General features: G+C 71.8%; 49 protein-coding genes and 2 tRNA genes (1 of these 51 running past the window's edge). 18 read left to right on the top strand and 33 right to left on the bottom strand.

Translation table 11 applies throughout. The features are described 5' to 3' along the window. Nucleotides 1–662 carry the 5' portion of a phosphoribosylaminoimidazolesuccinocarboxamide synthase gene (locus tag ACLJOK_RS30430; RefSeq protein ID WP_410821947.1) on the bottom strand. The gene continues 172 nt to the left of window position 1, outside the view, so the window shows 662 of its 834 coding nt (coding positions 1–662); the start codon lies at nt 660–662; the stop codon falls past the left edge of the window. Nucleotides 663–800: 138 nt separating this feature from the next. On the opposite strand from ACLJOK_RS30430, the gene ACLJOK_RS30425 reads away from it, so the two are divergent. After that, entirely contained in the window at nt 801–2,120 is a 1,320-nt protein-coding gene (locus tag ACLJOK_RS30425) for an ABC transporter substrate-binding protein (protein ID WP_410821946.1), read from the top strand. Between the two features lie 56 nt (nt 2,121–2,176). On the opposite strand, the gene ACLJOK_RS30420 is transcribed toward ACLJOK_RS30425, so the two are convergent. Next, nucleotides 2,177–2,425, bottom strand: a complete 249-nt coding sequence (locus ACLJOK_RS30420) for a hypothetical protein (protein WP_410821945.1) — start codon at nt 2,423–2,425, stop codon at nt 2,177–2,179. Nucleotides 2,426–2,589: 164 nt separating this feature from the next. Here ACLJOK_RS30420 and ACLJOK_RS30415 point away from each other — a divergent pair, with 164 nt between their 5' ends. Further along, nucleotides 2,590–6,369 (top strand): S8 family serine peptidase, encoded by a 3,780-nt coding sequence (locus ACLJOK_RS30415; protein WP_410821944.1) that lies wholly within the window; start codon nt 2,590–2,592, stop codon nt 6,367–6,369. Nucleotides 6,370–6,487: 118 nt separating this feature from the next. On the opposite strand, the gene ACLJOK_RS30410 is transcribed toward ACLJOK_RS30415, so the two are convergent. The 6 genes from ACLJOK_RS30410 to ACLJOK_RS30385 all read right to left on the bottom strand — a co-directional run bounded on the left by ACLJOK_RS30410 (nt 6,488) and on the right by ACLJOK_RS30385 (nt 12,557). Continuing rightward, nucleotides 6,488–6,564, bottom strand: a tRNA-Met gene (locus tag ACLJOK_RS30410). Nucleotides 6,565–6,689: 125 nt separating this feature from the next. After that, a tRNA-Met gene (locus ACLJOK_RS30405) sits at nt 6,690–6,763 on the bottom strand. An 84-nt stretch (nt 6,764–6,847) separates the two neighbouring features. Beyond that, a complete protein-coding gene (locus ACLJOK_RS30400) occupies nt 6,848–7,777 on the bottom strand; it encodes a hypothetical protein (RefSeq protein WP_410821943.1) in 930 nt (309 codons plus the stop codon). Then, a complete protein-coding gene (locus tag ACLJOK_RS30395; protein ID WP_112668863.1) occupies nt 7,767–8,276 on the bottom strand; it encodes a SigE family RNA polymerase sigma factor in 510 nt (169 codons plus the stop codon). Before ACLJOK_RS30395 ends, ACLJOK_RS30400 begins: the two co-directional genes overlap by 11 nt. Nucleotides 8,277–8,462: 186 nt before the next feature. Then, nucleotides 8,463–11,447, bottom strand: a complete 2,985-nt coding sequence (locus ACLJOK_RS30390) for a UPF0182 family protein (RefSeq protein WP_410821942.1) — start codon at nt 11,445–11,447, stop codon at nt 8,463–8,465. 96 nt (nt 11,448–11,543) lie between these two features. After that, complete coding sequence (locus ACLJOK_RS30385) at nt 11,544–12,557, bottom strand: PDZ domain-containing protein (protein WP_410821941.1); 1,014 nt, start codon at nt 12,555–12,557, stop codon at nt 11,544–11,546. Between the two features lie 115 nt (nt 12,558–12,672). Here ACLJOK_RS30385 and ACLJOK_RS30380 point away from each other — a divergent pair, with 115 nt between their 5' ends. After that, the gene (locus ACLJOK_RS30380; protein ID WP_410821940.1) at nt 12,673–14,007 is read left to right on the top strand and encodes a zinc-dependent metalloprotease; all 1,335 of its coding nucleotides are present in this window, start codon (nt 12,673–12,675) and stop codon (nt 14,005–14,007) included. A gap of 82 nt (nt 14,008–14,089) precedes the next feature. Here ACLJOK_RS30380 and ACLJOK_RS30375 read toward each other — a convergent pair whose 3' ends face one another. Both ACLJOK_RS30375 and ACLJOK_RS30370 read right to left on the bottom strand, forming a co-directional pair. After that, a complete protein-coding gene (locus ACLJOK_RS30375; protein ID WP_410821939.1) occupies nt 14,090–14,698 on the bottom strand; it encodes a hypothetical protein in 609 nt (202 codons plus the stop codon). Nucleotides 14,699–14,861: 163 nt separating this feature from the next. Further along, entirely contained in the window at nt 14,862–15,395 is a 534-nt protein-coding gene (locus tag ACLJOK_RS30370; RefSeq protein WP_410821938.1) for a M48 family metallopeptidase, read from the bottom strand. Between the two features lie 512 nt (nt 15,396–15,907). Between ACLJOK_RS30370 and ACLJOK_RS30365 the strand changes: the two genes are divergently transcribed. The 3 genes from ACLJOK_RS30365 (at nt 15,908) to ACLJOK_RS30355 (ending at nt 18,783) form a co-directional block, all read left to right on the top strand. Next, the gene (locus ACLJOK_RS30365) at nt 15,908–16,078 is read left to right on the top strand and encodes a DUF5679 domain-containing protein (RefSeq protein WP_167457767.1); all 171 of its coding nucleotides are present in this window, start codon (nt 15,908–15,910) and stop codon (nt 16,076–16,078) included. Nucleotides 16,079–16,327: 249 nt separating this feature from the next. Continuing rightward, nucleotides 16,328–17,440, top strand: coding sequence for a TOMM precursor leader peptide-binding protein (locus ACLJOK_RS30360; protein WP_410821937.1), 1,113 nt, complete (start codon nt 16,328–16,330; stop codon nt 17,438–17,440). Then, nucleotides 17,437–18,783 carry an ABC1 kinase family protein gene (locus ACLJOK_RS30355; protein WP_410821936.1) on the top strand — a complete coding sequence of 449 codons (1,347 nt, stop codon included), beginning with the start codon at nt 17,437–17,439 and terminating at the stop codon, nt 18,781–18,783. The genes ACLJOK_RS30360 and ACLJOK_RS30355 overlap by 4 nt, the downstream gene beginning before the upstream one ends. A 317-nt stretch (nt 18,784–19,100) precedes the next feature. Here ACLJOK_RS30355 and ACLJOK_RS30350 read toward each other — a convergent pair whose 3' ends face one another. From ACLJOK_RS30350 to ACLJOK_RS30340, 3 genes are all read right to left on the bottom strand, one after another. Continuing rightward, entirely contained in the window at nt 19,101–19,466 is a 366-nt protein-coding gene (locus ACLJOK_RS30350) for a WhiB family transcriptional regulator (RefSeq protein ID WP_410821935.1), read from the bottom strand. Nucleotides 19,467–19,596: 130 nt separating this feature from the next. Next, nucleotides 19,597–19,845: a hypothetical protein gene (locus ACLJOK_RS30345; RefSeq protein WP_410821934.1), complete on the bottom strand. Its 249-nt coding sequence runs from the start codon at nt 19,843–19,845 to the stop codon at nt 19,597–19,599. Between the two features lie 121 nt (nt 19,846–19,966). Then, nucleotides 19,967–22,132, bottom strand: a complete 2,166-nt coding sequence (locus ACLJOK_RS30340; protein ID WP_410821933.1) for an ATP-dependent DNA helicase UvrD2 — start codon at nt 22,130–22,132, stop codon at nt 19,967–19,969. Nucleotides 22,133–22,224: 92 nt separating this feature from the next. Between ACLJOK_RS30340 and ACLJOK_RS30335 the strand changes: the two genes are divergently transcribed. After that, the gene (locus ACLJOK_RS30335) at nt 22,225–22,467 is read left to right on the top strand and encodes a mycoredoxin (protein WP_112681335.1); all 243 of its coding nucleotides are present in this window, start codon (nt 22,225–22,227) and stop codon (nt 22,465–22,467) included. Nucleotides 22,468–22,476: 9 nt separating this feature from the next. Here the strand turns inward: ACLJOK_RS30335 and ACLJOK_RS30330 are convergent, their stop codons facing one another. Further along, a complete protein-coding gene (locus ACLJOK_RS30330) occupies nt 22,477–23,829 on the bottom strand; it encodes an MFS transporter (protein ID WP_410821932.1) in 1,353 nt (450 codons plus the stop codon). A 215-nt stretch (nt 23,830–24,044) separates the two neighbouring features. Here ACLJOK_RS30330 and ACLJOK_RS30325 point away from each other — a divergent pair, with 215 nt between their 5' ends. From ACLJOK_RS30325 to ACLJOK_RS30315, 3 genes are all read left to right on the top strand, one after another. Then, entirely contained in the window at nt 24,045–25,025 is a 981-nt protein-coding gene (locus ACLJOK_RS30325) for a helix-turn-helix domain-containing protein (protein WP_410821931.1), read from the top strand. 73 nt (nt 25,026–25,098) lie between these two features. After that, a complete protein-coding gene (locus ACLJOK_RS30320; RefSeq protein WP_410821930.1) occupies nt 25,099–25,338 on the top strand; it encodes a DUF397 domain-containing protein in 240 nt (79 codons plus the stop codon). Nucleotides 25,339–25,583: 245 nt separating this feature from the next. Continuing rightward, a complete protein-coding gene (locus tag ACLJOK_RS30315; RefSeq protein ID WP_091406149.1) occupies nt 25,584–25,859 on the top strand; it encodes a hypothetical protein in 276 nt (91 codons plus the stop codon). Between the two features lie 127 nt (nt 25,860–25,986). Here the strand turns inward: ACLJOK_RS30315 and nudC are convergent, their stop codons facing one another. The 4 genes from nudC to ACLJOK_RS30295 are packed head-to-tail and all read right to left on the bottom strand — an operon-like array spanning nt 25,987 to nt 30,819. Further along, nucleotides 25,987–26,946: an NAD(+) diphosphatase gene (nudC, locus tag ACLJOK_RS30310; protein ID WP_410821929.1), complete on the bottom strand. Its 960-nt coding sequence runs from the start codon at nt 26,944–26,946 to the stop codon at nt 25,987–25,989. Between the two features lie 37 nt (nt 26,947–26,983). Further along, on the bottom strand, nt 26,984–28,327 hold the full coding sequence (locus ACLJOK_RS30305) for a M16 family metallopeptidase (RefSeq protein WP_410821928.1): 1,344 nt from the start codon (nt 28,325–28,327) through the stop codon (nt 26,984–26,986). A gap of 55 nt (nt 28,328–28,382) precedes the next feature. Continuing rightward, on the bottom strand, nt 28,383–29,693 hold the full coding sequence (locus ACLJOK_RS30300; protein ID WP_410821927.1) for a M16 family metallopeptidase: 1,311 nt from the start codon (nt 29,691–29,693) through the stop codon (nt 28,383–28,385). Nucleotides 29,694–29,703: 10 nt separating this feature from the next. Continuing rightward, nucleotides 29,704–30,819 (bottom strand): LLM class flavin-dependent oxidoreductase, encoded by a 1,116-nt coding sequence (locus ACLJOK_RS30295; protein WP_410821926.1) that lies wholly within the window; start codon nt 30,817–30,819, stop codon nt 29,704–29,706. A gap of 173 nt (nt 30,820–30,992) precedes the next feature. Here ACLJOK_RS30295 and ACLJOK_RS30290 point away from each other — a divergent pair, with 173 nt between their 5' ends. Genes ACLJOK_RS30290 through ACLJOK_RS30275 form a run of 4 tightly spaced genes read left to right on the top strand, consistent with a single transcriptional unit; the run spans nt 30,993 to nt 34,146 of the window. Continuing rightward, complete coding sequence (locus tag ACLJOK_RS30290; RefSeq protein ID WP_410821925.1) at nt 30,993–32,057, top strand: ABC transporter substrate-binding protein; 1,065 nt, start codon at nt 30,993–30,995, stop codon at nt 32,055–32,057. Further along, nucleotides 32,054–32,833, top strand: coding sequence for an ABC transporter ATP-binding protein (locus ACLJOK_RS30285; protein WP_354943077.1), 780 nt, complete (start codon nt 32,054–32,056; stop codon nt 32,831–32,833). Before ACLJOK_RS30290 ends, ACLJOK_RS30285 begins: the two co-directional genes overlap by 4 nt. Then, entirely contained in the window at nt 32,823–33,707 is an 885-nt protein-coding gene (locus ACLJOK_RS30280; RefSeq protein WP_410821924.1) for an ABC transporter permease, read from the top strand. Before ACLJOK_RS30285 ends, ACLJOK_RS30280 begins: the two co-directional genes overlap by 11 nt. A 1-nt stretch (nt 33,708) precedes the next feature. Then, entirely contained in the window at nt 33,709–34,146 is a 438-nt protein-coding gene (locus tag ACLJOK_RS30275; protein ID WP_410821923.1) for an RrF2 family transcriptional regulator, read from the top strand. Nucleotides 34,147–34,357: 211 nt separating this feature from the next. Here the strand turns inward: ACLJOK_RS30275 and ACLJOK_RS30270 are convergent, their stop codons facing one another. The 7 genes from ACLJOK_RS30270 to ACLJOK_RS30240 all read right to left on the bottom strand — a co-directional run bounded on the left by ACLJOK_RS30270 (nt 34,358) and on the right by ACLJOK_RS30240 (nt 45,468). Further along, entirely contained in the window at nt 34,358–34,558 is a 201-nt protein-coding gene (locus tag ACLJOK_RS30270) for a hypothetical protein (protein WP_091406170.1), read from the bottom strand. 244 nt (nt 34,559–34,802) lie between these two features. Next, nucleotides 34,803–36,116, bottom strand: coding sequence for a DEAD/DEAH box helicase (locus tag ACLJOK_RS30265; RefSeq protein ID WP_410821922.1), 1,314 nt, complete (start codon nt 36,114–36,116; stop codon nt 34,803–34,805). A 227-nt stretch (nt 36,117–36,343) separates the two neighbouring features. Then, nucleotides 36,344–36,547 (bottom strand): cold-shock protein, encoded by a 204-nt coding sequence (locus tag ACLJOK_RS30260; protein WP_007464836.1) that lies wholly within the window; start codon nt 36,545–36,547, stop codon nt 36,344–36,346. A gap of 226 nt (nt 36,548–36,773) precedes the next feature. Next, complete coding sequence (locus tag ACLJOK_RS30255) at nt 36,774–40,244, bottom strand: ATP-dependent helicase (RefSeq protein WP_410821921.1); 3,471 nt, start codon at nt 40,242–40,244, stop codon at nt 36,774–36,776. Between the two features lie 79 nt (nt 40,245–40,323). After that, the gene (locus ACLJOK_RS30250) at nt 40,324–43,887 is read right to left on the bottom strand and encodes an ATP-dependent helicase (RefSeq protein WP_410821920.1); all 3,564 of its coding nucleotides are present in this window, start codon (nt 43,885–43,887) and stop codon (nt 40,324–40,326) included. A 169-nt stretch (nt 43,888–44,056) separates the two neighbouring features. Continuing rightward, a complete protein-coding gene (locus tag ACLJOK_RS30245) occupies nt 44,057–44,602 on the bottom strand; it encodes a TIGR00730 family Rossman fold protein (RefSeq protein ID WP_410821919.1) in 546 nt (181 codons plus the stop codon). Beyond that, entirely contained in the window at nt 44,602–45,468 is an 867-nt protein-coding gene (locus ACLJOK_RS30240; protein ID WP_410821918.1) for a TIGR00730 family Rossman fold protein, read from the bottom strand. Before ACLJOK_RS30240 ends, ACLJOK_RS30245 begins: the two co-directional genes overlap by 1 nt. A 154-nt stretch (nt 45,469–45,622) precedes the next feature. Between ACLJOK_RS30240 and ACLJOK_RS30235 the strand changes: the two genes are divergently transcribed. Beyond that, nucleotides 45,623–45,790, top strand: coding sequence for a hypothetical protein (locus tag ACLJOK_RS30235; protein WP_238677800.1), 168 nt, complete (start codon nt 45,623–45,625; stop codon nt 45,788–45,790). A 50-nt stretch (nt 45,791–45,840) separates the two neighbouring features. Here the strand turns inward: ACLJOK_RS30235 and dapE are convergent, their stop codons facing one another. Further along, nucleotides 45,841–46,914, bottom strand: coding sequence for a succinyl-diaminopimelate desuccinylase (dapE, locus tag ACLJOK_RS30230; RefSeq protein ID WP_410821917.1), 1,074 nt, complete (start codon nt 46,912–46,914; stop codon nt 45,841–45,843). A 78-nt stretch (nt 46,915–46,992) separates the two neighbouring features. Between dapE and dapD the strand changes: the two genes are divergently transcribed. After that, nucleotides 46,993–47,952 carry a 2,3,4,5-tetrahydropyridine-2,6-dicarboxylate N-succinyltransferase gene (dapD, locus tag ACLJOK_RS30225; RefSeq protein ID WP_410821916.1) on the top strand — a complete coding sequence of 320 codons (960 nt, stop codon included), beginning with the start codon at nt 46,993–46,995 and terminating at the stop codon, nt 47,950–47,952. A gap of 52 nt (nt 47,953–48,004) precedes the next feature. Here the strand turns inward: dapD and ACLJOK_RS30220 are convergent, their stop codons facing one another. Next, nucleotides 48,005–51,424, bottom strand: coding sequence for a S8 family serine peptidase (locus tag ACLJOK_RS30220; RefSeq protein WP_410821915.1), 3,420 nt, complete (start codon nt 51,422–51,424; stop codon nt 48,005–48,007). A 76-nt stretch (nt 51,425–51,500) separates the two neighbouring features. On the opposite strand from ACLJOK_RS30220, the gene ACLJOK_RS30215 reads away from it, so the two are divergent. Further along, nucleotides 51,501–52,058, top strand: coding sequence for a sugar O-acetyltransferase (locus tag ACLJOK_RS30215; protein WP_354943066.1), 558 nt, complete (start codon nt 51,501–51,503; stop codon nt 52,056–52,058). Here ACLJOK_RS30215 and ACLJOK_RS30210 read toward each other — a convergent pair. From ACLJOK_RS30210 to fdxA, 5 genes are read right to left on the bottom strand one after another with little or no spacing between them, the layout of a single operon-like run. After that, nucleotides 52,055–52,702, bottom strand: coding sequence for a nucleoside/nucleotide kinase family protein (locus tag ACLJOK_RS30210; RefSeq protein WP_410821914.1), 648 nt, complete (start codon nt 52,700–52,702; stop codon nt 52,055–52,057). The genes ACLJOK_RS30215 and ACLJOK_RS30210 overlap by 4 nt on opposite strands. Then, nucleotides 52,702–53,349, bottom strand: coding sequence for an SIMPL domain-containing protein (locus tag ACLJOK_RS30205; RefSeq protein WP_410822220.1), 648 nt, complete (start codon nt 53,347–53,349; stop codon nt 52,702–52,704). Before ACLJOK_RS30205 ends, ACLJOK_RS30210 begins: the two co-directional genes overlap by 1 nt. A gap of 13 nt (nt 53,350–53,362) precedes the next feature. Beyond that, the gene (locus tag ACLJOK_RS30200; protein ID WP_410821913.1) at nt 53,363–54,382 is read right to left on the bottom strand and encodes a prephenate dehydrogenase; all 1,020 of its coding nucleotides are present in this window, start codon (nt 54,380–54,382) and stop codon (nt 53,363–53,365) included. 22 nt (nt 54,383–54,404) lie between these two features. Continuing rightward, nucleotides 54,405–55,508, bottom strand: coding sequence for a succinyldiaminopimelate transaminase (gene dapC / locus ACLJOK_RS30195; RefSeq protein ID WP_410822219.1), 1,104 nt, complete (start codon nt 55,506–55,508; stop codon nt 54,405–54,407). Continuing rightward, nucleotides 55,505–55,831, bottom strand: coding sequence for a ferredoxin (fdxA, locus tag ACLJOK_RS30190; protein ID WP_354943063.1), 327 nt, complete (start codon nt 55,829–55,831; stop codon nt 55,505–55,507). Before fdxA ends, dapC begins: the two co-directional genes overlap by 4 nt. Before the next feature lie 79 nt (nt 55,832–55,910). Between fdxA and ACLJOK_RS30185 the strand changes: the two genes are divergently transcribed. Further along, the gene (locus tag ACLJOK_RS30185) at nt 55,911–56,882 is read left to right on the top strand and encodes a GNAT family N-acetyltransferase (protein ID WP_410821912.1); all 972 of its coding nucleotides are present in this window, start codon (nt 55,911–55,913) and stop codon (nt 56,880–56,882) included. Between the two features lie 131 nt (nt 56,883–57,013). On the opposite strand, the gene ACLJOK_RS30180 is transcribed toward ACLJOK_RS30185, so the two are convergent. Next, entirely contained in the window at nt 57,014–57,478 is a 465-nt protein-coding gene (locus ACLJOK_RS30180; RefSeq protein WP_410821911.1) for a hypothetical protein, read from the bottom strand. Between the last annotated feature and the right edge of the window lie 34 nt (nt 57,479–57,512).

The following is a 57,512-nucleotide window of genomic DNA, read 5'->3' as shown; positions in this document are numbered from 1 at the left end:
TGGTACGACTCGGCCGGCCAGAACCGCGACGAGTCGGAGGTGAGCAACTCGTCGGCGAGGACCAGGGTGCCGTCCGGTGCCCAACCCAGCTCGATCTTGGTGTCGGCGACCAGGATGCCCCGGTCGGCGGCCAGCTCGGCGCCGCGCCGGTAGATGTCGATGGTGATCTGCCGGAGCCGCTCGGCGGTGGCATGACCCACCTTGTCCACCACGTCGTCGTACGTGATGGGCTCGTCGTGCTCGCCCATCGGGGCCTTGCTCGACGGCGTGAAGATCGGCTCGGGCAGGATCGACGCCTCGCCGAGCCCTCGCGGCAGTGGCACGCCGGAGACCGCGCCGGTCTGCTCGTACTCCCGCAGGCCGCCACCGGTCAGGTAACCGCGAGCGACACACTCGACCGGGACCATGTCCAGCCGCTGGCAGCGGATGGCCCGCCCGGCGAACTCGGCGGGCACGTCGGTGGCCGAGATGACGTGGTTCGGCACCAGGTCGGCGAGCTGCTCGAACCACCAGAGCGAGAGCGCGGTGAGCAGGCGACCCTTGTCCGGGATCGGTGTCGGCAGCGCCACGTCGTAGATCGAGATGCGATCCGAGGCCACCAGGATCAGGTCGTCGCCGTCGGCGTAGACGTCCCGGACCTTGCCCGAGTGCAGAAGTTCCACGCGCCCTAGTACACCACGCGACATTGGGCTGGCCTGATTCGACCACCCGACCGAGGGTGACCGGACGGACGTTGACACCTTCGTGCGCTGCCTGCGTGAATGGTCCGACCGCCACCCCCGTAGGTCCAGGAGAGCCCCGTGCCCGTTGTTCGACCCCAGCTCGTCCGCCTCGGCGCCGACCCGGGCCGGCGCCGACTGCTCGGCGCGCTGCTCGGCGCACCTCTGCTCGCGTCCGGTGGGCTGGCGGGGTGCAGCGACGGTGCCGCCACCTCGACCCAGGACGGGCCCGTCGAGCTGTCGGTCTTCTGGTGGGGTGGCACCAGGAGGGCCGAGCTCACCGAGAAGGCGCTGCGGCTCTACTCGGATCGCAACCCCCGGGTCACCTTCCGGGTCACCTGGCAGGGCGCCGACGGCTACTACGACCGGCTGGCCACCCAGGCGGGCGGCGGCAACGTACCGGACCTGATCCAGATCGACGACGCCATGCTGACCGAGTACACCCAACGTCAGGTCATCCTCGACCTCACCGACCACCACCTGGATCTTCGGGGCCTGCCGGAGGGTCTGATCCGCTACGGCACGGTGGAGGGGCGGACGATGGCGGTGGCCGCCGGGCAGACCCACGCCGTCGTGGTGTTCAACCGGGACCTGCTGCGGGAGCTGGAGATGCCGGAGCCGCGCGCCGGGATGACCTGGGCCGATTACATCTCCTGGGCCACGCAGGTCACCGAGGCCAGCAACCGTCGGGTGGCCGGCACGATGGACGGGTCGGGCGACTACCGGGCGCTCTGGCTCTGGCTGCGGTCGCAGGGCGGCGAGTTCTACCGGGGCAACCAGCTCGGCTTCGGCGCGGACGAGCTGATCGCGTGGTTCGAGTTGTGGCAGCGGGCCCGCCGGGACCGAGCCACGCCGAGCGCGGCCCTGGTCGAGCAGGCCGACAGCGGCGAGCCGGCCCGGCAACTGGTGGTGAGCGGGGTGACGGCGGCGTCCTTCGCCTGGTCGCACCAGCTACCGGAGCTGCAACGACTCACCGAGTCCGAGTTGGGGATCGTCGGCGTTCCCGGCCCGCCGGGCGCGCAGTGGGCACGGGCGTCGATGTACTGGGCGGCGTTCCGGGGCACCCGCCACCCGGACACGGTCGCCGACGTGATCAACTTTCTGACCACCAATGGTGAGGTCGGCGCCGTCCTCGGCCACGAGCGTGGGCTGAACGCCAGTGCCGCGGTCCGCCGCTACGCCGAGGGCAGCATCACCGACCCGGCCCAGCGACGTGCCGCCGAGTTCGGCGCCAGCATCGCCGACCTGCTCGGGCCGGCGCCGGCGCCGCCGCCCAAGGGGCACGCCAAGGTGCGCACCCTGCTGGTCACCGCCGCCGAGCGCATCCGCGTCAAGCGCGACGGCACCCGCGAGGCCACCGCGCGCTTCCTGTCCCAGGCCATCGCGGCCCTGGCGGTGTGAACACCGGCGGCCGGCCTGAAGCCGGCCGCTGGTGACCTGTCGAGCCTCGGGCCCGCTCAGCGCGGCGGGCCACCCCGGCGGTTGCGCATCAGACGCAGCACCAGGAACACGACGATCGCGACCACCACCAGGCAGCAGAGCAGCGGGAGCACCCCGAAGCCACTGCGGTTCCGCCGCCGGGCGGCCTCCACAACGAGTTCGCCGGTGCCCGTTGACGCCCAGGCCGCGACCGGCACGAAGACCGCGAGTACTACCGCACCGAAGACCGCGCTCAGGCGGCCCCACCACTTACCGAATGAAGACATGTGCCCATCCTCGCCGAAGGGCGCAACCTCGGCACGTCGGTCCACGCCGAATCACGGGACCGGTTGGTCCAGCAACTCTCCGGGCAGGCGCGCAACGCGCGCGCAACGTCCCGGCAAAGATGATGATCTTTACATGAATCTCTCGAGGTGATCGGATTCGCCTCATGCTCAACTCTGTAGACAGTGCGCGGATCTCTCGCACCCGAAGATCTGCGGCGGCAGCGGTCGGCATCACAGTCGTCGCCGCACTCCTCAGCCCCACCGCGGCGCACGGCGCCCCACCGCCCGCACCGCCGCCGACGAGACCCGCTCCGAGCGGCAACGCGGACCGCACACCGGTCACGGTCACGCTCATCACCGGCGACCGGGTGACGGTGACCCCGGGCGTGCAGGGCGCAACCCCCTCGGTGGATGTCAAGCGCGCCCCGGGCGCCACCGGCTCCGTACGCATCTCCACCGAGGGCCGGGACACCTACGTCTACCCGGACGAGGCGTTGCCGTACCTCGCCACCGGTCGACTCGACAAGCAGCTGTTCGACGTCACGCAGCTCATCTCCGAGGGCTACGACGACGCGCGGACCGCCGAACTCCCCCTGATAGTCACCCGCACGACGGGTTCGGCGAAGCTCAGGACCGGCGCCACGCTGCCGGGCGCGCGGACCACGCTGGAGCTTCCCTCCGTCCGTGGCGAGGCGATCCGCACCCGCCGATCGCAGGCCGCGGACTTCTGGTCGGCGCTCACAGCTGGACAGTCGCCGACCGGCCGCAGCGCTGCCACCCCGGCACCCTCCTTCGCGGCCGGTGTCGACAAGGTGTGGCTCGACGGAAAGGCGAAGGCCACCCTGGCCGACACCACCGCCCAGATCGGAGCGCCCGCGGCGTGGGCCGCGGGTGGCAGCGGCAGCGGTGTCCGGGTCGCCGTGCTGGACAGTGGAGTGGACACCACCCACCCGGATCTCGCCGACCAGGTGGTGGCCTCCCGGAGCTTCATCCCCGGCCAGGACGTGATCGACCGCAACGGGCACGGCACCCACACCGCCTCCACCGTCGCCGGGACGGGCGCTGCCTCCGGCGGCAAGGAACGGGGCGTGGCCCCCGACGCCGACCTGGTGATCGGCAAGGTCCTCGACGAGTACGGCAGCGGATCCATCTCGGGGATCATCGCGGGCATGGAGTGGGCGGCGCGGGCCGAGCACGCCAAAGTGATCAACATGAGCCTCGGCGTGAGCGCGTGGCACACCCAGGACGACCCGCTGAGCCAGGCCGTCAACCAGCTGACCGCCGAGACGGGTGCGCTCTTCGTGGTGGCCGCCGGCAACAGCGGACCAGATCCGTACACCCTCGGCGCGCCGGGCACCGCGGACGCCGCGCTGACCATCGGCGCGGTGGACACCTCCGACCACCTGGCGGGCTTCTCCAGCGTCGGGCCCCGGATGAACGACGAGGCCCTCAAGCCGGACATGACCGCTCCCGGGGTGGACGTGCTGGCGGCACGCTCGCAGCACATCTCCTGGGGTGAGGGCTACTACTACGTCGACAGTGGCACCTCGATGGCAGCGCCGCACGTCGCCGGGGCGGCCGCCCTGCTGGTGCAGAAGCACCCGACGTGGAGCGCGCGGCAACTCAAGGACGCGCTGATGAGCACCAGCGTCCGCACGCCTGACTACGACGCCTACCAGGCCGGCAGCGGTCGGTTGAACGTCGCCGCCGCCTACCACCAGGACCAGGTCGTCGCGTCCGGGTCGGTGGACGCCGGCCTCGTCACGTGGTCGCCGGGCAGCACACCACAGCCGATCAAGCGGACGATCACCTACACCAACACCACGGACAGCCCGATCGCGTTGGAGCTCTCCGTCGACCACGGCAGCTCCCCCGCGCAGACGTTCACGGCAACCGCCGACCGCGTCACGGTGCCCGCCCGGGCCAGCGCGACTGTCGACGTCGTGGTGGCCCCGGCCGGCCTTCCCGCCGGCAGGTACTCCGCCCAGGTCACGGCCCGCTTCGCCGGCGGCGAGGTGCACACGGCCGTCGGGGTCGCCGTCGAGTCCAAGAAGTACGACCTCACCATCAACCTGAAGGACCGCGCCGGCCGGCCCATGAGCGGCGAGGTCGAGGTCGTCAACGCCGAGACCGGGTCCGCCTTCATGTGGGTGCCGGACGGAAAGCTCACCGCCCGCCTGGCGCCCGGCTCCTACACCGTCGTCACGGCGGCGGACGTGGAGGGCCTGCACGGGCCCCGCTCCCTCGGGCTCGCGATGCTGACCGCTCCCGAGGTCGACCTGACGACCAACCGGGTCGTGGAACTCGACGCCTCGCGGGCCCGCCAGGTGAAGGTGGCGACACCCCAGCCGACCGCCGTCGTCAACAGCAGAATCGACGTCTACCGCTCCTTCACCTCGAGCGAGCCGACACCCACCGACTGGAGCGCCCTCCGCGAGACGTTCTGGCCGGGCGCCGCCTACGACAGCCTGTGGGCCCTGCCGACCAGGGACAAGGTGCGCAACGGCAGCTTCGTCTTCACCACCCGGATCCGCGCCGAGCAGACGCCGCTGGCGATCAGCCACCAGGGTCGGCACCTCAGCGACCCGCTCACGCAGCCCGGTTCCCCACCGCTGCCCGACGGCACCTCGCGCCTGGACGCCGTCTTCGCGGGCGTCGGCGGCACCGCCGACGACGCCGGCGTCTCCGCCCGCGGCAAGGCCGTGGTCGTCCGCGGCGACGACTCGGTGACCCCCACGGACCAGGCAGCGGCGGCGCACACCGCCGGTGCGGCGATGCTCGTCGTGGTCAACGACCGGGCGGGCCGCAAGAGCGACTGGTACGGCAACCCCGACGGCGTGACGACCGGACCGATCCCGGTGGCCTCGGTGACCATGGACGAGGGCGAGGCGTTGATCCAGAAGATCACCGCAGCGGGCCGCAACCCGGTACGACTGGTCGTGGTCGCCCATCCCACTGCGAAGTACCTGTACGACCTGGTGGACTACCACAGTGGCGGGGTGCCGAAGGACCCGTCCGCCAAGACCGACCCGCGCCACCTTGCCCGGATCGATCTCACCTTCTCGCCGCCCCCGGGGAAGCAGTCCAGCGAGACCCGGATGGACTTCCCCCCGTACGAGTACGCGGCGGCACGGCCGTTCCCGTTCGAGCCGGTCGCGCCGGGCCCGCGCACCGACTGGGTCTCCGCAGGCGGCGGCATCAAGTGGATGCAGTACGCCGACGTCGCCGACTGGGCGCGGTCCAACACGGAGGCCATCGCGTACCGGCCGGGCAGCGTCCAGAGGGACCGCTGGTTCGGGCCCATCACCCGGCCGCGGCTGCTCAGCACGGAGATCCCGTTCCGTGGTGAGACCGCCATGAGCGCCTACATCCAGGGGTTCGGCGACGCGGGCGCCGCCCACAGCGGCGGAGCCAGCATGTCGCAGATCGCCACGTTCTATCAGGGCGACAAGCAGCTGACCCAGTTCGACGGCTGGCCGGAGGTCGGCGCGGGTGACCTGTCGCCGGAGAAGCTGCCGTACCGACTGGTCGTCGAGACCACTGGCAAGCCCGAGTTCAGCCCGTACTCGACCGCCACGCACACCGAGTGGAGCTTCGTCTCCGGCGGCAGCACTGAGGTGCAGGCCATCCCGCTGGTCCAACTGGACTACGGAACGGATGTGGACTTCGCAGGTCGGACGAAGCGTCGAACCGACTTCGCGATCACGCCAGTGGTGGTGGGCAGCACCGCTGCCCGCGACGCCGTGTCGTCACTCCAGCTGGAGATCTCCTACGACGACGGGGCGACCTGGCAGCGGCAGGACCTGCGGGAGAAGAAGGGCACCTGGCAGGCGTCGTTGAACGCACCGCACCGGGCCGACTTCGTGTCGATCCGGGTCACCGCGAAGCAGCGCAACGGTGGCGGCGTCACCCAGACCGTCACCCGGGCCTTCGGCCTGCGGTAGAACCCGCCCGGGGGTCGGCGCCGACGAGGTGCCGGCCCCTGCGGGGCCCCTCATTGCACAGCGGCACCAAACAAGTCCGGCCCCCACACTGTGGGGGCCGGACTCATATCACTTTCAGTGGTAGCGGGGACAGGATTTGAACCTGCGACCTCTGGGTTATGAGCCCAGCGAGCTACCGAGCTGCTCCACCCCGCGTCGACTGGTTAAGACTAACCCACCCGTTCCGGCGATGATCAGCGGGGGTCACCAATCGCTGCGGCTCGCCACGCCAGAAAGTCGAAAGCCCGCCTCCGGTGACCCGGAGACGGGCTTCGAACTTGTAGCGGGGACAGGATTTGAACCTGCGACCTCTGGGTTATGAGCCCAGCGAGCTACCGAGCTGCTCCACCCCGCGTCGGCTCGCTAACCGTAGCGCACCACCCCCGGGCCCCGCAAAACGACATCGGAATCCACCGGATCGCGGTCCGGCACGTCCCGGTCAGCCAAGCCAGACCTTGATGGCGGCGGCGGCGCGGCGACTGTCCGTGTCGACCTGCGCCCGCTGGCTGGAGGTGCCCTCCCAGCCCTGCTCCCAGAGGATGGTCACCACGTCGCCGATCCGGATCGCCCGGATCAGGCGAACCTCGTCCGTACCTGTCGGGTCGCCGTTGACGTCCTGACCCGCGCGGCGCATCTCGAACAGCACCGACTCGTCGCCGAACCCGCTGTCGGGAAGCAGCCGCTGCCTGCTCTCCCCCGGCGTGTCGTCGCCCGGCAGTTTCTGCGCGGGGCAGTCCCGCACCGCCTGCCGCAACTCCTTCAGCACGTCGTCGGCGCGCCCGGCCCGATGGATCGTGATGGAGTGTGCGTAGCTGCCGTCCGGGACGTACCCCTTGGGGGTCTGGGGCAGCTTGTAGATCAGGACTTGAGTTCGGCGGTCCACGACCGCCTCGCTCGGGATGCGTGCGCCGCACAGGCCCGGCAGCGCGGCCACGTCCCGGAACACCGGCGCGATGCCCTTGTCGTTGCTCGGCGCGAGCCTGAAGAACGCCCGATCCGGGATGCGCGTCGGCGTCCTGGGCTGCTGCGTGCCGGTGGCACCCGGAGACGTAGCCGTCGCACTCGGAGTGCGGCCGGGCGTCGTCGGCGGGACGGACGGCGATGGCGAACCGCCAGTCGCGCTCGGAGACGGCGACGCCGACGGCGTCGGCGTGCCGGCCGGCGCGGGTACGGACGCCGACGGCGGGGCGACCACCTGGGCCCCGATCACCAAGCCCACCACCGCCAGCCCCACGGCGAGGGTGCCCCCGGCCGCACGGAGCCGGGCCCGACGGTCCGCCTGGTGCCGGAGGACGTCAGGAAGGCCCAGATCGCGAGCGTCAGCGTCGGCGGCGAGGGACATGTACAGCTCGGACAGTTCACGCGACATCGGTGGCCTCCAATTCCACGACAGCGAGATCGGGCAGCAACGCGGCGAGTCGGGCCCGGCCGCGGGAGAGCCAGGACTTCACAGTGCCAACGGGTACGCCGATCTCATCGGCGATCTCCTCGACCGGCATGTCGAACAGGTAGTGCAGCGCCAACGCTCGCCGGTGGGTTGCCGGCACCTGACGCAGAGCCTGGACCAGCAGCACGCTGTCCTCGTTGGGCGGAGACACCGACGGCGGAGGCCCCGCCAACCGCAACGCGCCCCGCAGACCGCGCAGCCGCCGCCAGCGGTCGGTCGCCAACCGGGACACCACCAACCGCAGCCACGCCTCTGGCGCCGGATGCGCCGACAACCTGCCCCACTGCCGCCAGGCCCGGGCGTACGCCTCCTGCACCAGGTCCTGCGCCTCGTTGTAGTCGCCGACGACCGCATAGCCGTACCGCATCATCCGCCGCGTCGTACTGCGGTAGAAGTCATCGAAGCTTTGCCCGTCCCTCACAACTGCTCCCCCTCATCCACCCCGTTGCAATTGAGGACGGTGGACCGGTGCCGCAGGTTGCGGCCCAGCCGTGCCCTGTCGGCGAGGTGACAGGAGCCCAGTTCCGGACGCGGCGGAGCCCCCGCCGTTCGGACCGGTGCGGTCCGACGACGGGGGCTCCGAGACGTGCTCCCGGCGGTGGCGGGGTCAGCCGCCGGCGCTCGGGCTGGCACCCGGCGCACCAGCGGCCTGCTGCGCCTGCTGGAACGCGGTGAGCGCCTCGTCGAGGGCCTTCAGCGCACGCCCGTACCGCTCGAAGTCGCCCGACGTCTGCGCGGCCCGGACCTCGGTGATCGCGGTCTGCACCCGGTCCGCGGCGGCAGCCAGGTCACCGGTCGGCGCTGGGGTGCCGGCGCTCGGGGTCGGCGTTGGCGCCGCCGTCCCCGAAGGCGTCGGCGTCGGCGTGGGCGTCGTCGGGTTGCCCCCGGTCGTCGGCGGCGGCGACGTGCCCTGCCCGGCCTTCTTACCCTGCTCGACCAACTGCTTGATGCCGTCGTTGATGTTGTCGGCGAGCGCCACGAAGGAGCCACCGTCACCGTACGAGAGCAGCACCTTCTGCAACAGCGGGTACGCGTCCTGCTGGTTGCTCTTCACGTAGACCGGCTCGACGTAGAGCATCCCGTCGGCGAACGGCAACGAGAGCAGGTTGCCGTACTGCACCTGCGCCTGATTGCTGGAGAGCAGGTTGAGCTGCTGACGGATGTTCGCGTTGTTGGTCATCTGCTGGTGCACCTGCACCGGGCCGGAGACCCGGGTCTGGTCCGGCAACTCCAGCACCTCCAGCCGGGGCTGCCCGTCGACATACGACCCGGAGATCAGCGCGGCGAGATTCTGCCGGCCGTTCGGGGTGACCGCCGAGGTGAGCTGGAACCGGGGGCTCTCCTGCCCCGGAAACTGGGTGAACAGGTAGTACGGAGGCTGCTTCTGACCGCTGTCCGGAGCGTCCGGCACGTTGGGCACCTGCCAGAAGTCCTGGGCCGAGTAGAAGTCACCCGGGTTCGTCACGTGGAACTTGGTGAGCAGGTTGCGCTGCACCTTGAACATGTCCGCCGGGTAGCGCAGGTGCTCGCTCAGCTCGACCGGGATCTCCGCCTTCGGCAGCACCAGGTCACCACCGAACGCCTTGTTCCACGCCTTGAGCACCGGATCGGTGTCGTCGTACTCGTAGAGCTTGACAGTGCCGTCGTACGCGTCGACGGTGGCCTTCACCGAGTTCCGCATGTAGTTGACGTCCTCCCGGGCCAGTTGGAAGGTGCCCCGGTTGGTCAACTCGTCGGTGGTCTCGGTCTGCAGGTTGACCTTCTCCGCGTACGGGTAGGAGGCCGCAGTGGTGTAGCCGTCCACGATCCACTGCACCCGACCGTCGACCACCGCCGGGTACGGGTCGCCGTCCAGGGTGAGGAACGGCGCGACCTTCTCCACCCGGTCGCGCGGGTTGCGCACGTAGAGCAGCTTGGAGTCCTCGTTGACCGCCTCGGAGAGCAGGAAGTTCGACTCCTGCTCCTTGATGGCGTACAGCAGTCGCCGGGTGAAGGAGCCGATCTCCACGCCGCCCTCACCGGTGTAGGTGTAGGACTCGCCGCCGCCCTCACCGACCGGCCTGTCGAACTCGGCCTTCTTGTTCGGGTCGGCCTGCCCGACGATGGCGTAGTCGTCGTCGGCCATCCGCTCGCCGTAGTAGATGCGCGGCTGCTTGGCCGGGATCTGCTCGGTCTGCGAGGAGCACGCCTCCTGGGTCTTCTCGCCGAGGAAGCCGGAGACGAAGAACGGCTGCCCGCCACAGACCACCTGGTTGCCCGGGGCGGCCACCAACCCGTACCCGTGGGTGTAGACGGTGTGTCGGTTGATCCAGGTGTTCTGTTGGTCGGTCAGCTCGCCGTAGTTGATCTCCCGGACGCCGACCACGTAGTCGGTCACCTTCCCGTTCACCCCGTACCGGTCGATGTCCAGCTTCGGGCCGAAGTCGTAGAAGCCACGCACCTGCTGGAGCTGGGTGTACGTCTCGCTGACCAGCTGCGGGTCGAGCAGCCGCACGTTCGACACCACCGATGTGTCGGTGGCCAGGTTCCCCGGTGGGGTGAGGTTGTTCGCCGCGTACGGGGTCGTCTCGGTGGCCCCCAACCCGAACGCCGCCCGCGTCGCGTCGATGCTGCGCTGGATGTACGGCGCTTCCTTGTCCTTGGCGCTCGGCTTGACCTCGAAGGTCTGCACCGCCCAGGGGTAGATGCCGCCGATGGCCACCGCGGACACGCCGAGCAGCGCCAGCGAGATCCCCGGCCAGACCAGGTTCCGCATCCAGGCGTTGGAGAACACCAGGATCGCGATGGCGACCACGATCGAGATGTAGGCGAGGATCTCCTTCGCCGGCAGCAACGCGTTGACATCGGCGTAGCCGGCGCCGTACAACTTGGCGCCCTCGTTGTACTCCAGCAGCATGGCCCGCCGGTCCAACACGTACGCGATCGCCTTCAACAGCACGAAGACCGCGACCAGGGTGCTCAGGTGCGCGCGGGCCGCGTTGCTCATCCGGTCGCCGACGCCCTGCAGGCGGACCCCGCCGAAGAGGTAGTGCACCGCCAGCGCGCCGATCACCGCCAGCACCACAGCGGTGAAGGCGACCCCGAGCAGGTACCGCCAGAACGGCAGTTGGAAGACGTAGAAGCCGATGTCGACCCCGAACTCCGGGTCCTTGATGCCGAAGTCACCGCCGTTACGGAAGAGCAGCCACTGGTTCCACCGGTTCTGCGCGGAGAGACCGGCGAAGAGCCCGACCACCGCGGCGGTCAGCGAGATCCAGGTGCCGAGACGCGGGCTGAGCACCATCCGGTAGCGCTCCAGGGTCGCCTGCTCCACCGAGTGCGGACGCAGTCGCGGGCGCAACCGGTAGGCCAGCCACAGGTTGCCGCCGACGATCAGCGCCATGCCGAGGCCGATGGCGAGGAAGAGCACCAACCGGGTGAGCAGGACACCGGTGAAGACCTCGGTGTAGCGGACCTCGTCGAACCAGAGCCAGTCGGTCCACGCCTGGACACCCCAGCCGAGCAGGGTGAAGAGCACGAAAACCCCGACCAGGACCGCGATGGTGACGCGCCCGCGCCGGCTCATCCTCGGGAGGGGGCTGCTGCTACGCATGACCACTGTTGGCTCCGCACGCTCGATATGATCGGCTCCGACCAGGCACCCAGAGTACGGGTTGTTCCTGAGCGTGTCGGGGCACGGTCACACCGGTCAGCAACGCGTCGGCTGACCACCCGCGCGCAACGTCTCCAGAGCGGTCATCGCCTCGTCCAACGAGCCCACCCGCAACAGCGGCAGATCGGGCTGCGGATTGCGGACCGCCTCGGCGCAGTTGTCCGCCGGCACCAGGAAGACCTTCGCCCCGGCGCGCTTGGCGCCGACCAGCTTCTGGGCGATCCCGCCGATCGGGCCGACGGCGCCCTCGTCGTCGATGGTGCCGGTGCCGGCGATGATCTGGCCGCCGGTGAGGTCGGCCGGGGTCAACTTGTCCACGATCCCCAGGGCGAACATCAGACCGGCGCTCGGCCCACCGATGTCCCCCAGGTCGATCCCGAGCGTGAACGGGTGCGGCTGCTGCTGATCGATCTCGACACCGATCCGCGGTCGGCCGTCCTGCTCCTGACTGGTCACCGTCGCGGTGGCCGACACGCCGTCACGGGTGTAGCCGATGGTCAACGCCGTGCCCACCGGCTTGGCCCGGACCAGCTCGGTGACCTTCGCGGCCACCGGCACCGGCTGACCGTCGACCGAGGTGATCAGATCGCCGGCCTTCAGCGCCCCGGCCGCCGGGCCATCCCCGGCCACCGTCTTGATCACCACCTGCACCGGAAAGCCCAGCTCCCGCAGCGCGGCGGTCTCAGCGCTGGTCTGCGACGCCTTGAAGTCCTCGGCGTTGCGCTGCTCGACCTGCTCCGTCGACTCCCCCGGCGGGTAGACCAGCTCACGCGGCACCACCGCCTCGTCGTCGGAGAACCAGCCCGCGATCGCCCCCCGCAACCGCACAGTTGGCTGCACCCCCACCGTGGTCAACCGCAACTGACCGGCCGAGGTCGAGGTCTCCCGACCGGAGACCTGGATGACCTCCTTGCCGTCGGTAGTACCGAGGGTGTTGACCGTCGGCCCCGGGCCCAGCACCACGTACGGAATCGGCACCCGGAGCACCCCGATGCTCAGCAGGGCGGTGAACAGGGCACCGAGCAGGACCGTCAGGCCACGACGTCTCATGCCGCAGAGCGTACCGACCGGTCCCGGGTCACCCGCCGGATGCGCCGCGCGACTTCGCCCTCAGCGCAACGCCAGCAGCGGCGACCTGGGGCGCGGTCCGCGTACCGTAGATGTCGTGCCTGATATTCCGTTCGGTTTCGCGCTTCCGGGTGGGCAACCACCAGACCCCAACGATCCCGCGCAGATGCAGCAGTTCATGTCGCAGTTGCAGCACCTGCTCTCCGCGCCGGGCAGCGGGCCGGTCAACTGGGACCTGGCCCGGCAGGTAGCAGCCAGCCAGCTCGCGGCCGCCGGTGACCCGGCGGTGTCGATGTACGAGCGCAACGCGGTCGAGGAGGCGTTGCGCCTTGCCGACCTGTGGTTGGAGCCCGCCTCGGCGTGGCCCTCCGGCATCCAGAACCCCGTTGCGTGGAACCGCAACGAGTGGATCTTCAAGACGCTGGACGTGTGGCGCAAGCTGTGCGACCCGGTCGCCAGCCGGATGGTCGGCGCGATGGGCGACCTGGTGCCACCGGAGGCCCGCGCCCAGCTCGGCCCGATGCAGTCGATGGTGGCCTCCCTCGGTGGCGCGCTCTTCGGCGGCCAGCTGGGCCAGGCCCTCGGTTCGCTCGCCGCGGAGGTGCTCTCCGCCGGCGACATCGGGCTGCCGCTCGGCCCGGCCGGCACGGCCGCGCTGATCCCGGCCAACATCCGGGCGTACGGCGAGGGCCTGGAGCTGCCCGAGGACGAGGTCCGCCTCTACGTGGCGCTGCGCGAGGCCGCCCACCAGCGGCTGTTCCAGCACGTCCCGTGGCTGCGTGGGCATGTGCTCAGCGCTGTCGAGATGTACGCCTCGGGCATCCGGGTCAACCGGGAGGCGATCGAGGAGGCGATGGGCCGGGTCGACCCGACCGACCCCGAGTCGATGCAGGCGATCGCTCTGGAGGGCATCTTCACGCCGGAGGACACCCCGGCGCAGAAGGCCTCACTGGCCCGCCTGGAGACCGCACTCGCACTGGTCGAGGGCTGGGTGTGCCACGTCGTGGACAGCGCCGCCAGCGACCGGCTGCCCAACGTCGTCCGGCTGGGCGAGGCGTTCCGCCGTCGCCGGGCCGCCGGCGGTCCCGCCGAGCAGACCTTCGCCGCGCTGGTCGGTCTGGAACTGCGCCCCCGCCGACTGCGCGAGGCCGCGGCGCTCTGGGCCGCGCTCACCCAGCACCGGGGCATCGAGGGCCGCGACGCCGTCTGGGGCCACCCGGACCTGCTCCCGTCGGACGACGACTTTGCCGATCCGGTCGCCTTCGCGATGAACGACATGGACCTCAGCGAGCTGGACAGCTTCGACTTCACCGCCCCCGGCGGCGTGGAGGAGAAGGCCCCCGGCCAGCCGGATGAGCCGGGTCGGTCCGGTCCGTCGGGTCAGTCCGGTCCGTCCGACGAGACCGACGGCGAGGGCGACGCCAAGGCCTGACGCCCGCGCATCGACGGCCTGCGCCGCGGGTGCCCGCAGATCGACAGCGGGCACCCGCGGCGCGTTCGTCGGTGCCGCCGGTTCAGGTGGTTCGGCCCGACCCGGAGAGCAGGGCGCGGGTCGCTTCCCAACCCTCGAAGGCCGGGTCCAGCGTGGCCAGGTCGGCAGGGCCGCGCAGTCGTCGCCAACCGGTGGTGACCGCCACGTCACCCGGGCGCGGGGCGTTGGCGCGCGCCTCAGCCGGCGTCGCAGTGTCCAGTGCCAGCGTCGGCAGCCAGTCCGGCGCGGGCAGTCGTACCGCGACCCCGAGCAGACCCGGGCCGCCGCCCTCGACCGGGGCCACCGCGACCGGCCGGCTGGTGAGTGGGCGGAGCAGCTTGCCGACGGTCAGTGCGGGCAGGTCAGGCACGTCACTGACCAGCACGGCCGCTTGGTCGTACCCCTCCAGCGCGGCGAAGACGGCGTTCGGTGTCGGCTCGGCCACCTCGTACACCGCCGTGCCGGGCCACACCAGGGCATCGGCCAGAGCCCGGTCGGCCGGGGTCACGGCGACCGCGACCTCCACCTCGTTGAGCGTGGCGAACAGGTCGATCACGTCTTCCGCGAGAGCCGCTCGCCACTGCACCAGGTCGACGCCGGGCGGCGACCAGTGCACCGGCCCGAGCAACGCCACCACCACCCGTCGCGCCATCCCCCGACCCTAGCGCCCCACCCGACACTGCCACCCGACCCGCCTGGCTGGGCGAGGCTGGCGACATGATCGACTCGGTTTCATTGAAGTCGCGGTGTCCCGGAGCCTCCAACAGCGCGGCATTCAGGAACGCGGCGCCCCGGCTCGGCGCGGGGATGTGGGATCAGGTGGGCAGCGGTGCGCAGGAGGAAGCGGCGGCGACCCCTTCGAGGTAGCCGCGGGCGCGTTCCGACTTGGGGTAGCGACCGACCAACGCCCAGAACCGGGCGTTGTGGCTGGGCACGATGAGGTGCGCCAACTCGTGCAGCAACACGTAGTCGATCACCCATTCGGGCATCTCCTGGACGCGGTGCGAGATTCGGATGCTGCGGTCTGCCGGCGTGCAGGAGCCCCACCTGCCGTTCTGGTTGGTGACCCACCGGACACTGGCCGGCACCGCTTTCGTGGCGTACCCGGCGAGGTAGAGGTCGATGAGCCGGTTGGCGCGGGCCAGCAGTTCGCCGTCGGAGCGGGCGAGGCGCCCCTCCCGGGCGGCGAGCCGGGCGAGCATCCGGTCGACCCACTCGCTCTCCTCGGCACGGGAGAACTGGTCGGGGATGAGGACGACCACTCGCTCACCGTCACGGTACGCGGACACCGTGCGTCGCCGACGCTGGCTGCGCCGCACCTCGACGACCGGCTTGCGCGTCCCCGCCATCACTGGCCCGCGCAGCCTCGACTACGTGTCACGAAGGAAAGCTAATGCCCACTGACCAGGGGTCCGCAAGAGTCAACCGCACGACACGCGCCCAGAAAATGATGATTGGTCGCTAGGCGTCCCGAAAATTTCTTGACCGCAGCGCCATCGCGCCATCTCGTCACCCTTGGTGAACGGCGATGGCGCCTGTGCGCGGCACGTCCCCACCGTAGGTGATCACCGTCCCGGATGCGCTGCGGGGGCACTCGCACGGGTGGCTGTGGGGGTTTGGTCGGCGTGTCCCCGCCAAACTGACTTATCCGACCTATTTCGCCATGCACACTCTCGACGTCGACTTGCTCACAGTGTCGATGCACAGCTGACATGGAACTGCCCAGACCTGGGTAGGGTCCGCGGACCAGCGGTCACGAAGGTGGCCGCGGAGTGAGACCCAGCGCCGGCGCCCCGTGTGGCCCGCCGCAGGGCACCCCGCCGGAACGGCATTGACCGGCGGACGAGACGAGGAGGGCACCGTGGCCGACCAGGCCCAGACGACCTACAACGGTTACTGCGTGAAGTGCAAGGAGAAGCGGGACTTCGAGGGGCACGTCGAGGTCTCGAAGACCGGAATGAACATGGCCAAGGGCAAGTGTCCGGTATGCGGTACAACAGTGAACCGCATCCTGGGCAAGGCCAAGGTCTGACCCGAACGGGTGAACGGGGGTGGGGTGGCCGGTGGCCATCCCACCCCCGTTGCCGATCGGGAGTTCGGTGCCACCGGCGGCGGTAGCCCTGTCGGATGCACCGACAACAGAAGCCCTGTCGGGTGGCCGACAACAGGCGCGAGGGGCTGTGGAAAACCCGTCAAATCCTGTGGATAGCGCTGGACAGCGGCCTGGCCGCCTGTGGACAACGATCGACCGAACGCGAAGATGCGGTCACGATTCGTGACCATGAGCCGTACCGCACTGCCCCGCCCCACCCTGCTGCCCGGCCTCAGCCGGCTCTGGCGGGACCGGCACACCCTCCAGCTCGGCGTCGGCCCTGGGCCGGCCGTCCTCCTGGAGTTGGCGAACCCCCGCGCCGCCCACCTGCTCGACCTGCTCGACGGCACCCGCAGCGAGCGCACCGTGCTGGCCCAGGCGGCGGCCGCCCAGGTCAGCGCCGACGACGCGCGTACCCTGCTCGACACCCTGCGGGCCGCCGGCCTGTTGGTGCCCGCGCACAGCCTGCTCCCCCGTGACCTGACCGGCCCGGTCCGTGCCCGGCTCGCGGCGGAGGCCGGCGCGCTGGCCCTGGCCACCGCCCGACTGCCCGGCAGCCCCGCGCAGGTCCTGCGTCGGCGGCGGGCGGCCCGCGTCCTGCTCAACGGCGCCGGCGCGCTCGGCGGGCCGCTGACGGTGGCGTTGGCCCAGTCCGGCGTGGGGCAGGTGGTTCCCCAGCTCACCGGCCCGGTACGCCCCGTCGACCTGATTGGCACCGGCATCCCCGCCAGCGAACTCGGTCACCCGCTGGCACCGGCGGTGCGAGCTGCGGTCAACCGCGTCGCACCGGGCACCGGCACCCACCCCAGCCGCGCCGGGCGGATCGACCTGGTGATCCAGCTCGGCACGGATCGGCCTCCCGCGCTGCTCGCCGCCGGCCTCGCCCAGCGCCGGCAGCCGCACCTGCTGGTCACGCTGCGAGAGGGCGTACCGGTGATCGGGCCGTTGGTCCGCCCACCCGTCGGACCCTGCCTGCACTGCGTCGAGCTGCACCGGGCCGACCGCGACCCGGACTGGCCCCGGCTCGCCGCGCAACTTGCCGCCGCCGACCCGGTGGCCGCCGGAACGACCGGCACGCTGCTCGCCGCGTGCGGGTACGCGCTGGCCGAGGCGCTGACGCAGCTGGACGGCGGCCAGCCGGAGACGCTGGGTAGCGCCATGGAGATCACCGGTGCCGGCCGTTTCCGTCGTCGGGGTTGGCCGCCACACCCAGCTTGTGGGTGCTCGCGGAGCCGTGTGTCCGCACCAGCCCAGCCGCAGAGCAGCAGCGGGGCCCTCCGGTCGGTAACAATGACCGAGTGACCGACATCCCGCGCCGCGCCGTGTCCCGCACCGCCAAGCTCGCCGCCCTGCCGCTCGGCTTCGCCGGCCGGACCGTTCTCGGGATGGGGAAGCGCGTCACCGGGCTGGCCTCCGACGTGATCTCCGCGGAGATTCAGCAGCGCACCGCCGAGCAGCTGTTCAGCGTGCTGGGCCAGCTCAAGGGCGGGGCGATGAAGTTCGGCCAGGCGCTGTCGGTCTTCGAGGCCGCATTGCCGGAGGAGATCGCCGCGCCCTACCGGCAGGCACTGACGAAGTTGCAGGAGGCGGCCCCGCCGCTGCCGGTCGCCAGCGTGCACAAGGTGCTGACCGAGCAGCTCGGCCCCGACTGGCGGGACCTGTTCGTCGAGTTCAACGACGTCCCGGCCGCCGCCGCCAGCATCGGCCAGGTGCACCGGGCGCGGTGGCGCGAGCCGGGCTTCGACGAGTCGGGCGAACCGAACAGCCGCGACGTGGCGGTCAAGATCCAGTATCCGGGGGCCGGCGACGCCCTGCTCGCCGACCTCAAGCAGCTCTCCCGACTGGGCGGAATGTTCCGGGCCATTCAGCCTGGCCTGGACGTCAAGCCGCTCCTGGCCGAGCTGCGCGAACGGATCACCGAGGAGTTGGACTACGAGTTGGAGGCCGAGTCGCAGCGCACCTTCGCCGCCGCGTACGCCGACGACCCGGAGATCTACATCCCGGAGGTGATCAACGCCTCGCCCCGGGTGCTGGTCACCGAATGGGTGACGGGCACCCCGCTGGCCGACATCATCCGCGAGGGCACCGAGGAGGACCGGGACGAGGCGGGCCGGTTGATGGCCACCCTGCACCTGTCCGCGCCGCAGCGGGCCGGGTTGCTGCACGCCGACCCGCACCCGGGAAACTTCCGGCTGCTGCCCGACGGCCGACTCGGGGTGATCGACTTCGGTGCTGTGGCCCGGATGCCGGAGGGCACCCCGGAGCCGATCGGTCGTATCGCCGCGATGGCCCTACGCGGCGATGCCGACGAGGTTGTGGCGGGGCTGCGGTCGGAGGGGTTCATCGGCTCGGCCGAGGAGATCGACGCCGAGGGGGTGCTCGACTTCATCCGCCCCATGCTGGAGCCCATCGCGGCGGACGGCTTCCGGTTCACCCGGGCCTGGCTACGGGCCGAGGCGGGGCGACTGGCCAGCCCCCGCTCCCCCACGTACCAGCTGAGCAGGCAGCTCAACCTGCCACCGTCGTACCTGCTGATCCACCGGGTGACGCTCGGGTCGATCGGGGTGCTCTGCCAGTTGGAGGCGAAGGCCCCCTACCGGAGCATCCTGGAGCGCTGGCTGCCCGGCTTCGCCCCGGTCGCCTGACCACGACGAGGCCAGGTCGCCTGACGACATGGGGAAGGGCGGGTGCCGGTCGGCACCCGCCCTTCTGCGTGGAGTGGTACTAGAGAACGCCCAGGTCGCGAGCCGCCTGGTTGCGGCCGGTCATGGCGACGGTACGGGCGGATCGGGTTGCCTCAGTGCTCGTGGTGGTACGACCGGCCTGAGGCCGGCGCATTCGAGCCCGGGTCAACGCTTCGTGGAGTAGTTGCATCTCGAAGGCTCCACTCGGAACGTTCAACATCGTTTTCTCACTCACTGCCGGTGTGCCACCGGCGTAGTTGGAACGGGTCGGGAACATGTCAGGCTGCCAGCCGGACCGCGCCACGCACCTCGGACAGCCCAATGGCCGCCAAGCGCGCCTCGGCCTCGACCCGAAGCTCGGCGTCACGGGCGACGTCCTCCTTACGCGGACGGCCACGGGGCCGCTTACGCGGGACAACCGCGCCACGCTCGAAGATCTCGCCGCCCCAGACGCCCCAGGGCTCCGCTCGCTCAACGGCTCCGGCCAGGCACTCGACACGCAGCGGGCAGTCCCCGCAGAGTGACTTGGCCAGCTCGAGCTCGGTGGGCGAGTCGGAGAACCACAGGTCGGGGTCGAACTTCCGGCAGGGCAGGTTCGCCTCCATCTCGACGCTCATGTCGAGGGGGGCCAACGCCAGACTCATCTCCCGGTCACCTCTCTCTCACTTCGATCTCGTGGATCGCATTCCGACGTACTTACGGCGGGCAAAAAACTGAGGCCGCGGATCCCGGTAAGCGGGTTCCGCGGCCTCGAGGTGAGCCGGAGTCTGATGGTCAGACCGGTTTACCTCGAGGTGGAACGCCGCGGACATCCATGCGCTTCTTGGCGACCCGGATGCCATTGCCCGTGAAGCCACTGGTCCCCTCGACTCCAGCGGGCGCGACGGTCAGGATCAGCTCGGCCTGAACCTGGTGCACCTGCGGAACCGACGGTTGTGCAGCCGCGAGGGCCACCCGGACAGCCGACAGCGGAGCGCAGACAGACGGCATCGCCGTCAGACGCTCATAGGTGAAGATCTTCACGGGACCCACCTCCCTCACGTTCCTCGAATCGACTGGACCGACCCCGTGAGCAGCCGGAATGGCGCCGCTCGCGTGGTGTGTTCTGAGGCTATTCCTCGCGCCGGGGCGAGGGCAAACGAATTTACGACGAGATTTCGAAAGTTTTCTCCGGGCAGACATCGTCCACCCCGGCACCGGCCACGAGTGCCAGCACCGACTCGCCGTAGAGGCCCAGCTTGCGCGGGCCGATACCGGCGATGGCGATCAACTCTTCCGACCGGCCCGGTCGCCGCTCGGCCAACGCGACAAGCGTCGCGTCGGTGAAGACCACGTACGCCGGGACCTTCTGTGCACCGGCCACCCGCTGCCGCCACTCGCGCAGCCGTTCGTGCAGCTCATCGTCTATGTCGGACGGGCAGGTGGGGCAGCGGCCGAGCTTGCGGTCCGGGCCGGCGAGCAGGGTGGCGCCGCAGATCCGGCACGAGACGATCTGGGTTCGCCGCCGCTCGGGACGACCGGCCGGACCGGCGCCCCCGGTCGCCCGTTCGGTGCCGCCGGAGCGGTCCAGCTGGGGCAGGAACCGCGACGGCCGCCGGGCCCGTCCGCCCGGCGAGCGCGCGGCGGCGTACGACAGCCACAGCCACTCCCGGGCGCGGGTGATCCCGACGTAGAGCAGCCGGCGCTCCTCCTCGACCTGTTCGACGGTCTTGGCGTACGTGGTGGGCAGGGTGCCCTCGGCGAGGCCGACCAGGAAGACGGCGTCCCACTCCAACCCCTTCGCCGAGTGCAGGGACGCCAGCGTCACGCCGTCCACCGTCGGCACGTGCTGCTGGGTGGCCCGGCGCGCCAACTCCTCGGTGAAGTCGGTGAGGGTGACCTGGCGCTCCACCGAGGCGGCCTCGCCGATCGGCACGACCTCGGGGGTGACCGCGTACTCCTCGGCGAGCTGGACCAGCGCGGACAGCGCCTCCCACCGCTCGCGGGCAGCGCCGCCGGCCGGGGGCGCGTCCGGGGCCCAGCCGACGGCGGTGAGCGCCTCGACGACGGCGGCCGGCAGCGGTGTCTCCCCCGGGATCGAGCGGGTGGCGGCACGCAGCGCGACCATCGCCTGGCGCACCTCGGTCCGTTCGAAGAACCGCTCCGCGCCCTGCACGACGTACGGCACCGCGGCCTCGGTGAGCGCCTTCTCGTACGCCTCGGACTGCGCGTTGACCCGGAACAGCACGGCGATCTCCTTCGCCGGCGTGCCCGCGTCGATCAGCGCGCGGCAGCGCGCGGCCACCGCGTTCGCCTCGGCCGGCTCGTCGGTGAAGATCCGCAGGTCGGGCTCGGGGCCGGGTGGGCGCTGCCCGCTCAGCTCCAGCCGCAACCGCGCCTCGGTGCCTCGGGCCTGGGAGATCACCGCGTTGGCCAGCCCGACCACCTGCGGGGTGGAGCGGTAGTCACGGACCAGCCGCACCACTGTGGCGTTGCGGTGTCGGCGGGGAAAGTCGACCAGATACGCCGAGGTCGCCCCGGTGAACGAGTAGATCGTCTGGCTGGCGTCGCCGACCACTGTCAGGTCGTTGCGGCCGGCCAGCCAGGCCTCCAGCAACCGCTGCTGGAGTGGGTTGACGTCCTGGTACTCGTCGACCACGAAGTGCCGGTACTGGGTGCGGATCTGCTCGCCGACGTCCGAGTGCTCCTCGATGCCCCACACCGCGGCCCGCAGCATGTCCTCGAAGTCGATCACACCGTTCGACCGTTTGAGCTGCTCGTACGCGGTAAACACGTCGGCGACCTTGGTCGGCTCGTGGGGTGTGTCGCGCAGTGCCCGGGCCGCGGCCACCACGTAGTCCGTCGGCTCGACCAGCGACGACTTCGCCCACTCGATCTCGCCGGCCAGGTCACGGGCGGCGGCCCGGTCGGTACGCAGGCCGACCCGGGCGGCGGCGAGGGTGACCAGTCGTACCTTGCTGTCCAGCAGTTCGGGCATGGCGCGGCCGGCCAGCAGCCGGGGCGCGAAGTATCGCACCTGGCGCAGCGCGGCCGCGTGAAATGTTCGCGCCTGGACACCTTGCGCCCCGAGCAGAGTGAGACGGTGTCGCATCTCGGCGGCGGCGCGGGCGGTGAAGGTGACAGCGAGCACGTGCCGGGGAGAGATCTCCCCGGAGAGCGCCCGGTGGGCGATTCGGGAGGTGATCGCCCGGGTCTTGCCGGTGCCGGCGCCGGCCAGGATGCAGACCGGGCCGGCGGGTGCGGTCACGGCGGAGCGTTGCTCAGGGTCCAACCCGGCGAGCACCTGTTCCGACGCTGAGTGAACCACCACAACCAGGAATCATCTCAGCTCCTCCCAGCGTTGCAGCGAACAGGCTCGGCTTGATCCGCAAGCCGCGGCCGGAGGAGTTGGAGGATCCGAGGATGCTGACGATGTATTCCACCCCCTGGTGCGGCTACTGCCACCGGCTGAAGTCGCAGCTCGACCGGGAGGGCATCGGGTACGAGGTGGTCGACATCGAGCAGGACCCGAAGGCCGCGGATTTCGTGATGAGCGTCAACGGCGGCAACCAGACGGTGCCGACGCTGCGCTTCGCCGACGGCAGTGCCCTGACGAATCCCTCGATCACCCAGGTGAAGCAGCACCTGGAGACGCTCAACGCCTGATCTGCCGGTTCATTTTCGACGAGCGGTCGCCTCATTCGGGGCGGCCGCTCGTCGTGTTCCGGAGGGGTCACGGCGGCGGCGGTCGGCGGGTGCCGGAAGCTCGGGTCGGTCGGCGTCCTCGACCGGTCGGCGGGGCGCCGGGAGCGTCGGGCGGGTGGGCGGCGTCGGCGGGCGAGCCCCGGCCGGCGCACTCAGGTGCCGGCCCCGCCACAGGTAGCTGCCGGCGGCCAGTGTGGCGACCCCGACCAGCGCGAACAGCAGCCGGTAGTCCAGGAACCCGACCAGCAGCGCGCCCGCCCCGATGGAGAACGCCTGCGGCCCGCTGACCACCGCCTGGGTGGCCGCGGCGACCCGGCCGACCAGCGACGGCGGGGTGCGGCGCTGGATCAGCGTGTGCAGCCCCACCATCGTCAGCGGGAGCGAGACCCCGGCCAGCAGCACCGCCGCGAACCCGAGCCGCAGATCGGGGAACGCGAGCGCGAGCGCGGCCGGAGAGAAGAAGGCGACCCCCGCGGCCAGCGTGCCGACCTCTCCGAGCCGGCGGACCAGCGTCGGTGAGCAGAGTCCGCCGAGCAGACCACCGACGCCCTGCACGGTGACCAGCACGCCCACGAACGCGGCATCCCGGTTCAGCCCCTGGTCGACGTAGGCGAAGATGAGCGACTCGCTGAAGCCCATCACCAGCGACCCGAGCCCGTAGCCGAGCAGGGCACGCCGCAGGGCCGGCTCGCCGGCCAGGTGCCGCAGGCCGGCACCCAGTTCGGCCGGCCACCGCAGCCGTACTGCCGGTGGCAGCTGTTGCGGGGTGGGCAGCGCGGTGACGACCGCCGCCGCGGTCAGAAATCCGACCATGCCGATTCCGGCCAGCACCCACCCGCCGAGCGCCGCGTAGAGCGCCGCGCCCACCAGCGGGCCGACCAGTCGAATCCCCTGGCGCACTGTCTGGAGCACGCCGTTCGCGTCGGCCAGCAGCTCGACCGGCACCATCTCGCGGATGAGCCCACTGAGCGCCGCGCCGAGCGTGATGGACGAGAGTCCGTACAGGGCGGCCACCAGGTAGACGACCCAGACGTCGCCCGCGTCGTGGACGGTGAACAACGGGGCGAGCAGGGCCGCGGTCAGCACGTTCGCGGCCACGAAGAACGGGCGGCGCGGGTAGCGGTCGACAACCCAGCCGACCAGGGGCGCCAGCGTCATCGGCGCGATGACCGCGAAGATCGTGGCGCCGGCCAACCCGTTCGAGCCAGTCAGATCCTTGACCCAGATGGCGAGTGCGAGCAGCAGGATCGACTCGGCGGTCATGCTGGCCAGCAGGCCGCCGAAGAGCAGGCGGAAGTCGGGTCGGCGCAGGATCGTGCGCATGGGGTCCCTCCGGCGGGATGGCGTGCCCAGATGGGCGAGGTCGACGGGCCGCGACCGCGGGTCCGTCGTCATCCGGCATTCCCGTGGTGCGATTTTCGCAAGACACGCCCTCGCCGGAACCTCCGACACCGGTCGCGCCGTCCATACTGACCGTGGGGGGCGAATTTCATACAGTTACCGTCGCGTCTGCGGCGGTCGACGGGAAAGAGGACACTGTGCCTCCTGCCGCACCCAGCCCGATCCTGCGTCGTCGCCGGTTGGGCATCGAGCTGCGCCGCCTACGTGAGGCCGCGGGCCTCACCGGCGATCAGGTCATCGAGCGTATCGGTTGGGCCTCCGCGTCCAAACTGTCCCGCTTGGAGAACGGCCGCAGCCGACCGGACCCGCAGGACGTCGGCGACCTGCTCGACCTCTACGGCGCCGACCAGGCGCTGCACGACGAGCTGCTGGGCATCACCAACGAGGCCGGCGACATGCGCGGCTGGTTGAAGAACTTCCCGGTGATGACGCAGCAACAGCGCAGTTGGGCCGAGTTGGAGGCGGGCTGCGCGGAGATCTCCGAGTACAACCCGGTGCTGGTGCCGGGCCTGTTGCAGACCCCCGGGTACGCCCAGCTCCGGATCGTGTCGGCCCGGCAGGTGAACGCGGGCGCGGGCGAGCCGGAGCCCGGCGACGAGCCGGAGACCGAGGTGCAGGCCCGGCTGGCCCGCCAGTCGCTGCTGACCCGCGAACCGCACGCTCCCCGCTACACAGCTGTGTTGGAGGAGGCAGCTCTCGGCCGCCGGGCCGGGCCGCCGGAGGTGCTGCACGAGCAGCTGCTCCAACTCTGCGAGTTGGCGTTGCTGCCCAACGTGGCCCTGCACGTGCTGCCCCGGGAAACCCAGATCGGAAATTGGTACCTTCCGCCGACCGCCTTCTCGGTCTATCGGTTCGCCGATCCCCTCGATCCGGAGACATTGGCCATCGAAGGTGGCTTCACCGACGTCATGTCGACCGAGTCAATCACGCTAAATCGCTATAAAGTGGTGTTCGAGTGGCTATGCACGGCGGCACTTAACGCTTCGGACACCCTCTCCTGGCTGATCGAGGCGACGGGACGGCTGACCGAGGCGACGCCCCCATCCACAGTGGCGTTCGGGCCGGCAACGGCGCCGACCCAACGCCGCCGGGAATCGGGGCGACTGACGGACCGGTGATCCACGGGGGACCCTCCGTCGGGACGTGCGCACCACTCGACCCATCGGATCGCTGCACGTCAGGAGCAGAACCATGAAAGACATCCGCAACACGCCGTCCGTCTCCGCCCACTCGTTGGCGGACGCCCCGTGGCGTACCAGCACACGTAGCCAGACCTCCAACTGCGTGGAGGTTGCCCCGCTCGCCACCGGCCCGTCGGCGGTCGCCCTGCGCGACAGCAAGGACCGAGGCGGCCCGGTGCTGCTGTTCAACCGCACGGGATGGCTCGGTTTCATCACCGGGGCGAAGAAGGGCCAGTTCGATCTGAACTGATTCAGTGACTGGTACGGGGCCGTCGGCGCACTGCCGGCGGCCCCGTCGCGTCACAGGCGCCGATCTCGTCGGCTCCGTCGCTTTGCGACCCGGCGACCCTGCTGAGCAGCCATCGGCTAATCGGACGAGGCTCGAAACCGATAGGCGCGTTTCAGTTGCTGGGACGAACACGGGGCGTAACATGACCCTCGAGTACGTGGAACTTCCACACTGGCTCATCCGTCGCGGTTCATCCGGAGACCCTCATGCGGTTCCTGATCGTTCGCACCGACATCCGCGCCGTCGCTGACGGGGACATCGCCGCCGCCTGGGCGGACGGCCACCGACTTCGCGACGAGACGACCACGCCCGAGCCACGCCGGCAGATCGTGCACGCCGAGGACCGGGACGCCGCGCTGCTGCTGGCCCGCGCCCTGGCCACCGTCGGCGCGGTCCGCGCCGGCAAGCAACGGGTAAAGGTCCTCCCGCTGATCGAGTCGCGGCCCGCCTTCCGACACAGACCGGGCCGCACCGGCACCTGATTTCACAGGTCGTCCGTCGTGGTCGGACCGGCTCCCCCGCCGCGTTACTCGCACCCGCCGACCGCGACGGCCCGTGTTCCCGGCCCGTGACCGCCGCGGCAACGGCGGCTACGGGCCGGGACCGTGCTCAGCGGTCGGCGTCCACCCAGCCGTCGAGCCAGCGGTGAATGAGGAACAGCGCGATCGACGACGGAGGCGGCAGGATCAGCCGGGCCCCGTCGCCCACGTCCACCGTCTGCCCGGCCAACGCCGCCCCGATCTCCCGACGGGAGAACCACCGGGCGTACGCGATCTCGGACGGGTCGACCCGCACCGGCTCGGTCGGGTTCGCGGTCGCCAGGAAGCCCAGCATCAGCGAGCCGGGGAACGGCCAGGCCTGGCTGCCCACGTACCCGATGCGTTCGACCCCGATGCCCACCTCCTCGCGGACCTCGCGCAGCACGGCCGCCTCCGCCGACTCGCCCGGCTCCACGTAGCCGGCCAGGCAGGAGTAACGGCGACCACCCGGGGTGCCCTGCCAGCCGGCGTTGTTGCCGAGCAGGCAGCGACCGTCCGGGCCGTCCACGCCGTCGTGGACGAGCACGATCATCGCCGGGTCGGTACGCGGCCAGATCCGCCCACCGTTGCGGTCCACCCGCGACCAACCGGCCTCGTCCATAGCGGTCGGCGCGCCGGTGCTCGTCGAGTAACCGTGTCGGGTGTGCCAGTTGACCAGCGCCAACGCGGTGGTGAAGATGCCGGCCTCCCGGTCGGCGAGCAGGTGACCCACCTCCCGGAGGTGGACCGCCCGGGTCCCCGGGATCGCCGGCAGCGGCGCGTCGACAGCGAAGACCGGGACCCCGTCCGGCTCGACACCCAGGAACATCGCCATCGACTCGGACCCGGCGGGCACGTCACCCGCCCCGAGCAGCACCAACGTCGGCGGCGACGTCTCGGTGCGGGCCAGCGTCCGACCCTCGTCGGTCGAATCGAGCAGCAGCACCCGGGCTCGCAACCACGCCTCGGTCAACCACTGCGAGTCACCCCGCCGGTGCGCAGCCCGATCCAGCGTGGACCGCGCCAACGGCGGCGCCGCCTCCCCGCTCACGCCGACGCTCCGCTGCTGAGCCCCATGGTTCGCTCGCTCACGCCTTCTGCTCGGTGTGAACCGTGGTCAGCGCGGCCAGCCCCGGGGTGATCCGCTCCGCGTCGCCGAGCACCACGATCGCCGCTCGGGCCGGGGCCAGGTAGCGGGCCGCCGCCTGCGCGACGTCGTCGATGCTCGCCTTCGCCAACCTCGCCGCGTACTCGGCGAGGAAGTCCAGGCGCAGACCGTTGCCGGCGTACGCGCTGGTCAACGCCGCCAACCCGGCCTGGGTGGACATGCCGAGCTGAAGGGTGCCCAGGGCGTACTGCCGGGCCTGCTCCAACTCCTCGGGCTTGGGCGGCAGCGACGCCAACCGACCCAGCTCGTACGTCGTCTCCAGCAGAGCCGGGCCGGTGACCTCGGTGGCAACGTCGGCGGCGGCGACCAGCACCGACCCGGCGACGGAGTGCTCGATCACCGAGTGCGGGCCGTACGTGTAGCCCTTGTCCTCGCGGATGTTCTCCACCCACCGGGAGGAGAAGTAGCCGCCGAAGATCAGGTTGGCCAGTTGCAGCGGGGCGTGGTCACTGTCGGTGCGCGACACCGCCGGCAGCGCGATCCGCAGCGAGGACTGCACCGAGCCCGGCCGGTCGACCAGCAGCAGCGGCCCCGGCTCCAGCGGCGGGGTCGCCGGCAGCTCGGCCACCCGCCCGGCACCCGACCAGCCGCCGAGCGCCCGCTCGGCCGCGTCCAGTGCCTTCTCCGGCTGCACGTCACCGACCAGCACCAACTGCGCGCCGGTCGGATGGACCCGCTCCGAGTGCAGGGTGCGCAGCGCCGCCGGTCGGACCGCTTGGATCTGGCCGGGCCCCGGCGTCTGCGTCGCGTACGGGTGCCGGCCGTAGACCCGCTTGAGCAGCGCCTCCCGGGCCAGGTGCGCCGGTTGGCTCTGCGCCACCTGGATCCGGTCGACCAGCCGGTCCCGTTCGGTGGCCACCTCGTCGCTGGGGTAGCTGGCACCGGTCAGCACCTCGGCCAGCAGCTCCAGCATCCGGTCCAGACCGGTGACCAGGCCGGCGCCGGAGAGCATCAGCCGGTCCGGGTCGACGCCCGCGGAGAGCCCGCCGCCCACCTTCTGCAACTCGGCGGCGATCTGCACGCTGGTCATCGACTCGGTGCCGGAGAGCATGGTCTGCGAGAGCATCGCGCCGCGGGCCAGGTGGACCCGACCGAACGGCACCCAGAGCCGCAGTTCGACAAGGGGTACGGCGGGCCGGCGTACGGCGATCACGGTGAGACCGTTGCGCAGCGTGCGCTCGGCCTGCTTGGGCACCTTGAGCTTCCGGGTAGGCCCGAGCGGCGGCAGCGTACGCGGCCCGACCGGAGCAGTAGCGATACTCACTGTGTCACCTTCGTTCGCGACTGCGGGGCTCGCAAAACCGGCTCACTCCTCGCGCTCACCGAACACCTCCGGCAATGACCTCGATGGCGGCCCGGCGCTCCGGGCGCAGGGTGGCCGCGGCGGCCCGTACCTGATCCTCGGTGACCTCGCCGACCAGCCGGGGCAGTTCGTTGAGCAGGCCCGGCTCGCCGCGTTGCTGCTCCAGCACGGCCATCCGCAGCGCCCGGCCGAGCACCGCGTCGGTGTCCCGCAGCAGGTGGGTCGCCATCCGGGCCTGGGTGCGGGCCAGCTCACCGTCGGTCAGACCATCGGTGGCCAGCCGGTCCAGTTCCTCGTCGATGGTGCGCAGCACCTTGTCCACATCGCCACCGGGCGGCAGGTGCGCCTGCAACAGCAGCGCCGTGGGGTCGCGGACGTCGAACGGGTCGCCCATGAAACCGAGGTATCCACCGAGGCTCGTCACCGTGCGGTCCCGCTGCACCAGTCGCTCGACCAGCCGCGACGCGTCGCCGTCGGTGAGCACCTCGGCCAGCACCACGTACGGGAGGTAGCCGGTGAAGTCGCTGACCGGGTCGGGCACGCGCCAGGCGCCGGCCACCGCCGGCAGCGGCGCCAGGGCATCGGTGTACGAGGTGCGCCGCTCGGCGCTCAGGTCGGGCTCGGTGAAGTCGGGCCGTTGCGGTGCCGGTCGGGCCGGCACGTCGCCGAAGTGCCGGGTGACCAGTTCGGTCGCCTCGGCCACGTCGATGTCGCCGCTGACGGCCAGCACGGCGTTGCCGCTGGCGTAGTAGCGGCGGAAGAAGTCCGCGGCGTCGGCGACGGTCGCCGACTCCAGGTCGTCGAAGGAGCCGTAGCCGTCATGGGCGTTCGGGAAGGTGTCGAACATGACCGGCGGCAGAGTGAGCCAGGGGAAGCCGCCGTACGGCCGGTTGAGGACGTTGACCCGGATCTCCTCCTTGACCACGTCGACCTGGTTGCGCAGGTTCTCCTCGGTCAGCCGGGGGCCACGCATCCGGTCCGCCTCGAGGAACAGCGCACGTTCCAGCGCGTTGCTCGGCAGCGTCTCGAAGTAGTCGGTGTAGTCCAGGTGGGTGGAGCCGTTGAAGGTGCCACCCGCGCCCTGCACGTGCCGGAAGTGGGCCAGCTTCTCCAGGTTCTCCGAGCCCTGGAACATCAGGTGCTCGAAGAGGTGGGCGAAGCCGGTACGCCCCTCCGGCTCCGAACGGATGCCGACGTCGTAGACCACCGCCACCCCGATCACCGGGGCACTGCGATCGGGGGTGAGCACCACCCGCAGGCCGTTGTCGAGGGTGAACCGCTCGACCGGATACTTCGTCGCTGGAATTCTGGATCTCCGCGCCGCCACGGAGTCGACCCTAGCGCGTCGACACCTCCGCCACCCGCGACCTTCCCGGAGCCGCCGCGACCGGGGCCGTCACCAGGGGCAGCACCTCGGCGCCGACCCGCTCGGCCTCCTCACGGTGCGGCCAGCCGGACAGGATGAACTCGTCGACGCCGAGCGCGGCGTACTCGTCGATTCGGGCCGCGACCTCGGCGTAGCTGCCGACCAGCGCGGTGCCGGCGCCCTCGCGGACCAGGCCGACGCCGGCCCAGAGGTTCGGTGCGACGATGAGCCCGTCGGTGCGGCCGGCGTTCAGCGTGGCCATCCGGGCCTGGCCCACCGAGTCCATCCGGCGGAACCGGGCCTGGGCGGCGGCGATCCGCTCCGGGCTCATCCCGGCCAGCAGCCGGTCCGCCTCGGCCCACGCCTCGGCGCTGGTCGGCCGGGCGATGACGTGCAGACGGAGGCCCGTGCGCAGGGTGCGGCCCTGCTCGGCGGCGAGCGCCCGGACCCGGGTGACCCGGGCCGCGATCGACGTCGGTGGTTCGCCCCACATCAGGTACACGTCAGCCTGTCGGGCGGCCACCGTCTCGGCGGCCGGAGACGCGCCGCCGAAGTAGACCGGCGGAGGCGTGGCAAGTGGGGTGGCCAGGCCGCCGCCGTCGACCCGGTAGTGCTTTCCGGCGTAGTCGAACGGCCCACCGGCCCAGGCGCGGCGAAGCACCTCGACGAATTCACCGGTACGCGCGTAGCGGTCGTCGTGCCCGAGGAAGTCGCCGTACGCCCGCTGCTCGGCCGGGTCGCCCCCGGTCACGATGTTGAGCGACAGCCGGCCGCCCGAGACGGCCTGGAACGCCTCGGCCTGCTGGGCGATCAGAGTGGGCAGCGCGAAACCGGCCCGGACCGCGACCAACATGCCGAGCCGCTCGGTGTGCTGGGCGACCGCGGCGCAGACGATCCACGGGTCGGGGCAGCCGGCGCCCACCGGAGTGAGGACGGCGGTGAACCCGTTCGTCTCGGCCGCCCGGCCAACCTCGGCCAGGTAGGCCACCGTCGCGGCCCGGTCGTGCCTCGCGGCACCGGCGGTGACGGTGGCGGCACCGACCTGGTCGCCGTCGCCGGAGGTGGGGAGGAACCAGTGGAAGGTCATCGCGAAGTCGCCTCTCTGCCGGTGACCGAATGCCGATTACCCTAGCAAGCTGGTAGGAAATACCGACATAACTGAGACGCGCCATCCCGCCATGTGGATGGGCCTTGACGCTGACCGCAGCCTGGCCCACTCTTCCTACCAACTAAGTAGGAATACTGCGGATTGGATGGACGATGAGACGGCTCCCCCTGCGCCGGTTGGTCACCCTGGCCACCCTCGCCGTGGTCGGCGCGGCGACCCTGGGCAGCACCGCCGCGTGCGGCGACGACAGCGAGGGTACGGGCGGCAGCTCCGGCCCGGTGACGCTGCGCCTCGGCTACTTCCCCAACATCACCCACGCGCCGGCGGTCGTCGGTGTGGAGAAGGGCATCTTCGCGGAGAAGCTCGGCACCAACGTCAAGCTGGACCCGAAGACCTTCAACGCCGGCCCGGCCGCCATCGAGGCGGTCTTCTCCGGCGCGCTGGACGCCACCTACATCGGCCCGAACCCGACCGTCAACGCCTTCTCCAAGTCCAAGGGTGAGGCCGTCCGGGTCGTCTCCGGCGCGGCCTCCGGCGGCGTGGCGCTGGTGGTCAAGCCCGGCATCACCGGCGCGCAGGACCTGAAGGGCAAGAAGATCGCCACCCCGCAGCTGGGCAACACCCAGGACGTGGCGATCAGGTACTGGCTCAAGCAGCAGGGCCTCACCACCACCAAGGAGGGTGGTGGTGACGTCAAGATCGTGCCGCAGGAGAACGCCCAGACCATCGAGACGTTCAACAGCGGCGGGATCGACGGCGCCTGGGTGCCCGAGCCGTTCGTCTCCCGCCTGGTCAACGCCGGCGGCAAGGTTCTGGTCGACGAGCGCGACCTGTGGCCGGACAAGAAGTTCGTCATCACCAACCTGCTGGTGAGCACGAAGTTCCTCAAGGCGCACCCGGACGTGGTGCAGAAGCTGGTCGACGGCCAGGTGGCCGCCAACGAGTTCGTCAACACCAAGCCGGAGGAGGCGCAGCAGGCCATTTCCGACGCGATTGGCAAGATCACCGGCAAGCCGTTGGACCTGAAGCTCATCAAGCAGGCGTGGCCGACGTTGGAGTTCACAAACGACCCGATCTCGTCCTCGCTCAAGGCCGGGCTCGACCACGCCGTCGACGTGGACCTGACCGAGCCGGTGGACCTCAAGGGCCTGTACGACCTGAAGTACCTCAACAACGCGCTCAAGGCGCAGGGCAAGCCCGAGGTCGTCCAGCCATGACGTCGACAACGACGACGCCGGGGAGCGCGACCACAGCGGTCGCGCTCTCCGGCGTGACCAAGGTGTACGGGCGCGGGACGAACGCCGTCCTGGCCCTGGATGGCGTGTCGCTGGACGTCGCGCCCGGCGAGTTCGTCTGCCTGGTCGGCGCGTCCGGCTGCGGCAAGAGCACCCTGCTCAACCTGGTGGCCGGGCTGGACCGGGTCAGCGGTGGGCAGATCACCCTGGCCGGCGACGCCAACCCGGGCCTGATGTTCCAGGAGCCGGCGCTCTTCCCGTGGCTGACCGTCGACGCCAATGTGGAGGTGCCCCTCAAGCTGCGCCGACTGCCCCGGGCCCAGCGTCGCGAGCGGGTCGCCGAACTGCTGCGCACTGTGCATCTGTCCGACTTCGGCCGCAAGCGCCCGCACGAGCTCTCCGGCGGAATGCGGCAGCGGGTCGCGCTGGCCCGCACCCTGGCCCTGGACACCCCGGTGCTGCTGATGGACGAGCCGTTCGGCGCGCTGGACGCGATGACCCGCGACATCCTGCACGACGAGCTGGAACGGATCTGGTCCGAGCGCAAACTCTCGGTGCTCTTCGTGACGCACAACGTCCGCGAGGCGGCCCGGCTGGCCGACCGGATCATCCTGCTCTCCAGCCGACCCGGCCGGATCATCTACTCCACCGAGGTGAACATCCCGCGCCCCCGCCGGATCGACTCCCCTGAGGTCGCCGCCATCGCCGCCGAGGTCACCGAGCGGCTCCGTACGGAGGTGGGCCGCCATGGCCAATGACACCCTCACCAGTTCGGCGCGTACCGACGCGGAGATCTCCGGCCTCGACGCGCTGGAGATCGCCGGCCGGGACAAGGAGGTCTCCCGGGGCGCCCGTATCTGGGCGGGCACCTGGCCCAAGCTGGCCGCGCTGGCCATCGCCATCGCCGCCTGGCAGATCGTGGTCTGGACGGGCTGGAAGCCGCCGTACTCACTGCCGCCGCCGTTGGAGGTCGGCCGCGAGCTGGTGGCCCAGGCCCAGGGCCCGCAGCTCTGGGACGGCCTGCTCACCACGCTGCAACGGGCCGCCCTCGGGTACGTCTTCTCGGTCGCCGTCGGCCTGCTGCTGGGCCTCGCGGTGGCCCGGTCCACGGTGCTGCGCGCCGCCATCGGCTCGATGATCACCGCGTTGCAGACAATGCCGTCGATCGCCTGGTTCCCGCTGGCCATCCTGCTCTTCGAGCTGAGCGAGAAGGCGATCTTCTTCGTGGTGGTGCTCGGCGCGGCGCCGTCCATCGCCAACGGGGTGATCTCCGGCGTGGACTACGTGCCGCCGCTGCTGGTACGCGCCGGCCGCAACCTGGGCGCCCGGGGGCTCAACCTCTACCGGTACGTCATCGCGCCGGCCGCCCTGCCGGCGATCGTCGCCGGCCTCAAGCAGGGCTGGGCCTTCTCCTGGCGCAGCCTGATGGCCGGTGAGCTGCTCGTGAGCGGTATCTCGCAAACCTCGCTCGGCGCCCAGCTCACCTACTCCCGTGAGTTGTCCGACGCACCCTGGCTGCTCTCCACGATGATCGTCATCCTGGTCGTCGGCTTGGTCGTGGACGCCGCGTTCGGGGCGGCGGACAAGGCGATCCGGCGCCGCTGGGGCGTGCTGGACCAGGCTGGTCAGTGACGTGTTCGTCTCCGCGCGCAGCGACTACGCGCTCCGGGCGATGCTCGCCGTCGCCGCCACCGGTGGTGGCGGCGGCGGCGACAGGGTCGGTGAGTTGGTGAAGGCGGCCAGCCTGGCCGAGGTGCAGGACATCCCGCTCAGCTTCCTCCAGGGCATTTTGCTCGACCTGCGCCGGGCCGGTCTGCTGCACAGCCATCGAGGCGCCGACGGCGGGTACGCGCTGACCCGCCCAGCCGACGAGATCACCGTCGGAGACGTGCTGCGTGCGGTCGGCGGCTCGCTCACCACGGTGCGCGGTCTGCCGGCCGAGCGGGCCGGCTATCACGGAGTAGCCGCAGGGCTCACCGACGTCTGGCTGGCGGTGCACGGTGCGATCGCCACTGTGGTCGACAGCACCACCCTGGCCGACCTGCTCACCCACGCCCCCACCACAAGGTGAGTCACACCCCCCGGCTCCGCGATCTTGCACTCACTGTCCCCGCATAAGAGACATTCTGATCATATTTACCGCCGAAAGTGCAAGATCGGCGCCGGTGGGGGTGGGGCGGGGAGGCGATGTGGTCGGGTCGGCGCCCCGCCGACCCGACCACACCTCGTACCGATCCTGACCGGGCCTGCCCCTCCGCCGGCACCGGTAGGCCGGTCGCTGCTCAGCCCACGTGTGCGGTCGCCGGGCCGAGGCCCGGGTCGCCAGGACTGTGCAGCTCCACCAGACCGGCGGGAGCGTTACCCGCCGGGGTGGCATGCCAGGGCGCGAAGGCCGCAACCATGGCGAGCAACAACCCGGCGAGCGCGACCGCGACCACCAGGATCAGTTCACGCAGTGCGCCCGAGCCGGCTTCGCCCGCCATGGTCACCCCTCCCGAGCCGGGCCCCCCGCCCGACTTCCCCCGTCGGTCAGCCTCGACCACGACCGGCCGGGGCGCAGTCGGCCAGCCGACCCAGGGGAGGCTGATTACCGACTCAGCGGAGCGGCCACACGGCGCGGCCGGCTGACCGGTCGGGTCGCACGGACAGCCGACCGGCCCGGAGCACCGTGCAGACAAAACCGACCCGCCCCGCAAAAGCGGGACGGGTCGGTCGACGCGCAGAAGATCAGACGGTACGGGGGCGACGCGGGCGACGGGACCGGCCCGACGCGCGGTGCGCCGGCCGGGCGCCACCGTCGGCGGCCGAGCCGCCGGAGGTACGGGCCCGAGAGACGGGCGCCGGCGGAGCGACGATGGTCACCGGTACACCGGACGGCTCGCGGGCACCGGTGACCCGGGCCAGCGCCCCGTCACCCAGGCGCACCTGGACCGACTCGGGCCGGATGCCGGCGGTGGCCATCAGCCGGGACACGTCCCGGCGCTGCTCCGGCAGGACCAGGGTGACCACGGAACCGGACTCGCCGGCCCGGGCGGTACGGCCACCGCGGTGCAGGTAGTCCTTCGCCTCGGTGGGCGGGTCCACGTTGACCACCATGTCCAGGCCGTCCACGTGGATGCCACGGGCCGCCACGTCGGTGGCGACCAGGGCGGTCACCTGACCGTTGCGGAACTGCTCCAGGATCCGGGTGCGCTGCGGCTGGGACTTGCCACCGTGCAGCGCGGCCGCGCGTACGCCCTTGGAGAGCAGCTGGCGGGCCAGCCGGTCGGCGCGGTGCTTGGTGCCCATGAACAGGATGGTGCGGCCCTCACGGGCGGCGATCCGGGTCAGCGCGTCGGGCTTGTCCAGCGCGTCGACGTGCAGCACGTGGTGGGTCATCGCGGTGACGGTGGCCGTGCCCGGGTCCACCGAGTGGGTCACCGGGTTGCTCAGGAAGCGGCGGACCAGCCGGTCCACACCGCCGTCCAGGGTGGCGGAGAACAGCATCCGCTGCCCCTGCGGCGCGACCTGCTCCAGCAGCTTGGTGACCTGCGGCAGGAAGCCCATGTCGGCCATCTGGTCGGCCTCGTCCAGCACCGTGATTTCGACCTGGTCGAGTCGGGCGTCGCCACGGTTGATCAGGTCGTGCAGCCGGCCGGGGGTCGCGACGACCACCTCGGCGCCGGCGCGCAGAGCGTCCGCCTGCCGCTGCAACGACAGGCCGCCGACGACTGTGGTGCAGCGCAGCCCGACAGCGCGGGCGTACGGGGCCAGCGCGGTGGTGACCTGCTGGGCCAGCTCACGGGTCGGCACGAGCACCAGGGCCAGCGGGCGACCCGGCCGGGCCTTACGGCCGGCGGTGCGGGACAGCAGCGGAAGCCCGAAGGCGAGGGTCTTGCCGGAGCCGGTACGACCCCGGCCCAGCACGTCCCGGCCGGCGAGCGAGTCGGGCAGCGTCGCCGTCTGGATCGGGAACGGCTCGGTGATGCCCTGCGCGGTCAGCGCGGTGAGCAGCGCCGGCGCCAGACCGGTATGAGCGAACGAAGGAATAACTGTGGTCATGCGGAAACGAGCCTTCCTCGACGCGGAACGTGTCGAGGGAGGGCGCCGAAGTCGGCGCTGTCAACCGGCGGCGCAAGGCAGCCAGGACTCACAAGCACGAACCGATTGGAGTACGGGCCGGCCCGCCGCCGGGCCGCCGCCTGCGTGCGCAGGCGGCGGCGAGGCGGGCCGGTCCCGTCACCGTCACACCCGGAGGGCGCGACAGGTAATGCTGACCGATCCGAAGATCAGAGCGGGCGGATGTTCTCCGCCTGCGGGCCCTTCTGGCCCTGGGTCACCTCGAACTCGACCCGCTGGTTCTCGTCCAGGCTCCGGTAGCCGGAGGACTGGATCGCCGAGAAGTGGGCGAAGACGTCAGCGCCGCCGCCGTCGGGGGTGATGAAGCCGAAGCCCTTGTCAGCGTTGAACCACTTCACGGTGCCAATAGCCATGTGTTTCGTCTCCTTGACGGAACGTCGGACACGCACGTGTTGCGTGCCCGAAGAGGAGCGCTCCGCGCGGGGATGCGCGAATCGCCTGTCGCTTCTGGTCGCCCCGCCCGGAGAACTCCGGACACAACAAAGAGCGCCTGGGGCCACAATCCCGCCAGGCGCACACAGAGTCTCTGGTAACCAAAACTGCAACCCGGTCAACCTACCACGGTTTTCCCCGCAGTGGTCAATGTTGGGCAGAATCCTCGGGCAACTGGGCGATCATGGCCGTGAGGCCCGTCACATCCAGCAGGTCGGCGGGCCGAACTGTCACCCCGTGCCGGACGTAATGGAACGCCGCGCCCACCCGGTCGACCGGCACGCCCGCCAACTCCGCCCAGGCCAGCCGGTACACCGCCAGCTGCACGGCCGCCACGTCGGCCGCCGGCCCGGTGGGCTGCGCGCCGGTTTTCCAGTCGACCACGTCGAACCGACCACCCGGCCGGGCGAAGACCGCGTCCATCCGGCCCCGCACCACCACTCCGGCGATCACCGAGGCGAACGGCACCTCCACCTCCACCGGTGACCTGTCGGCCCACTCGCTGGCCAGGAACCGCTCCTGAAGCTCGACCAGCGCCTCGTCGGGTGCGGCATCGGCGTCGGCCGCGCCGGGCAGCTCGTCCAGGTCCAACAGGCGGTCGGCGCCGAAGCGCTGCTCCAACCAGGCGTGGAAGGCGGTGCCTCGACGGGCGTACGGGTTGGGTTCGGCCGGCACCGGGCGACGCAGCGTACGGGCCAGCGCCGCCGGATCGCGCCGCAGCGCAACCAACTGGGTGACGCTCAGCGCCCCGGGCAGCGCCACCTCGACCGCACCGGAGAGCCGGGTCAGCTCGGCGCGCTCCGCCAACAGCAGGTCCGCCTCACTCTGCCAGCGAGCCACCTCCGGATCCACCTCCACCTCCGGATCCACCTCCGGCTCGACCGGCTCGACCGGCTCGACCGGCTCGCCTGGCGCGGCCGTCGACCCGGTCGGCGAGACCGGCCCGGCGAGCACCGGCCCGACCGGTCCGGGGAGCGCCGCCGCCGGACCGTCGGCCATCAGGCGACGCACCAGCCCGGCCGCCTCGGCCAACGCCGGCCGTCGACCGCCCAGCGGGTCGGCCGGCCACTCGGCGCGGAGCACCACCTCGGCCGTGGGGTTCGTCGCGTCGGGGGTCGGCTCCGGCGCCCACGCGTCGATCAGGTGCCCCGGGCCGCCGTCGAGGCAGGCGTCGTACACCTCACGCAGGAAGACCGACGGACCTCGCGGTCGCTTCGTGCCCTCCCCCCACCAGTAACCGGAGCAGAGCAACAGCCGGCGCGGCCGGGTCACCGCCACGTACGTCAGCCGGCGTTCCTCCCGCTCGTCGTGGGCCCGCCACGCGTCGGTGAAGTCGGTCACCGCACGCGCCACGGCCCGCTGGTCCCCCGCCTCGTCGAGCGCCAACTCGGGCAGCCCGTCGGCGTCGCCGCGCAGCGGGAACGGCAGCACGCCCAGCCCACCCAGCCAGTGGTCGGAGTTGCGGACCGGCCCCGGCCACAGCCCACGACTGAGCCCGGCCACCGCCACCACGTCCCACTCCAGGCCCTTGGCGGCGTGCGCGGTGACCACCTGCACCGCGCCCTCCACCACCTCGACCTCGCCCGGCGCCAGACCACGCTCCTCGTCCTCGGCGGCGGCCAGGTAGGACAGGAACCCGGAAAGGGTCGCTCCGGGCGTCTCCCCGCTGAAGCGGGCCGCCACGTCGCCGAGCGCGTCCAGATGCCCCCGGGCCAGGCCCGCGTCGCCTGCGCCGTCCCGGCCGGCCCGCACCGCGACCTCCACGTCCAGGCCGATGGTCCGCTCGATGTCCGCGATCAGGTCCGGCAGCGCCTGGTCCAGTCGGTAGCGCAGCAGCGCCAACTCCCGGCCGTACGCGCGCAACCGCGCGAACCCCTCCGCCGAGTACGCCTGCGCCGGCCCGAGATCGGCCAACGCCTCCACCAGAGTCGCCTCGTCCAACAGGTCGGGGCTGATCTCCGAGGCCTCGTCGGCGGCCACCTGCCGCCGGGCGTTCGCGATGGCCCGTGCCCGCCGGTGCAACGCCACCAGGTCACGCGGCCCGATCCGCCAACGGGCTCCGGTGAGCAACCGCAGCAGCGCGGCGCCATCGGTCGGGTCGGCCAGCACCCGCAGCGTGCAGACCACGTCGCGTACCTCGGGAGTGTCCAGCAGACCGCCCAGCCCGACCACCTCGACCGGTAGGCCCCGCTCACGCAGCGCCGACTCGATCGCCGGGATCTGGCTGCGCACCCGGACCAGCACGGCGGTCGTCGGGCGGCGGGCCACCGGGATGTGTTCCGGGGCGGCACCCGGCATCCCGGCCGCCCCGCGCCAGGCGGCGAGCACGCTGTCGGCGATCCAGTCGGCCTCGTCGGCGTACGTGGGCAGCATCGCGCAGTGCACTGTGCCGCCGGCCGTACCGCCCGGGCTGCGGTGCGGGATCGGGTCCCGGACGGTCAGCGCGGAGCGCAGCTCCGGCACCCGGGCACCCGCCGCCCGCAGCGGGGTGGAGAGCGTGTTCGCCACCCGGAGGATCTCCGGGCGGTTGCGCCAACTCGTGGTGAGCCCCAGCGCCGGGGCCGGCTCGCCGTTGGCGCGGGCGAACTCGGTGGGGAACCGGTCCAGGGTGCCCGCGCTGGCCCCCCGCCAGCCGTAGATCGACTGGCACGGGTCGCCCACAGCGGTCACCGGGTGCCCGCCACCGAACAGCGCGTTGAGCAACACCACCTGGGCGTGGCTGGTGTCCTGGTACTCGTCGAGCAGCACCACCCGGAAGCGGTCCCGCTCGATCACGCCGACCCCCGGGTGGTCCCGGGCCACCCGGGCCGCCCGGGCGAGCTGGTCGGCGAAGTCCATCGCCTCGAAGTCCTCCTTGCGCCGGGCGTACGCCCGCACCAGCGGCAACAGACGCAACCGGGTCTGCTGGAGGGTGAGCGCCTTGCGCACGTCGGCGTACACCCGACCCGGCCGGGACTGCACCTCGGCGAAGAACCGACCGGTCCAGGCCGCCAGGTCGTCCGGCGCGACCAGGTGCTCGTCCAACTCCCCGGCGAGCGCCAGCACCGCGTCGGTGATGGTGCTCGGCATCCGGTCCACCTCGGACATGTCGCCGTCGTAGTTGCGCACCAGCAGGTCGACCAACTGCCAGCGGGACGCCTCGGTGAGCAGCCGGGTGGACGGCTCGTAGCCGGCCCGCAGCCCGTGCTCGGTGACGATCCGCCCCGCGTACGAGTGGTAGGTGGAGACGGTGGGCTCACCCGCGAGCGGGTCGTCCAGCGGGTTCCGTTCCTGCCGGCCGAGTCGGCGGATCAACTGGTCGAGCCGGGTGCGTACCCGATGGGCCAGCTCGCCGGCCGCCTTGCGGGTGAAGGTCAGCCCGAGGATCTGCTCCGGCCGCACGTACGAGTTGGCCACCAGCCAGACCACCCGCGCGGCCATCGTCTCGGTCTTGCCCGACCCGGCGCCCGCGACCACCAGCAGCGGCTCCACCGGGGCGGCGATGATCGCGGCCTGCTCCCGGGTGGGCGCCGGCAACCGCAGCAGCTTGGCCAGCTCCACAGGTGTGTACCGGGGGCCGGAGTCCGCGAGTCGGGGCGTCGGCGCGGGACCCGCGCCGAACAGGGTGGGCTGACTCACAGTGGCGTCTCAGTTCCCAACATCGGCGCACTCCTCGCCCTCACGGGTGGCGTCCCAGGTCGCGACTGGGCTCGCACGCTCACTCCTCGCCCTCACCTGTGCGTCGGACGGTGGGCGGCTCGACGACCTGGCGACCCTGGCCGGAGACCGGGCAGCTGGTGCGCACCGGGCAGACCCGGCACTTCGAGTTGGCCACCGCGGCGAACGTGGCAGCTGCCATCGTATCGGCGGTCCGCCGGACCAGCGCGGTCGCCCAACCGGCCGCCGGTCCCTCGCTGGCGGCCGGCTGATTCTGCTCCCTGGCGTCCTTGGCGGAGGTGCCGAGCTGCACCAGCGCGGCACCCCCGGACTCGTCACCGAACTCGGCGAACGCCCCCGCCTCCACCGCCGCCTGGTAGGCACCGAGCTGCGGGTGCTCCGCCAGGTCGGTGCCGGTGACAGCTGTGGACTTGCCGGTCTTCAGGTCGATCACCACGAGCCGCCCGGCCTCGTCGACCTCCAGCCGGTCGACCCGACCGGTCAGGTCGATGGGCCGACTCGGGTCGTCCAGGCGGACGGCGAACTCGTGCTCGATGGCGAGCAACCGGCGCGGATTGGTGGCCAGCCAGCGCAGCAGCTTGTCGACCATCGCCTCGGCGCGTTCCCGCTCCGGCCCGGCCATCCACCGGGCCGCCAGCTCGATCGCATCGAACCGGGCGGCCACGTAGTCGAGCAGCGCGCCCCGGTCGGCGCTGGCGTCCTCGGCGAGCATCGCGGCGGCGTGCACCAGGTTGCCCACCCCCTGCGCGGTGCTGGTCGGGCCGCTACCGCCGTGCCGTTCCAGCAGCCAGCGCAGGCTGCACCGCAGCGCGCTCTCCATGGCCGAAGGGGTGACCCGCACCGGGTCGCCGTCGTCGACCAGCGGCCGGTCGTCGGAGAGCACCCGCAACCCCCACCAGTCGTCGGGGTGCGCGCCGGGCACGCCGGCGGCGGCGAGCCGGGCCAGTTCGGCCGCCGCGGCGCGCCGCCGGGCCGCCGGGGCGGACGGGTCGGTGATGGCGGTACGCAGTTCGGCTACCAACGCCGGCAGTGTGAGCGCCCGGGGTGGACGGGTCACCGGCAGTGCCCCGGGGCGGTCCGGCTCCTCGTCGCCGGTCTCGCCCGCCGCAGCGCCCCCGGTGCCGCCGGAGGCCGGCCCGGTGCGGGGACCGGGCGGCGGGCCGGGCGGCATCGGCGGTGTGGGTGGCGTGGGTGGTGTGGGTGGCGTGCTCGGCGGGGTGGGTGGCGTGCCTGGCGGCGGGGTGCTCGGGCCCAGCTCGTGCAGGAACCGGCTGGGCTGCTCCTCGTGGTCGTCCCCGCCCACGGCGGCCGATGCCACGGCGCTGACCAGCAGCCGGTGCCGGGCCCGGCTGATGGCGACGTGGAAGAGCCGGCGCTCCTCATCCAGCAACGCCGAGGTCTGACCCACCACGTTCGCCGCTGTCGCGCCGTCGACCGACCGGCCGGCCAGCACGTCGACCAGTCGCTCGGAGCCGAGCAGGCTGCCGCGCAGCCGCAGGTCCGGCCAGATGCCCTCCTGCACGCCGGCCACCGCGACCAGATCCCATTCCAGGCCCTTCGCGGCGTGCGCGGTCAGCAGGCGGACCGCCGCACCCCGGTCGGCGGTCGGGGCGATGGTGTCGGCCGGTAGGTCCTGGGCGAGCACGTGGTCGAGGAAGACCTCGCTGCGCGCACCGGGCAGCCGGTCCGTGAACCGGGCCGCCGCGTCGAACAGAACCAGCACGGCATCCAGGTCGCGGTCGGCCGCCTCGGCCCGCCGTCGCCGGGCCAGGTCGCCCTCGCCGGCCTCCGGACGCCCCTGGTTGATCGCGCCGGCCCACCGCTCGGCGAGACCACTGGCGTGCCAGACGGCCCAGAGCACGTCCTCGGCGGTCGCACCCGGCCGGGCGGCGGCTTCGCGTGCGATGGCCAGCAGCCCGGCCACCGCTTGCGCCGGCTCCGCCCAGCGCCGCTCGATGCCGGCCAACTCCTCCGGGTCCTGCAATGCCTCGACGATCAGCTCCCCGGAGGGGCGTCGGTCACCGCCGGCCAGCGCGAGCGCGCGCAGGCCCTGCCGCAGCCGCCGCTCGGCCAGCGGGTCGGCCCCGCCCAGCGGCGAGTGCAGCAGCGCGACGGCGGCCTCCTCGTCGAGACGTTCCGGCTCCAGCGCGCAGCGCAGCAGGAGCAGCAGCGGCGCGACCGCCGGTTGCAGGTGCAGGGGCAGATCCTCACCGTGCACCACTGTGGGTACGCCGGCAGCGTGCAGCGCCCGTCGCAGGGTGGGCAGCTGCAACGCGGTGGACCGCACCAGCACCGCCATCCGGGACCAGGGCACGCCGTCGAGCAGGTGGGCCGCGCGCAGCGCGTGAGCCAGCCAGGCGGCCTCGCTGGTCGTCGAGCGGAAGGTGTGCACCTCGACCACGCCGGGCTGCGCGTCCGGGAGGGGGTGCAGCCGACGGTGTGCGGCCGGACCCCGCAGCCGGCGACCCAGCCGGGCGATCGCCGCGAGCAGACCCGGCCCGGCCCGGTACGACGTGGTCAGCAGCACCTGCGCGGCCGGCGCACCGGAAGCCGTCCGGAACCGGTGCGGGAACGTCGCCACCCCGGCCGGGTCGGCGCCCCGGAAGGCGTACGTGGAGGAATCCGGGTCGGCGAACGCGACAAGCGACTTGCCACCGCCGGCGATCACCGAGAGCAGCTCCAGTTGGGCGGGGTCGGTGTCGGCCAGCTCGTCGAGGTAGACGTACGCGAGCCGACGGCGCTCGGCCGCCAGCAACTCTTCGTCGTCGCGCAGCAGCCCGGTGGCCGCCCGGACCAGTTCCGCCGGGTCGTACGCGATGGAGCCCCGGTTGCTGACGTCGCGCAGCGCGAGCACGGCGACGTACTCCCGCAGGAAGCGGGCGGCAGCCGGCCAGTCGGCACGGCCGAGTTTGTCACCCAGCCGGGCCAGGTCGACCGGGCCCACGCCGCGCTCGGCGGCGCGCATGAGCAGGTCGCGCAGTTGGCCGGCGAACGCCCGGGTCCGCAGGGCGGGGCGCAGGTCGGTCGGCCAGCCGACCGGGTCGTCCTCGGGCTCCTCGCCCACCACGTCCAGCAGCTCACGGATGATCAGATCCTGCTCGGGGCCGGTGAGCAGCCGGGGCGACGGTTCGCCCCGCTCGGCGGCGGCGCGGCGGAGCAACCCGAAGGCGTACGCCGGGAAGGTGCGCACCAGCGGCTCGCGCAGCACCCGGTGGCCGTCCTGCGCGATCCGGGCCTCGATGCGCTGTCGCAGCGCTGTGGCGCCTCGGCGGCCGAAGGTCAGCACCAGGATCCGTTCGGGGTCGACCCCCTCGGCCACTCGGGCGGCGACCGCCTCGACCAATGTGCTGGTCTTGCCGGTGCCCGGGCCGCCGAGCACGAGCATCGGCCCGTCGGTGTGCCCGACCACCTCGGCCTGCACCGGATCGGCCCGCCAGCCGCCGCCGAAGGCCAGCTCGGGCCCGGCCACGCCATCAGGCCCACCCGATGCGCCGACAACGCCCACTGACGTGCCGCCGCCGGCGGGCACGGAAGCGCTGTCAGGCGTCGCCCCGTCCCCCCGCGCCGGCCCTCCGGGCCGCCGCACCAACCGGTACGCCTGCATCAGCTCATCCCATCAGACCCATACGACACCCACCCACCCAAACCCCACCCCCACACCGCACCCCATCCACCCCCGTCGATCATGAGGTTAGCGGCGCGACACGCCGACAGCGACATCGCCAACTCCATGATCACCGCGGGCAGGCAGGGCCCGGGGTGGGGTGGGGTGGTCAGGTCAGGTGGGATTCCAGGACGTCGAGGGCCTCGGTGACGGTGGTGGCGACAGTCAGGAGGTCGCGGCCGGCGGGCTTGAGGAAGGTCTGGTCGGCCAGCGCGTCCAGCCACTCCAACAGGGGGCGGTAGAACCCGTCGGTGTCGATCAGCACCATCGGCTTGGTGTGCAGGGCCAGGGTGGCGGTGGTCCAGACCTCGAACAACTCGTCCAGGGTGCCCAGCCCGCCGGGCAGGGTGAGGAAGGCGTCCGACTTGTCGATCATCAGGGTCTTGCGGCTGGCCATCGAGTCGGTCACCAGCAGCTCGTCCGAGGCCAGGTCGGCGACCTCCAGGTCGACCAGCGACTGCGGGATCACGCCGACGGTCCGCCCACCGGCGGATCGGGCGCCGTCCGCCAGCGCGCCCATCATGCCGACGCAGCCACCACCGCTGACCAGCGTGTGGCCGCGTCGGGCCAGCTCCGCGCCGGTTTCGGCGGCCAGGTCCAACCAGCGCTGATCGAGGGTACGAGAGGAGGCGCAGAAGACGCAGATCGCCGCCATCAGTCGTGGTCCCGGGGCTGCTCGGCGGCCTGAACGGCTGCGGCCTGCTGGTCCGCGCCGGTGCGGGCGACGGCCTCCTCGCGGACCGCCTCCTGCTCGGCGGAGAGCGCGGCCTCCGAGGCGACGATGTAGCGGACCGCCTCGTTGACGTCGTCGGTGAGGCAGATCAGGTCCAGGTCGACCGGCCCGATCTTGCCGGTGGCGGCCATCGTGTCGCGCAGCCAGTCCAGCAGGCCCTGCCAGTAGGCGACCCCCATGAGCACCACCGGGAACCGGGTGACCTTGCCGGTCTGCACCAGGGTGAGCGCCTCGAACAACTCGTCCATGGTGCCGAACCCGCCGGGCAGCACGACGAACGCCTGGGCGTACTTGACGAACATCGTCTTGCGGGCGAAGAAGTAGCGGAAGTCGATGGCCAGGTCGACCCAGTCGTTGAGGCCCTGCTCGAACGGAAGCTCGATGCCGAGCCCCACGGAGAGCCCACCGGCCTCGCTGGCGCCCCGGTTGGCCGCCTCCATCACCCCGGGTCCACCTCCGGTGATCACCGCGTAGCCGGCTCGGGCCAGTGCGCCACCCAACTGCTCGGCCAACTGGCACTCGGCGCTGTCCGGCGCGCTGCGCGCGGAGCCGAAGACGCTGACCGCGGACGGCACGTCGGCGAGGGTGTCGAAACCCTCGACGAACTCGGCCAGGATGCGCAGCGCGCGCCAGGCGTCCTTGGTCTTCCAGTCGCCCCGCCCCCGTGAATCCAGCAGTCGCTGGTCGGCGGTGCTGCTCGGGATCGCCCCCCTGCGCAGGGTGACCGCACCGCGATGCCGCTCCTGTCCCGGACCGCGACCGGCCTCCCGCCCGTTGCTCTGGCTCATGGGGCAACCGTAGTGGAGCAGCACCGGCCGGGTGCGCGGGGCGGGGACGCCGAGAAATTGTTCGGGATCATGGGCAACTATTCGGCGCTCCCGTACGTCTTACTATTCACATACCGGGTATGCCCCGGCGCGCGCCTTCGGGGGAGGAGACAGCGTGATCAGCAACAACGAGATGATCCGGATCCGTCGCCAGATGCAGCGACGGATCCGAGACGTGGTGGCCGAACGCCGCCGCACCCGCCAGCAGAACCCAACCCCCACCTCCCCCATCCCCTCCGGGACCGATCAAGAGGTTTGCGTCGCCGACAACGGGCCAGGCTGACGCAAACCTCTTGATCACCGGGGCGACCGGACGCGACGGGGCGACCAGGGTCAGGCCGGGGCCAGCCAGCGGTGCAGGGTTGCCGCGCCGTCGCGGATCTTGCTGATCTCGACGTGCTCGTCGGGGTGGTGGGCGAGGTTCGGGTCGCCCGGGCCGAAGTTCAGCGCGGGGATGCCCATCGCCGCGAACCGGGCCACGTCCGTCCACCCCAGCTTGCCGATCGGCGCGGCGCCGACCGCCGCCAGGAACTCCTTCGCGGGGGCCGCGTCGAGCCCGGGCGCGGCACCGGCAGCAGTGTCGGTGACTGTCACCTCGAAGCCGGCGAACACCTCACGCAGGTGCGCCTCCGCCTCGGCCGGGGTGCGGTCCGGGGCGAACCGGTAGTTGACCTCGACCTCACAGAGGTCGGGGACCACGTTGCCGGCCACCCCACCGTTGATCCGCACCGCGTTCATGCCCTCGCGGTAGTCGCAGCCGTCGATGGTGACCCGACGCGCCTCGTACGTCTGGAGGCGTCGCAGCACCTCGCCGGCGGCGTGGATGGCGTTGACCCCGTGCCAGGAGCGCGCCGAGTGGGCGCGTACGCCGGTCGTGGTGACCACCGAGCGCATGGTGCCCTGGCAGCCCGCCTCGACGATGCCGTACGTCGGCTCCAGCAGCACCGCGAAGTCCGCCTGCAACCACTCCGGGAACGCCTCGGCGACGAGGTTGAGCCCGTTGTACCGGGACTCAATCTCCTCAGCCTCGTAGAAGAAGTACGTCACGTCGTAGCGCGGCTCGGGCAGCGTCACCGCCAGGTGCAGGGCGTACGCGGTGCCGGACTTCATGTCGGAGGTGCCGCAGCCGTACATCAGGTCGCCGCGCATTGTCGAGGGAAAGTTGTTGTTCAACGGCACAGTGTCGAGGTGCCCGGCCAGCACGACACGCTGCGACCGACCGAGGTCGGTGCGCGCCATCACCGTGTTGCCGTGCCGGTGGGTGGTCAGGTGCGGTACGCCCCGCAGCACCTCTTCGACACAGTCGGCGATCGCCTTCTCGTTGAGGGACACGGACTCTATGTCGACCAGAGCGCGGGTCAGCTGCACCGGATCGGCGAGGACCTCGGGGGTCAGCGGGTTCTCCATGGTTCGCACGGTACCTTCAGGTCTGTCAGCGCGAGGAGCGAGCCGAGGTCAGCCCGGCCGTGACCGAGAGGTGTAACAGTGACGTCCGCAGATTCCGCCTGGGGCATCGGCCTGGCTACGGTCACCGCCGACGAGCAGGTGCTCGATACCTGGTACCCGACCGGCAAGCTGGGCCTGGGCGAGCTGCCGCTGGTCGCCGGCGAGGACAAGGCGGACGTGCTCGACCTGCCGCCGGCCGCGCTCGGTGACCGGCCCCTGCCCGGTCTGCGTACCGTGCAGGTGGTCACAGTGATCGGTTCGCTGGACGACCCGATCAAGGACGCGTCCGACGCGTATCTCCGGTTGCACCTGCTCTCGCACCGCCTGGTGCGACCCAATCAGCTCAACCTGGACGGCATCTTCGGCAAGCTGGCCAACGTGGCCTGGACGTCCGCCGGTCCGTGCCCCCCGGAGCGGGTGGACGAGCTACGGGTGATCGAGCGGGCCGCCGGCCGGCACCTGGCGGTGTACGGGGTCGACAAGTTCCCCCGGATGACCGACTACGTGGTGCCCGCCGGTGTGCGGATCGCCGACGCCGACCGGGTCCGCCTCGGCGCCCACCTGGCCGCCGGCACCACAGTGATGCACGAGGGCTTCGTGAACTTCAACGCCGGCACCGTCGGCACCTCGATGGTCGAGGGGCGGATCGTGCAGGGCGTGCTGGTCGGCGACGGCTCCGACATCGGCGGCGGGGCCTCCATCATGGGCACCCTCTCCGGCGGCGGCACCGACAAGATCAGCATCGGTGAGCGGAGCCTGGTCGGCGCGAACGCCGGCGTCGGGATCTCACTCGGCGACGACTGCGTGGTCGAGGCCGGCTGCTACATCACCGCCGCGTCGAAGATCACGCTCCCCGACGGCCGGGTGGTCAAGGCCCGGGAGCTGTCCGGCGTCGACGGCCTGCTGTTCTGGCGCAACTCGGTCACCGGCGGGCTGGAGGCCCGGCCGCGCACCGGCCGGGGCATCGAGCTGAACGCCGCCCTGCACGCCAACGACTGACGGACCCGTCCGGGTCCGCGGCGCTCGGCCGCGGACCCGGACGGGGTACGCCTCAGCGCAACCGGTACGCCTGGATGATCCGTTGGGTCACCGTGTTGCCGGCGGTGTCCCGGGCGGTGGCCCGCAGCGACACGTGGCCGTCACCGGCCGGATGCCGCAACAGGGCCGACCAGCCGTCGGCCGAGGTGCGGACCAGCTTCGCCTTGCCCCAGGTCTTTCCGCCGTCGTACGAGACGTCGACGGTGAGCTTCTCCACCCGGGTGGCCGGCGAGCCGGGCTGCCGCTGCACCCGTACCGGTACGACGAAGCCCTGACCGGCCGGAGCGCTGTTGTCGACCCGCAGCGGCGGTGCAAAGCGCACCGCCGACAGGGGCAGTCGGGCCGGCGTCTCACCGGCGACGTGCCTCGACCGGAAGGTCCAGCTGGACTCCACCTCGGTGCTCAGGTCGGTGAAGCTCCGCTTCGACGACGTGACGAGCCGGTAGTCCGCCGCACCCGGTGGCACTGTGAACTCCCCGTAGCCGGCGTACTCGCTCTCGCCGACCAGCTTGCCGTTGCGCCAGAGCTTGGTGTGCTCACTGTCGCTCAGCGAGAAGCCCGGGTGCCCGGCCGCGTCGCTGAAGATCGGCACGTCGACCAGGATGGCGTCGCCGACCCGGGTGACGCTCTGCTGCGGCCAGCGCGGGTTCGGGAAGGACGGTCCGTACGGAGCCTGGTTCCAGATCTCCTGAACCGTCCGCCCGGCCCGGTACGCGGTGGAGGTGGAGATGAGCGCCGCCTTCGGGATCAACCACCCTTCCTCGTCCACAGTTCCGAAGTAGACCTCGGATTCCCACGTCACGCCCTTGGTGTTGTAGTACTCCACCCGCTGTCCAGGCACGACTGTGGGCAGGACCACCGCGGAACTGCCGACGTTGTACTCCAACTCCGGGAGCACGATCCGCTCGGCCTCCATGCCCGGGTAGCCACCGCGGAACTGGTGCACGACGGTGGCCAGGTCCCGTCGGGCGTAGTCGCGGACGAACCCGGTGGGCATTCGGCCCGGAATCGCCTCGGCCAGCGCGTACAGGTACGGGCTGTTGGCCGTGTCCGGCGTGGTCCAGTTGCTGCTGACGGTGGCGACGAACTTGTCAGCGGAGACCGGCTTGCCGAGCTGACCGCTGGTCAGGCCGGTGAACGTCTCCGCCCAGAGCCCGACGCCGTACCCGCTGCCGTCGTCGGCGGTGAAGTTGGCGCTGAGGTCGATCAGTTGCGGGACGGCGGTCCGATCCGGCACTGTCGTCCGTACCGGCTTGGCCCGGCGAGCGTCCACGACGACCCGGGTGTCCTGATCGACAGTCAGTTCGGGCTGCGCCAACAGGGACATCCCACGCTGCTCATCTTCCGGCCCGGGCTCGAAGACGAGGCCGGTCAGGCCGTAGTGGCCCTTGGGCACCCGCACGGTGGCCACCCCGTCGGAGCTGACGACGTCCCAGAAGCCGAAGGAGTCCAGCCCGACCAGGGAGGTCCAGTGGTCCGCGGTGCGCGCGCCGGCGCGGTTGAGGTGCTCCACTGTCAGCGTGTAGCTCTCCACCTCCCGGTTCACGGCCAGCGGAGTGACAGCGACCGCCGCGCCGGAACGGGCCACGATCCGCCCGGTCCAGTAACCGTCGGTGTCGCCGACCCGGGTGTCAGTGGTGACGGTAGTGGCGGCCGTGCCGCCCGCCGGCACTGTGAGTTGGCTGGCGCCCAGGACGAACAGGCCGGCCGGTAGCGCCCGACCGCCGGGGCCGGCGCCCTCGAGGCTCAGGTCCACTGTGACCGGGGCTGGACCGTCGTTGCGCCAGGTCACCGTGCGGGTGATCGGGGCGTCGTCAGCGTGCGGCCAGAGGGTACGCCCGAACGAGACGCTCACCGGGTCGGTGGTGATCTGCTGGGTGATCGCGTGTGCGACGTCGACCCGCCCGGCGCCCTGCTGGTAGGCGGTCTGGTCCGGGTGCGGCTTGGCGGCGGCCATCAGAGTGGCCTTGAGCCGGTCGGCCCGCCATCCCGGGTGCTGCTGGGCCAGCAGCGCGGCCGACCCGGCCACGTGCGGGGTCGCCATCGAGGTGCCGGAGAGCGTGACGTAGCGGTCCCCCACCGGATCACCGATGAAACCGTTGGCGGACCGAGCGGCGACGATGTCGACGCCGGGCGCGGTGATGTCCGGCTTCAGCGCGTCGTCGCCGACTCGCGGTCCCCGGCTGGAGAAGTCGGCAAGCTCGTCGTCGCGGTCCACAGCGCCCACGGCGAGCCCGGCGTCGGCGCTGGCCGGGGAGCCGACCGAACCGTCCGAGCCGTCGTTGCCGGCGGCGATGACGAACAGGGTGCCGGTCTGGGCGGTGAGGGTCTGCACGGCCTCCTCGACCGGGTCGACCTCCGGGGTGTCCCAGCCGCCGAGGCTCAGGTTGACCACTGCGGCCTTCTTCTCCACGGCGGCCCACTGCATGCCGGCGAGGATCGCCGAATCGGTGCAGCCCGCGTCCTCACAGACCTTGCCGTCCAGCAGCGTCGCGTCCGGCGCCACACCCCGGTACTTGCCGCCGGAGGCCGCGCCGCTGCCCGCGATGGTCGAGGCCACGTGGGTGCCGTGGCCGACAGTGTCCCGAGCGTCGGCGACCTCGGTGAAGTTGCGCGCCTCGGCCACCTTGCCGGCCAGGTCCGGGTGGGTGGCGTCGACGCCGGTGTCCAACACCGCGACGGACACGCCCGTACCGGTGAACCCGGCCGCCCAGGCGGTGGGCGCGCCGATCTGCGGCACGCTGTGGTCGAGGGTCACCCGTCGACGGCCGTCCAGCCAGATCCGCTCGACGCCCCCCGCCGCGTCGAGCCGGGCCCCAGCGGGACCGGTGCTGACCTTCTCCCAGACCTCACCGAGGGAGGACTTGTCGCTGTTCAGGGCGGCACCGCGAATCACCGGCAGGTCACGGGTCAGCCGTGTGCCGGGCAGAGCGGCCGAGGCGCGCTTGGCGGTACCCGTCGAGCCGTACGACACCAGCAGCGGCAGGGTCTTGCGGTCGGCGTCGTCGTAACCGGCCTCAATCAGCCCGGTGACGTCGAAGAGCCGCCGGTCCACCCGGCCCGAGCGCAGCAACGGCAGCGCGTCCGTCGGCGTCACAGTGAGGCGGCCGCGCTCGCGCTGGACCAGGAACTGCACGTCCTCGCGGCCGGCTCCGGGCCGGACCGAGGTGCCGGACGCGGTGACGGTGACCCGGTCACCGGTGATCAGCGTGACGGTGGTCGAGCGGTTGGCTGTGGGTCCACCCGGAGTGGACTGTTGACCGGTGCCGCCGGGTGGGGCGGGCACGGCGGCCGTGGCTGAGGCGGGAGCCGGCGCGGAGAGCGCCAGCGCGAACACGAGGCCGAGAGCGGCCAATCTTCTTCCCTGGTGCAACGGATCCTCCTCGTCAAGCGTCTTGATGGATGGAGTCACATTGACAACCCAGAATTGCATACCGGGTATGTAAAATGAAGGCCAAAAAATGACGGACCCGCCACGAGCCGACGAACCGGGCCGGCATGATCGGGCGGTGACCTCCATGAAGGACAAGATGCTCGCCGGCGAGCCATACATCGCCGACGATCCCGAGATCATCGCCGACCTGGATCGGGCCGCCCGGCTGATGGAGCGCTTCAACACCAGTCCCGCGGCCGATCCGCAGGCCCGGATCGCGGCCTTGCGTGATCTCCTCGGCGAGTTGGGCGAGGACACCTGGATCCGCCCACCGTTCTACTGCGACTACGGCTGGCAGATCCGGATCGGCCCGCGCAGTTTCGTCAACTACAACGCTGTCTTCCTCGACGTCGCTCGGATCACCCTCGGCGCGGACGTCCAGGTCGGCCCGAACGTGCAGCTACTCACCCCGACGCATCCGGTCGAGCCCGGCCCGCGACGGGACAAGTGGGAGGCGGCCAAGCCGATCACCATTGGCGACAACGTGTGGCTCGGCGGTGGCGCGATCGTGCTGGCCGGCGTGACGATCGGCGCGGACACCGTCGTCGGCGCGGGCGCTGTCGTCACCCGGGACCTGCCCGCCAACGTGGTGGCCGTCGGCAACCCGGCCCGGCCGGTCCGCGAACTCGGCTAGACCGTCGGCGGATCCGACAGGCGGACCACCAGATCGGCCCGGTCGGCGGTGGGGGTGATCAGGGCGGCGTTCGACTCGTCGCTGCCCAACGCCCATGCCCGTGCCTGCTCCGGCGACCGACCGAACGCCTCGTGCCGGGCGGTCAGCCGGCGGTGCCGCACCTCGGCGTCAAGGTCGAGAAACCACGCCTCGTGCAGCAGCGGTCGGATCTCCTGCCAGGGGAAGTCCGGCAACAGCAGGTAGTTGCCCTCGGTCACCACCAGCCGGACCGACGGCGGCACCTCGATAGCGCCGGCCACCGGCTCCTCCAGCTCCCGGCGGAACTCCGGCGCGTAGACCGACGTCGGCTCCAACCGGCGCAACCGGCGCAACAGCGAGACGTACCCGTTCGCGTCGAAGGTGTCCACAGCGCCCTTGCGGTCGGCGCGACCCAGGCGAACCAGTTGCGACTGCGCCAGGTGAAAGCCGTCCATCGGCACCAGGCAGGCGGCCGACCCGACCTCGGCGACGATCCGCTCCGCCAGAGTGGACTTCCCGGCGCCCGGCGCGCCGGCGATGCCGAGCAGTTGTCGCGGGCCGGCCTCGGCGAGCACCAACGCCCGCGCCACCAACTCGTCGGCGGACAGCACCCGGGCCTGCGGCATCAGCCCAGAACCGGGTCGCTGATGGTGAACCGCGCCTGCACCGCCGCCTGCACAGTCTGCGGCTGCGGGTCCAGTTCGAGCTCCGGCGGACCACCGCCCGCGCCACCGCCACCGGCGAAGGCCGCACGGGCGAACATCGGCCGGTCGGCGGGGCCCGCATCGGCCAGCTCGATCAACGAGGTGACCCGGGCGCCCAGCGCCTCCGCGTACTCCCGCGCCCGCAACAGCGCGTCACTGATCGCGGCGTGCCGGGCCGCACGATGGGCGGGGCTGTCCGGACGAAGCTCCCACCACGGGCCGGCCACCTCGACCTGGTCCTGATCGGCGAGCCGGAGCATCAGCTCACCCAGCGCGGTGAAGTCGGTGACCGTGACGGTGGTGGTGACGCTGCCGTGCCAGGCGACCACCCGCTCACCCGAGCGCCGGGTCTCCGGCCGCACCCGCAGGTCGCCGGTCTCCCGCCGCGCCACCGCCGACCCGGAGCCGTCGAGCAGCACCCGGACCGCCGCGGCCCGCTCGGCCAACCGGGTCAGCGTCGCTTCCCGGTCCCGGTCGCGGGCTGTCGCGGTGACAGCGAACCGGGCCAGCTCGGGCGGCACCTCCCGGTACGCCTCGCCGCGCACCTGCACCACAGGACCGTCCACCACCATGCCCCTCAGCCTAGTCAGCGACAGGGCGCCGCGCCGCGTAGGAGACAGTGTCCGCGTCGACGCGCAGACCGGTCAGGTGGCCGCCGGCCACCCCCAGCTCGCGTAGCCAGGACACCTCTGCGGCGTGGTCACCACCGGCCGGGAACTGCCGGTCGTCCGCGCCGAACCGCCGGTCGCGCAGTGCCGCGCGGGAGGCCCGCGCCTCGTCGTAGCGGGCGGTGAGCGCCGGGGCGTCGTCGGCGCGCAGCGCGGCGGTCAGGTCGTCCAGGAACGCGGTGACCTCGGCAAGCTCACGCAGCACCCGGTCCCGGTTGCCGAGCAGCATGTTCGCTGTCCGGTCGGCCGGGGTTCCGGCGACCCGGGTGCCGTCGGAAAAGCTGCCGGCGGCGAGCGCGAGGATCGCGTCGCGCAGCGGTGCGCGCTGCACGGCGCCGGCCAGCGCGCCGGCGAGCAGGTGCGGCACGTGTGAGGCGAGCGCGGCAGCCGAGTCGTGCTCCGGGGCGGACATCGGCACCACCCGGGCCTCGAAGACCTCCACCAGCAGCTCGGCCAGCCAACGGAACGCGGTGGTGGCCGTGCCGGGCGCCGGACAGAGCACCCAGGCCGCGCCGGTGAGCAGGTCCGCTCGCGCGGCCGTCAAGCCCGCCCGGTCGGTGCCCGCCATCGGGTGGCCCGGCACGAATCGGTGCGTCAGCCCCTGCGCGGCGGCGAACGCCGCCACCTGCTCCTTGGTGCTCCCGACGTCGGTCAGCACGCACCGCTCACCGGTCATGGCCGCCACCTCGACCAGTGTCGCCGGCAGGGTGGGCAACGGCCCGCACAGGAAGACCACGTCCCGGTCGGCCACCGCATCGACCAGCCGGTCCGGCGCGGGTACGCCCACCCGGCGCGTCTCCCGTCGGGTGGCCTCGTCCGGGTCCCAGCCGACCACGTCGATGCCGGCGGCGTACATCCGGAGCAGGACCGAACCACCAATCAGGCCGGTGCCGACCACCGCCGCCCGCACCCGCGTGCCTGGCCCGTCCACCATCCTCGGCCGCCCGGACCCGCGATCAGGCGAGACGTGCCGCGACGGCGGCGATGTGCTCGTCGGACTCGGTCAGAGCGACCCGGACATGCTGCCCGGCCGTCGGGCCGTAGAAGACGCCGGCGGCGACCAGGATGCCGCGTCGGGCCAGCCAGTCGACCGTCTGCCAGCAGTCCTCACCCCTGGTCAGCCAGAGGTACAGGCCCGCCTCGGAGTGCTCGACTGTGAACCCGGCACCGGTGAACGCCTCGGCGAGCACCTCCCGCCGGGCGCGGTAACGCTCCCGCTGCTCCTCGGCGTGTCGCTCGTCGTCGAGCGCGGCCACCATGGCCGCCTGCACCGGCGCGGGCACGATCATGCCCGCGTGCTTGCGGACCTTGAGCAGCTCGGCGACGAGCGCCGGGTCGCCGGCGACGAAGCCGGCCCGGTAGCCGGCGAGGTTGGAACGCTTGGAGAGCGAGTGCACGGCCAGCACCCCGGCGTAGCTTCCGCCACTGACCTGCGGAGACAGCACCGAGACCGGCTCGGCCGACCAGCCCAGGGGCAGGTAGCACTCGTCACTCGCGACCACTGCGCCACGTTCGCGGGCCCAGTCGACCACCTTGCGCAGGTGCGCTGCGGGCAGCACCCGGCCGGTCGGGTTGCCGGGCGAGTTGACCCAGACCAACCGGACCCGCGAGGTCGGCCCGACCGACGTGAGCGAGTCGGTACGGACGACTGTGGCACCGGCCAGCCGGGCACCATCCTCGTAGGTGGGGTACGCGACCGACGGCACCACCACCACGTCACCCGGGCCGATGCCGAGCAGCGTGGGCAGCCAGGCCACCAGCTCCTTCGAGCCGATGGTCGGCAGCACACCGAGACCGTCGACGCCAGCGCCACAGGCTCGGGACACCCACGCCGCGATCGCGGCCCGCAACGCCGGGGTGCCGGCGGTCAGCGGGTAGCCGGGAGCATCGGACGCGTCAGCCAACGCCCGCCGGATCACCTCGGGCACCGGGTCGACCGGCGTACCCATGGAGAGGTTGATCAGGCCCTCCGGATGCGCCGCGGCCAGCGTGGCCGCGGCGTCCAGGGTGTCCCAGGTGAACTCGGGCAGCCGCGACGAGACCGGCGCGGGCCGGTTCAGTGGCCCTCGCCGCGCGGCGGCTGCGCGGCGACGAAGGTGGCGTCCTTCTCCACCTTGCCGACCTTCGAGGCGCCACCGGGCGAGCCCAGGTCCTCGAAGAACTCGTAGTTCGCGCCGGTGTAGTCCTTCCACTGCTCCGGGACGTCGTCCTCGTAGAAGATCGCCTCCACGGGGCAGACGGGCTCACAGGCACCACAGTCGACGCACTCGTCGGGGTGGATGTAGAGCATCCGATTGCCCTCGTAAATGCAGTCGACCGGGCACTCCTCGATGCATGCCTTGTCGATCACATCTACGCACGGCTCGGCGATGATGTAGGTCACCGGTCTTCTCCTCCGCAAGACTCGCCGCGATCTCCCGCGACGGTAAGAGCCTAGTATCTCGCCGGGGAGGGGGTCGATCGTGCTCCGACAGCAGGATGTGGGACACCGGATCGTGGTCCGCCGGATTGTGGGGATTCGCGAGGGCCGCCCACAATTTTCCGATGCCCTCGGCGAGCTGGTCGAGCTGAGCGAGACTCATCTCACCCTGGCGACCGCGCAGGGGCAGCTACGGGTCCCGGTGGCGCAGGTCCACCGCGCGAAGCGCGTACCGCCGACCCGTCGGCCGACCGCCGCCGCGGTCGTGGCGCTGGAGCAGGCCGCCGACGAGGCCTGGCCGGCACCGACCCGGGGCCGGCTCGGTGACTGGCTGCTCCGGTCGGCCGAGGGCTGGACCGGGCGCGCCAACTCGGCGCTGCCGATCGGCGACCCGGACCGACCACTGGCCGCCGCTGTCGACGCGGTGGAGCGCTGGTACGCCGAGCTGGGCCAACCCGCGTGGATCAACACGCCGCTGCCCCTCGCCGCACCGGTCGGCGCCGAGCTGGACGCCCGCGGCTGGGGCACCCGCCCTCCGACGCTGGTGCAGACCGCGCCGCTGCCACTGCCGGCGTCGACGCCCGCCGGCGGCGAGGCCGACGGATGGGGCAGTGCGGTCATCGAGCTGGCCACCGCGCCCAGCGACGAGTGGCTGGCCATCGCCGCCGGTCGCAAGGGCGGCCTGCCGGACGCCGCCCGGCACGTGCTCACCGCCGTGGACCAGGTCCGCTTCGCCCACGTGTACGCCGACGGCGCCCTGGTGGGCGTTGGCCGCGGCACGGTGACCGGCCAGGGGCGCTGGCTGGGCCTCAGCCTGATCGAGGTGGTACCAGCGGTTCGCCGCCAGGGGCTGGCCCGCCGCGTGATCCACGAATTGGCGAGCTGGGGCGCGTCGGCCGGCGCGACACACGTGTTCCTTCAGGTCGAGCAGCGCAACGCGGCGGCGATCGCGCTCTACCAGCGGCTCGGCCTCGTCACCCACCACACCTACCTGACCCGGGTCGCGCCGAACTGACCCGTCGAGGCGGCCCGGCACCGCTCGATCCACTCGGCTTTCGGGAAGTCGCGGCATCCAGACGCCCGGAAAACCCCGACTTCAAGGAAGCCGAGTCGATCTAGACGTCGGAGGGCCGGGATGGGCGGTGGTCAGCGGCGGACGACCCGGCGCGGCTTCGCGGCCTTGACCTCGGCGTACCGCTTGAGTTGCTGAGAGCGGTAGTCACGCCCGAGCGCGATGAGCACCAGGTAGCCGATCAGCAACCCGGCGCCGGTGGCGAGCAGGTAGAGCCAGATCTGGGCGAAGAACGTCGCCGCGCCGCCGGCGAACGGGTCGTGACCGACCAGCAGGGGCCCGACCAGCACGGTCAGCAGCATCGCCACCGGCACCACGAGGGCCATGTCGGCGGCCCAGCCCGCGAGCGGCCGGCGACGACCCCAACGGAAGGCGACCACGGCGAGGATCAGGCCGATCACCGTGAACATCGCCAGCGACACCCGGTCGGCGGCGGTGTCGTCACCGTCGAAGCCGAACCGGGTGATCAGTCGGGCGACCACGTTGACCGCGAACAGCCCTGCTACGAGCACCCCGAGGTCACGCCACCGTTTGTTCATCGCCGGACCCTCCTGCCGTACGACCCCGTCGCGG

The organism is Micromonospora sp. 050-3 (assembly GCF_046549335.1).
Classification (GTDB): Bacteria; Actinomycetota; Actinomycetes; order Mycobacteriales; family Micromonosporaceae; genus Micromonospora; species Micromonospora trifolii.
The sequence above is the reverse complement of the archived record's forward strand: the minus strand, read 5'-3'. Positions and strand labels throughout refer to the sequence as shown.

What these genes read in the sequence shown, in the direction of transcription:
- ACLJOK_RS30420 (WP_410821945.1), bottom strand. Translation starts at nt 2,425, where the DNA reads ATGTCTTCATTCGGTAAGTGGTGGGGCCGCCTGAGCGCGGTCTTCGGT.
- ACLJOK_RS30415 (WP_410821944.1), top strand. Translation starts at nt 2,590, where the DNA reads ATGCTCAACTCTGTAGACAGTGCGCGGATCTCTCGCACCCGAAGATCT.
- ACLJOK_RS30400 (WP_410821943.1), bottom strand. Translation starts at nt 7,777, where the DNA reads ATGTCGCGTGAACTGTCCGAGCTGTACATGTCCCTCGCCGCCGACGCT.
- ACLJOK_RS30390 (WP_410821942.1), bottom strand. Translation starts at nt 11,447, where the DNA reads ATGCGTAGCAGCAGCCCCCTCCCGAGGATGAGCCGGCGCGGGCGCGTC.
- ACLJOK_RS30385 (WP_410821941.1), bottom strand. Translation starts at nt 12,557, where the DNA reads ATGAGACGTCGTGGCCTGACGGTCCTGCTCGGTGCCCTGTTCACCGCC.
- ACLJOK_RS30375 (WP_410821939.1), bottom strand. Translation starts at nt 14,698, where the DNA reads ATGGCGCGACGGGTGGTGGTGGCGTTGCTCGGGCCGGTGCACTGGTCG.
- ACLJOK_RS30370 (WP_410821938.1), bottom strand. Translation starts at nt 15,395, where the DNA reads ATGGCGGGGACGCGCAAGCCGGTCGTCGAGGTGCGGCGCAGCCAGCGT.
- ACLJOK_RS30360 (WP_410821937.1), top strand. Translation starts at nt 16,328, where the DNA reads ATGAGCCGTACCGCACTGCCCCGCCCCACCCTGCTGCCCGGCCTCAGC.
- ACLJOK_RS30350 (WP_410821935.1), bottom strand. Translation starts at nt 19,466, where the DNA reads ATGAGTCTGGCGTTGGCCCCCCTCGACATGAGCGTCGAGATGGAGGCG.
- ACLJOK_RS30335 (WP_112681335.1), top strand. Translation starts at nt 22,225, where the DNA reads ATGCTGACGATGTATTCCACCCCCTGGTGCGGCTACTGCCACCGGCTG.
- ACLJOK_RS30330 (WP_410821932.1), bottom strand. Translation starts at nt 23,829, where the DNA reads ATGCGCACGATCCTGCGCCGACCCGACTTCCGCCTGCTCTTCGGCGGC.
- ACLJOK_RS30320 (WP_410821930.1), top strand. Translation starts at nt 25,099, where the DNA reads ATGAAAGACATCCGCAACACGCCGTCCGTCTCCGCCCACTCGTTGGCG.
- ACLJOK_RS30315 (WP_091406149.1), top strand. Translation starts at nt 25,584, where the DNA reads ATGCGGTTCCTGATCGTTCGCACCGACATCCGCGCCGTCGCTGACGGG.
- ACLJOK_RS30295 (WP_410821926.1), bottom strand. Translation starts at nt 30,819, where the DNA reads ATGACCTTCCACTGGTTCCTCCCCACCTCCGGCGACGGCGACCAGGTC.
- ACLJOK_RS30290 (WP_410821925.1), top strand. Translation starts at nt 30,993, where the DNA reads ATGAGACGGCTCCCCCTGCGCCGGTTGGTCACCCTGGCCACCCTCGCC.
- ACLJOK_RS30285 (WP_354943077.1), top strand. Translation starts at nt 32,054, where the DNA reads ATGACGTCGACAACGACGACGCCGGGGAGCGCGACCACAGCGGTCGCG.
- ACLJOK_RS30280 (WP_410821924.1), top strand. Translation starts at nt 32,823, where the DNA reads ATGGCCAATGACACCCTCACCAGTTCGGCGCGTACCGACGCGGAGATC.
- ACLJOK_RS30270 (WP_091406170.1), bottom strand. Translation starts at nt 34,558, where the DNA reads ATGGCGGGCGAAGCCGGCTCGGGCGCACTGCGTGAACTGATCCTGGTG.
- ACLJOK_RS30265 (WP_410821922.1), bottom strand. Translation starts at nt 36,116, where the DNA reads ATGACCACAGTTATTCCTTCGTTCGCTCATACCGGTCTGGCGCCGGCG.
- ACLJOK_RS30260 (WP_007464836.1), bottom strand. Translation starts at nt 36,547, where the DNA reads ATGGCTATTGGCACCGTGAAGTGGTTCAACGCTGACAAGGGCTTCGGC.
- ACLJOK_RS30250 (WP_410821920.1), bottom strand. Translation starts at nt 43,887, where the DNA reads ATGCAGGCGTACCGGTTGGTGCGGCGGCCCGGAGGGCCGGCGCGGGGG.
- ACLJOK_RS30245 (WP_410821919.1), bottom strand. Translation starts at nt 44,602, where the DNA reads ATGGCGGCGATCTGCGTCTTCTGCGCCTCCTCTCGTACCCTCGATCAG.
- ACLJOK_RS30240 (WP_410821918.1), bottom strand. Translation starts at nt 45,468, where the DNA reads ATGAGCCAGAGCAACGGGCGGGAGGCCGGTCGCGGTCCGGGACAGGAG.
- dapE (WP_410821917.1), bottom strand. Translation starts at nt 46,914, where the DNA reads ATGGAGAACCCGCTGACCCCCGAGGTCCTCGCCGATCCGGTGCAGCTG.
- ACLJOK_RS30220 (WP_410821915.1), bottom strand. Translation starts at nt 51,424, where the DNA reads ATGCAATTCTGGGTTGTCAATGTGACTCCATCCATCAAGACGCTTGAC.
- ACLJOK_RS30210 (WP_410821914.1), bottom strand. Translation starts at nt 52,702, where the DNA reads ATGCCGCAGGCCCGGGTGCTGTCCGCCGACGAGTTGGTGGCGCGGGCG.
- ACLJOK_RS30200 (WP_410821913.1), bottom strand. Translation starts at nt 54,382, where the DNA reads ATGGTGGACGGGCCAGGCACGCGGGTGCGGGCGGCGGTGGTCGGCACC.
- ACLJOK_RS30180 (WP_410821911.1), bottom strand. Translation starts at nt 57,478, where the DNA reads ATGAACAAACGGTGGCGTGACCTCGGGGTGCTCGTAGCAGGGCTGTTC.